We start from the raw sequence: 57,310 nt of genomic DNA, 5'->3' as shown, positions 1-57,310 counted from the left end.
CTCCGGGCGTGAGCCAGTACGGATCCATGCCCGGCTTGGTGCGCTTGATCAGGATCAGATCGTCACCGTCCAGCAGAACGGCGCGGGCGGTGCGCTTGACCACGGGTCGGACGGTCATGGAGGAAATGTGGCCCGGCTGGTTCCACGTGAAACATCGCATCCGGTCACCGCGCGAGCCCGCCGGGTGACCGCCGTAAAACCCCTGCTCAGGCCCAGTCCGCCGCCGCCCTGAGCAGCCACTCGTGAGCCCGTGCGATATGCGGCATCGCCAGAGTGCCGGTACGGACGGCCAGGAAGTACGTCCGCAGGGGTGGAACGGGCGGATCGTGCAGGGCGACGACCTCGCCGCGGTCGAGGGCGTCCCCACACAGATAGCGCGGCAGCACCGCAAGACCCGCACCCGCGACGGTACAAGCGAGGACGGCGCGCAGGTCCGGAACGATCACCGTGCCGGGTGCGGCCGGGCGGGAGTCGAAGACGGCGGCCCAGTATCGGGAGACGAACGGCAGGGACTCGTGCACCTCCACCACCGGAATGTCCTCCAGCGCGTGCGCCCCCTTCTGGCGGAGAAGGCCGGCGCCGATCCGCTCGATCCAGTCGGGAGCCGCGACCAGGACGTGCTCCTCGTCGCAGAGCGCAGTCGCCGTGAGCAGAGCACCCCGCGGACGGGTCGTCGTGATGGCCAGATCATGATGTCCGGCGGCCAGCCCTTCGAGGGTCTCCTCCGCGGTGCCGAAGGAGGCGCGCAGGGCGAAGCCCTGATTGTCCTCGCCGGTCAGACCGGTGAGCGCGGGCAGCGCGCGCTCGGCCGTGAACTCGGGAGGTCCGGCGAGATGCAGCGACCGTAAGGAGGACTCGTCGTCGAGACCGGTCTCGGTGATCTCCACCAGGGCGTCGAGATGAGGGGCGGCCTTGTGGGCGAGCTCGTCGCCGATGGTCGTCGGCGTCACGCCGCGTGCCTGCCGTAGGAACAGGGGACGCCCCAACTGCCGTTCCAGCGTCCGGATCTGCGAGGTCACGGCCGGCTGGGACAGGCCCAGCAGCGCCGCGGCCCGGGTGAAGGAACCGGCCCGGTGCACGGTCACAAAAGTGCGCAGCAAGGCCAGATCCATGCCACCCTCCTCCCCTTCCCCGCCCTTCTCCCCACCCCCAGGGCAGGGCCCAACTATAAATATGTCGATAGGTCGCTGTCGCTACTGTGATTGGACACTGACAGAGAGTCAACTAGCCTTGGTCGCGCGGTTCTTCGCGCGCGGAACCGGGGCGGTCCGAGCCACGAGGGGGGAGGCTCGGACCGCCCGCCCCTCCCCGACGGACCCCGGCACCGGTCACCGAGCCGATGCCTCCAGGGCCCGCAGCACATCCGCCACCAGGTCCTCGGTGTCCTCGGCTCCGACCGACATCCGGATGAAGCCCTCCGGCACGTCGTCCCCGCCCCAGCGGCCCCGCCGCTCGGCCGTGGAGCGCACACCGCCGAAGCTGGTGGCGTCGTCGACGAGCCGCAGCTCCTCCAGGAAGCGCTCGGCACGCGCGCGCGTGGGCAGCGTGAAGGACACGACGCAGCCGAAGCGTCGCATCTGCCCGGCGGCGACGGCGTGCGACGGGTCCTTGGGCAGTCCCGGGTACCGCACCGCGAGGTCTTCCGGCCAGTCCTGCAGGGCCTCCGCGACGGCCAGGGCGGTGGCGTTCTGCCGCTCCACCCGCAACTGGAGCGTGGCCAGGGAGCGATGCGCGAGCCACGCCTCCATCGGCCCCGGGATCGCGCCGACGATCTTGCGCCAGCGCCGTACGGCCGCCATGGCCTCCGGGTCGCGGCCGGTGACATAGCCCAGCAGCACGTCACCGTGGCCGGTCAGCTGCTTGGTGCCGCTGGCCACCGAGAAGTCGGCGCCCAGCTCCAGCGGCCGCTGCCCGAGCGGCGTGGCGAGGGTGTTGTCGACGGCGACGAGCGCCCCGCGCGCGTGCGCCTCCTCGACGAGGCGCCGGACGTCGCACACGTCGAGCCCGGGGTTGGACGGCGTCTCGATCCACAGCAGCCTGGCGCCGTCGAGGACGCGGAGCTGGGCGTCGCCGCCGGTCGGCGCCGTACGCACCTCGATGCCGTACGCCTCCAGCTGCCCGCGCACCAGGGGGAGCGCCTGGTAGCCGTCGCTGGGCAGGACGACCGCGTCGCCGGACCGCAGCTGGGAGAAGAGCACCGAGGAGATGGCGGCCATGCCGGACGCGAAGACGAGCGTCTCGACGTCGCTCTCCCCCGGCGCCTCCAGGCCGCCGATGGCCCGCTCCAGGTGCGTCCAGGTCGGGTTCTCGTCCCGGCCGTAGGTGTACGCACCCGTGGGCTCGCCCGGCAGGTGGTAGTGGGCGGCGAAGACCGGTCCCGGAAGGGTCGGCTCGTACTTGACCGGCTCCGGCAGCCCGGCCCGCACCACGCGCGTGCCGTCTCCCGCCCCGGGAACCGGTGCCTGTCCCTGCGTACCGCTCATGCCGTCCTGCCTTCCACCTCTTCGCGGACCGCTGTGAGCAGGCCCGTACTCGCCGACTCCACCATGGTGAGGCATTCCTCGAAGCCGTCCCGGTCACCGTAGTAGGGGTCGGGCACGTCGAGGTCCTCGCCGGCGGCGGGGTCGTAGGAACGCAGCAGCCGGACCTTCGCCGCGTCGTCGGCCGTCGGGGCGAGCCGGCGCAGCGCTTTCATATGACCCTCGTCGAGGGCGACCACGAGGTCGACGCGTTCGAACCAGGAGGTCCGGAACTGCCGGGCGGTGTGCTCGCTGTCGTAGCCGTGCTCCTCGAGGACGGAGACGGTGCGCGGGTCGGCCGGGTCACCCTCGTGCCAGCCTCCGGTGCCGGCGCTGTCGACCTCGACCAGAGCGTCCAGCCCGGCCTCCTCGACCCGCGCGCGGAAGACGGAGGCGGCCATCGGGGAGCGGCAGATGTTGCCGGTGCAGACGAAGCAGACGCGGTAGGCCATCGCGCGCTCAGTCACCGTCGGGCAGGACGACGTTCAGCGCCCAGGAGACGATCGAGATGATCAGGCCGCCCAGGACGGCCGTCCAGAAGCCCTCCACATGGAAGCTCAGGTCGACCTTGTCGGCGAGCCAAGAGGTCAGCAGCAGCATCAGGGCGTTGACGATAAGGGTGAACAGGCCCAGCGTCAGGATGAGCAGCGGCAGGCTGAGAAGCTTCACGACCGGCTTCACGACAACGTTGACCAGGCCGAAGATCAGGGCGACGAGCAACAGGGTGGCGACCTGCTTGCCGGTGCTGTCGCCGGTCAGGGTGATGTTGTCTATCAGCCAGACCGCGACGGCCAGGGCGCCCGCGTTGGCGATCGTCTTGACTACGAAATTCTTCATGTGTCTGATCGTGGCAGACGAGATCGGCCAAAAGCACTGTGACAAGGGCGGATGACTGCGATGAAGGCCTTCCGGCTGGACGAACTGGAAGCGGAGCGGGCTGCCAACGACGGTGCCTACCTGCAGTTTCTGCGCGAGCGGAACATGTCGGTGGGGCTGTACGCGCTCGACGCGGGCGAGCGCGATCCACAACAACCGCACAACCAGGACGAGGTCTACTTCGTCGTGAGCGGCCGCGCACAGATCACCGTCGGCCTGGAGACCACGCACGTGGCACGGGGGAGCGTCGTCTACGTCCCGGCCGGCGTCGCCCACAAGTTCCACCACATCAGCGAGGACCTCAGGGTGCTCGTGGTGTTCTCTCCCCCGGAGAGCTGAGCTCGGGTCTCAGGGTTCCCTAGGGGTTCGATCAGGGGAGGACAAGGGCTGCGAGGCGTCCGCCCGACCACCCGCCGGCCCTAGCATCGAGTGCAGGGAATCAGAGGATTCGACAGTCAGGACCCGCACTGGACGGGCGGAGAGGTAAGGACAAGGGCGATGCGTGAGATCTTCGCGGGACTGCCGTGGTGGGTGAAGTGGATCGCGGTGCCGGTCATCGCCCTGGTCGTGTTCGGCGGGCTGATAGCCAGCGTCGTCGGGTTCGTGATCGGACTGCTCTTCAAGCTGCTGGTCTTCGTGGCCCTCGTCGGCGGACTGATCTACGTCGTCAGGAAGTTCACGTCGAGCTCGTCGTCGCGCAGCGACTGGTGACGTTCACGGGGGACCGGTGGGCGGTAACAGGAACCGCCGGTTCCCTCGGGCGAGGGAAGTTTTCCCGGCCGTGCGGCCGTCAGCGGTGACGGGCCAATAGGCTCCGTGAATCGACGCGGGGTCGCCCCCGCGAGCGGCGTGCACCCCTCCCGTGTTCCCCCGCACGGGCTCCTCCTCGCCCCTCGGGAGTGACCTTGGCCACGGTTGACACCGCACCACCCACACCGACCCACCACCCCCTGGAACAACCGCGCTCCTCCGTACCCCAGGTCCCGCGGCAGACGACCCCGGCCTCCGAGGCGGCGCCGGCCTCGTCCGAGCAGCTGCCGTCCGCGACCCTCATCGGATCGGTGCAGCGCGCCATGCGGCTGCTGGAATGCGTCGCTGGCCACGCGTACGGCGCTCCCGCCAAGCAACTCGCCCGGGAGACGGGACTCGCGCTGCCCACGGCCTACCACCTGCTGCGGACCCTGGTGCACGAGGGCTATCTGCGCCGCGACAAGGGGCTGTTCTTCCTCGGTGAGGCCGCCGTGCGGCTGAGCAGCACGAGCGCCCAGCAGAAACGTCGCAGCACGATGGTCGACGCACTCGCTCAATGGCGTGACGCGATCGGTGTCCCGGTTTACTACGCCCAGTACCGCGACGGCGAGATCGAAGTCATGTGCGTCTCCGACACCCCGGGCAATCCGGCGGTGCACGAGTGGGCCGACTTCCGCGAGACCGGCCATGCCCACGCCATCGGACAGTGCCTGCTCTCCCAGCTGGACGAGGAGGCCCGCCGGGACCATCTGTCCCGGCACCCCGTGCGCGCCATCACGCCCTACACGGTCCCGGACAGGCACAGCCTGCTACGACGCCTGGACCAGGCCGGGCGCATGGCCCCCGTGACCGAACGTCAGGAGTACGCGCTCGGCGCGGTCTGCGCGGCCATCCCGATCACGGTGGGCACGACGGCCGCGACGATGGCGCTGTCCCTCCCCCTCCATCAGGCCGACCGGCTGCCCTCGGCGGTGTGCCAGCTCCAGGTCGAGATCGGCCGGCTCCTGGGGTCACTCGCGCTCTCTATCAGTATCTGAAAACTCACTCCTTGTGATCTCTCGTGTACGTTCAGCAAGATTCCACCAGTGTCGGGGGTCCGTCCCGGCCAGTCGAAGGCAACCGACGGGGTAGTCGATGCGCGAGTCCGTACAGGCAGAGGTCATGATGAGCTTTCTCGTATCCGAGGAGCTCTCCTTCCGCATCCCGGTGGAACTGCGCTACGAGACCTGTGATCCCTATGCCGTGCGGCTGACGTTCCATCTGCCCGGTGATGCCCCGGTCACCTGGGCGTTCGGGCGCGAGCTGCTGGTCGACGGCGTGGGCCGGCCCTGCGGTGAGGGCGACGTACGGGTCTCGCCGGCCGGCTCCGACACCCTGGGCGATGTGCTGATCCGGCTCCAGGTCGGGCCGGACCAGGCGCTGTTCCGCTCCTCCGTCGCACCGCTCGTGGCGTTCCTGGACCGCACCGACAAGCTGGTGCCGCTCGGGCAGGAGGGGGCGCTCGCCGACTTCGACGCGCATCTCGACGAGGCCCTGGACCGCATCCTCGCGGAGGAGCAGAGCGCGGGCTGACGCGTCGCGGCGCCCGGGGGCGGGGGTGGCGTAACGCTTCAGCGGATGTCAGCGGCGCCTCGGATGCCAGGAGGGCGCCGAAGGCCCTGCCTCACAGCTTGCGCCGCGGACGTCGGGGGCGCTCCGGAAGCCCTCCCTCACCGCTTGCGCCGCCTCCCGCGCCCACCCCGCCCGGCAGCCGGTACGGGGCCCGCCACGGCCGCTCGGGCGCCCACGGGCGCCGTGCCGGGCTCGGGACGGTCGGCCGACACCACCAGCGCCGCCAGGGCCGTCGTCACCGGCACGGAGGCGACGAGGCCGATGGAGCCGACCAGCGTCCGCACGATCTCCTCGGCCACCAGCTCGCTGTTGGCGACCGTGCCGACGCCGCTCTGGGCGATGGAGAAGAGCAGCAGCAGGGGCAGCGCGGCGCCGGCGTAGGCGAGGACGAGCGTGTTGACGACCGACGCGATGTGGTCGCGCCCGATGCGGATGCCCGCCCGGTACAGCCCGCGCCAGCCCATCGACGGGTTGGCCTCGTGCAGTTCCCAGACGGCGGACGTCTGGGTGACCGTCACGTCGTCGAGCACGCCGAGGGAACCGATGATGATCCCGGCCAGCAGCAGACCGCTCATGTCGATCGACGGGTACAGGCCGTGGATGAGGCCCGTGTTGTCGTCGGTGTTGCCGGTGAGCGCGGCCCAGCCGATGAACACCGAGCCGAGGACGCCGATCAGCAGGAGCGAGATCAGGGTCCCGAGGACCGCGACCGACGTACGCGCGGAAGGGCCGTGGCACAGATAGAGCGCGATCAGCATGATGGCGCTCGCCCCCACCACGGCGACGACCAGCGGGTTCGATCCCTGGAGGATCGCCGGCAGGATGAAGAAGTTGAGCAGCAGGAAGCTGATCGCCAGCGAGACCAGCGCCATGACGCCCCGCAGCCGTCCGACGAGTACGACGGCGACGGCGAAGATCCCGGCGAGCACCGAGAGCGGGACACGCCGGTTGACGTCGGCGACGGCGTACTGGAGGTCCTCGGGGGCCGAGGGCTCGTAGGCGACCACGACCTCCTGGCCCTCGCTCAACTGCCGTGACTGGTCGGGCTGGACGATCTCCGTGAACGTACGGCCCTTGTCGTTCCCGGTGTCGACGCGGATCGTCGCCTTCTTGCAGGTGCCGCTCTCCTCCCGCGTGGTGGAGGAGCCCTGCGGGGCCGAGGCGTCCCCGGCCGGGGGTGCTCCGCCGGCGCCCACGTCCTTGCAGCTCAGCTCGACCACCTTCGTGACCGTGGCCTGCTGGGTCTGCCGGTCGAAGCCGACCCCGGTGCGCTCGTGCGCCGGGGCGCCGCCCGGCCAGAGTACGGCGAGGCCGACCACTACCGCCGCCGCGAAGGGGATCAGGACGGCCGCGATGACCTTGCGCAGATGCCGGGAGACGGGAGCCGCCGGACCGTGGGAGTGGCTGTGGGAGTGCCCGTGGCCGGATCCATGTCCGTGCCGCCCGCCGTCGGAGTGGCCCCCGGACGCCCCCGAACCCCGGTGTACACCGGGGTCGTTGTGTCGCGCGGGGCCGTCCTCCGCGCTCGTGTCGCGGCGCGGTTCGTGCGGCGGGTACGGAGGTTCATGCGTCGTGGTCACCGACCGATCATCGCAAGAAGGGTGAGGGCCCTCTGTTCACCGCGCCCGAACGGGCGCTAGCGTGGAGGCACCTTTGTACACGCGGGAGCTCGGAGCACCGGGCTGAGAGGGCGCTGACCTCCGTCTCAGCGATGTTTCACATGAAACATCGGCAGACGGACACCGCTGCGTCGACCGCCGAACCTGTTACCGGGTAATGCCGGCGTAGGGAGTAGGTCTCATGACCATCAAGGACGCGCGCACGCCTGCCTCGAACCAGGACGAAACGCCCCTGCCGGGCGAATCCTCCGCCGAGGCCGGGAAGTCCATCGGCTGGCACAAGGCGTACGTCGAGGGCTCACGCCCCGATCTGCGGGTGCCGGTCCGCCAGGTGCACCTCACCAACGGGCAGTCGGTCACGCTGTACGACACGTCGGGCCCGTACACCGATCCGGCCGCCGAGACCGACGTCCGCCGGGGGCTGGCCCCGTTGCGGGAGAACTGGATCATCGCCCGCGGAGACACCGAGGAGTACGCGGGCCGGCCCGTCCGGCCCGAGGACGACGGCATCAAGCACACCTCGCCGCGCGGAGGTCTGCGCAACCTCGACGCGGTGTTCCCGGGACGGCCGCGCCAGCCCAGGCGCAGCCGTGACGGCCAGGCGGTCACGCAGCTCGCGTACGCCCGTCGCGGGGAGATCACGCCCGAGATGGAGTTCGTGGCGATCCGGGAGAACGTGGACCCCGAGGTCGTCCGTGCGGAGATCGCCGCGGGCCGGGCGGTCCTGCCCGCCAACGTCAACCACCCGGAGATCGAGCCGATGATCATCGGCAAGCGGTTCCTGGTGAAGGTCAACGCCAACATCGGCAACTCCGCGGTGACGTCCTCCATCGAGGAGGAGGTCGAGAAGATGACCTGGGCGACCCGCTGGGGCGCCGACACGGTCATGGACCTCTCCACCGGCCGCAACATCCACACCACGCGCGAGTGGGTGCTGCGCAACTCCCCCGTGCCCATCGGCACGGTGCCGCTCTACCAGGCGCTGGAGAAGGTCGACGGCAAGGCCGAGGAACTGACCTGGGAGATCTACAAGGACACGGTCATCGAGCAGGCCGAGCAGGGCGTGGACTACATGACGGTCCATGCGGGCGTGCGCCTGCCGTACGTGCCGCTCACCGCGAACCGCAAGACGGGCATCGTCTCGCGCGGCGGCTCGATCATGGCGGCGTGGTGCCTGGCGCACCACAAGGAGTCGTTCCTGTACGAGAACTTCGAGGAGCTCTGCGAGATCCTCGCGGCCTACGACGTCACCTACTCGCTGGGCGACGGTCTCCGGCCGGGGTCGATCGCGGACGCCAACGACGAGGCGCAGTTCGCGGAGTTGAGGACGCTCGGGGAGCTCAACACCATTGCCAAGCGTCACAACGTGCAGACCATGATCGAGGGGCCGGGACACGTCCCGATGCACAAGATCAAGGAGAACATCGACCTCCAGCAGGAGATCTGCGAGGAGGCGCCGTTCTACACGCTCGGCCCGCTGACGACGGACGTGGCTCCGGCCTACGACCACATCACCTCGGGCATCGGCGCGGCGATGATCGCCTGGTGGGGCACGGCGATGCTCTGCTACGTGACGCCCAAGGAGCACCTGGGCCTGCCCAACCGTGACGACGTCAAGACCGGCGTCATCACCTACAAGATCGCCGCGCACGCCGCGGACCTCGCCAAGGGCCACCCCGGTGCGCAGGAGTGGGACGACGCGCTGTCCGACGCCCGCTTCGAGTTCCGCTGGGAGGACCAGTTCAACCTGGCGCTCGACCCGGACACCGCACGCGAGTTCCACGACGAGACCCTGCCGGCCGAGCCCGCCAAGACGGCCCACTTCTGCTCCATGTGCGGGCCGAAGTTCTGCTCCATGAAGATCTCCCAGGACATCCGCCGCCGGCACGGCGGCTCCCAGGACGAGATCGAGGAGGGCATGGCCCAGAAGTCCAAGGAGTTCGCGGCGGCGGGCAACAGGGTGTACCTGCCGATCGCGGACTGAGTTCTGCCGGTACGGGACGGCCGGCGCCGCGTCCGGCGGCGCGGGCCCGTCCCGTACGGCGGGTGCAGACGTAACGACCAGGACACGTCGCCGCTCGGGTCGATCAAGATCCGTAGTGTGGTGGGCCTATGGCCGGGATCGATGTTGCCAACGGGGTAGTGGGCGCTGTCATCGGCATGCTCTTCGCCGTGCTGTTCCAACAGCCGTTACAGGACGCCTGGTTCCGGTTGCGGAAACGGTCGACCCGCGCCCTCCGCAGCCTCGGACGCCGAGAGGAGTCGGGCCCTGCCTGGCGCACCTTCTCGCTCGGGCCTCTGCAGACGTCCGCTCTGATCGTCGAGGGGGACGGGGAGTCTCCGATACCTCCCGAGACCGTCTAGGTGCATGTGCTCGACGACGAGATCGAGTTGCCCCCGGACATGCGGTCCTGGCGGGACGAGGTCGCTGCGGAGAGCGAGCAACTGCGGGCCGAGGGGCGCACTCCGCTGTGGAACGGGCCACGGTACGCCGTCGAGGCGTTCGACATCTCGCGCACCGCTCTGGACGAGCGACCAGAAGTCCATCTGCGGCTGCGACCGACCGACTACTACACCTTCCTCGCCGCTCAGCAGCTCGACCGCCGGCTTCCGGACGGCACTACGCCCCGGTCCCGGTATCTGGATCCCGACCAGCCCTTGAAGGCGCCGGCCTTCCTCCAGTGCAGCTTCGCCGTCAACATAGCGGTGGTCACCGCCGACGACATGCTCGTCGTCAGCCAGCGCAGTGACCGGGTCCGGATGGCCCCCGGCGTCTGGAACTCCTCGGTCAACGAGGGATTGTCCCGGCACATAGATTCGTCGGGCAGGAGTGCCCCGGACCTCCACTCCGTGGCCCGTCGCGGGATGCGCGAGGAACTCTCCCTGGAGCCGCACGAGTACTCACTCGACCTGCTGGCCTTCGTCCTGGACATCGGGAAGCGCCACTGGAGCGGCCACTTCTACGCCAAGCTGCGGGACCTGAAGAGCTCGGACCTGCAGGCGCGCATGAGCCGGGGCGTGGCGGACCGCTGGGAGCACCAGAGGATCGACTACGTCCCCTTCCGGCCCGCGGCGGTCGTCAGATACATGCTGCGGGACGACCGCGTCCACCGGTGGGCGCCCCTGGCGCCGGCACTGTTCCATCTCTCGCTGGTGCATGCCTACAGCCGCACGCTCGTCGAACGAGTCGAAGCACAGATCACCCGGCGCTTGTAGGGCCGGCGTCACTCCGGCTGGTGTTCCGGGCCTCCGAAGTCCGGGCTGGTGTAGTCCGGGCTCGAGAAGCTTGGGCGGGGGGCCGCTGCGGGGCCGTCGTCCGGGCTGCTGAAACCGGGGCGGCCGTAGCCGAGGTTCGGCATGCGGCCCGCCGGAGTCGACGGTGTGGTGGGGTGCAGGGCGGCGCTCGTGCCGGCGTCGGCGAGCGCGTCCCGCAGGAAGGGCAGGATGCCGCGTTCCAGCAGGGCCTCCCGCCAGGCATCCCTGGCCAGGACGACTTCCTCGCTCAGCGCGCCGTGGGGCGTGCCGTCGAGGGCGGGCCGGTTGCGCAGGGCGGTCAGCAGGAGCCCGACGCCGGCGACCAGGATGGCCGCCGCCGCGATGGCTCCGAAGACCCATCCGGTGGTGAGCATCGTCTGGGCGAAGGCCGGCTCGGGGTTGAACATCTTGAGGATGTATCCCACGAGCAGGAATATCGCCGCAGCGGTGCCGGCGAGGACGGGTGCCAGGACCGCGAGGACGGCGACGAGGCCGGGTCCCGCCGTCTCGGCGACCTCTCCCACGGTGGCGGCGAGTCCCATCGCGCCCCCGCCCGGCTCGCTGGAGCCGCTCTCACGGGACGACGACGGGCTGGACGGCGCCGGCTGGCGCAGTTCCTCACGGACCTTCACGTAGTGCTGGTACTCGGTCGCTGCGGCCGCCGTGATGAGCGCGGTGGCGTTCAGCGCCATGGTGCGCAGTTGTTCGGGGTTGAGCCGCTGTCCGACAGCGGCCGGTTCCGGGCGGTGTGGGGCGGAGCGCAGCGCCTCGTCGAGGATCCGCTCGTAGTCCTGGCGGTCCTCGCTGAGCAGGTGCTGCGGAACGCTGTTCATGTGCATCCCCCGATGCTCCGTAGGGCTTGGGGCTCGCATGCCAACGAGCCGTCGGGCAGAAACGGAGGGGAGCCTGCTACGGATAAGCCGATGGTAGAGCGGTGACGGCACACGGTGACAGGGGGTTTGCCAAAATTGGGCCCCCGGTCCGCGCCTCCTTGCGCCCCCCGTGACCGGGGGACGCGGCACCGTCGAACGGTCAGACCTCCAGGGGAAGTTGCTGGACCAGCAGCTTTCCGGCCATGGTCACGCCGCCATCCATCGCGATCGCGAGTCCGTCCGCGTAGAGGTGCGGGCCCTCGACCAGCGGCCCGGAGTCGTCCTCGCCGTCCTCGGAGCCGACCTCGCCGAGCAGATACGGAATCGGGCTGTGGCCGTGAACGATCCGGGTGCCGCCGTACGTATCGAGCAGGGAGCGCACGGCCTGTGCGCCGCCCTCGTCACGGAAGGAGAACCGCTTGGTGAACTTGCGGAACAGGTCCCAGACCTCGTCGGCGTCGTTGCGCGTGAGCGTCTCGCGGACGGTGTCGTTGACCTCCTCGATGGACCGGCCGTAGTCGAGATAGGCGGTGGTGTCGGAGTGCACCAGCAGATGCCCGTCCACCTCCTCGATGGCGTCGAGCCGGGACATCCACTGCAGGTGGTGGTCCTGGAGGCGGTCCATGTCGGTCTTCTGCCCGCCGTTGAGCAGCCAGGCCGCCTGGAAGGTGGCGGTGCCCGCGCCCGAGTTGACGGGGGTGTCGCCGAACCGCTTGGCGCCGAGCAGCAGCAGCTCGTGGTTGCCCATGAGGGCCTTGCAGTAGCCGCCGGATGCGGCGGCTTCGGCGGAAAGCCGCATCACCAGGTCGATGACGCCGATGCCGTCGGGGCCGCGGTCGGTGAAGTCGCCGAGGAACCACAGCCGCGCGGTGCCCGCGCACCAGCTGCCGGCCGAGTCGATGAGGCCCTTCTCCTGGAGGGCGGCCGTCAGCTCGTCCAGGTATCCGTGTACGTCACCGACGACGAACAGCGGTCCGGGACCGGCGGTGGACTGCTGGACCGGGACGGAGACGGGCTCCACCTGCACCTGGACCGTGTCGCCGCGCTGGATGACCGGCAGGTCGCGCTCGGTGGGCGTGTAGCCCTCGGGGTAGGGCTCCGGGAACGTCTCGGCGGGAGGCGGCGGCACCACGTCGCCGGGGTGCGTGCTCTGGGCGTACGGACCGGTCTCGTGCACGTAAGCGGGCACCCGGAAGTCGCGCAACGTCGCCGTCCGCTCCACCTCGGGTCCCTGACCGGCCCCCTGAGTCATCAGACCCCTCCACCATCGCGCCGCAGCTGCACCGCTTCGGACTGCCTGGTCGCAGCGGCCCGCGGTGTCGTGCGCCCATCATAGGAATGCCGATCGCGCCATGTGATGACCCAGGGGTGGTGAATCGGAGCAGGACTCCCGTCCGGTGCGGCTTTCGCCCCGGTTGGGTGGGAAAACGCCCGCTCGACGAGTGCCCCGATCACCCTTCGGCGACCGTCCCGGACGCGCCCACGGACCTGTGTGCGACGCGCCCCAGGCCGGCGTCTACCGGTTCTCGGGGGACCTCGGCGGGCTGACCGTCGTACGCGGCGGGCGTCGCTGGGACGAGGTGCGCACGATCAGCTCCGTCGGTATCACCTGCTCGACCGGCTGCTCCGAGTCGACCCCCTCGATGGCGTCGATGAGGAGCTGCACGACGGCCGTGCCGATGCGGCGCGGCTTGAGGGAGAGCGTGGTGATGGGCGGCTCGGTGTTCGCGTACACGGTGGATTCGCTGCAGCACACCAGAAGCAGGTCGTCCGGTACGCGCAGGCCGTAGCGACGGGCGGCGGCGAGCAGGTCCGTGCCGTTCGGGTCGAACAGGCCGTAGACCGCGTCGGGGCGGTCCGGCCGGGCGAGCAGCCGGTCGGCGGCGACGGCTCCCGCGCACGGGTCGTGCGCCGGGTAGGCCTCGTACACCGGGTCCTGGCCGACCCGCTCGCACCAGCGCAGGTACGCGGTGGTCGACAGATGGGTGTACGTGTCCGTGGTGGTGCCGGTGAGCAGGCCGATGCGGCGGGCGCCGGCGTCGGCCAGGTGGTCGAGGATGCCGAGGACGGCGGCCTCGTGGTCGTTGTCGACCCAGGCGGTGACCGGCAGCGAACCGGCCGGGCGGCCGTCGGAGACGACGGGGAGGCCCTGCCGGACCAGCTCGCTGACGACCGGGTCCTGGTCGGACGGGTCGATGACGACGGTGCCGTCCAGGGCGACGTTCGACCACACGTCGTGGCGCGAGGTCGCCGGGAGGATCACGAGGGCGTAGCCGCGGGCGAGCGCGGCCGAGGTGGCGGCCCGGGCCATCTCGGCGAAGTACGCGAACTCCGTGAAGGTGAAAGGTTCATCCCCGTACGTGGTCACGGTCAGGCCGATGAGGCCCGACTTGCCGGTACGGAGGGTGCGGGCGGCGGCCGACGGGCGGTAGCCCAGCCGGTCGGCGACCTCGCGGACATGGCGTCGGGTGGCGTCGGGGAGCCGGCCCTTGCCGTTGAGGGCGTCGGAGACGGTCGTGATGGAGACCCCGGCGGCGGCGGCCACGTCTCTGATACCCGCCCGGCTGGACCGGCCGCCCCGGCGAGAGGTTTCCGCGCGGCTCACCTGGTGCTTCCCTGCTGCTGTCATGGCGAGCCGATAGTAGGGCTCATCGGGTGGGGTAGTGCGGACGCATATGCACGCGTTGACAGACACGTTTCTGCATGGTCATCCGACGTCAATCCCCTTGGAAACCAAGAGAGTTGAACGATCCAATAGTAGGACGTGACGTGTCGGCGGGTGTGGGCCTGCCCCCTGCCCGATGTTTCGAAGAGGTCTCAACTCACCTGCACGAGGGATGCGCGCCACGGCGCGAGCTACCGGCGCATAGATATATGTGCGGCGCGCCCCTGGTTTCGTACGCCTTCGTACGGCGATGCCCTGGATGGAGGCGGATCCGGGGTGTGACCCGGTGGCGGGGCGGCCGGACCGTCTCCCCTGTACGCATCGGAGCCGAATCCTCATAAGGTGAGGAGTATTGGAGCCGGCGGCGGTGATGGGCCGCCGGTGGTCGCGAGGAGGACTGCGGTGAGCGAGACGAGCCCCAAGCTGCGCGCCGAGCTGGAGGGGATCCCCACCTACAAGCCGGGCAAGCCCGCCGCGGCCGGTGGCCCGGTGGCCTACAAGCTGTCCTCCAACGAGAACCCCTATCCGCCGCTGCCGGGTGTGATGGAGACGGTGGCGGCCTGCGCCGCATCGTTCAACCGCTACCCGGACATGATGTGCACCGGGCTCATGGACGAGCTGTCCGAGCGCTTCGCCGTCCCGGTGTCGCACCTGGCCACGGGCACCGGCTCGGTCGGTGTCGCCCAGCAGCTCCTCCAGGCCACCTCGGGACCGGGCGACGAGGTCGTCTACGCCTGGCGGTCCTTCGAGGCGTACCCGATCATCACGCGGATCAGCGGTGCCACACCGGTCCAGGTGCCGCTGACGCCGGGGGATGTGCACGACCTGGACGCGATGGCCGACGCGATCACCGAGCGCACCCGGCTGATCTTCGTCTGCAACCCGAACAACCCGACGGGCACGGTCGTGCGGCGGGCCGAGCTCGAGCGGTTCCTCGACCGGGTGCCCAAGGACGTCCTGGTGGTGCTGGACGAGGCGTACCGCGAGTTCATCCGCGACCCCGAGGTGCCGGACGGCGTGGAGATCTACCGCGAGCGCCCGAACGTCTGCGTCCTGCGGACCTTCTCCAAGGCGTACGGCCTCGCCGGACTGCGCGTCGGCTTCGCCATCGCCCATGAGCCGGTCGCGGCGGCCCTGCGCAAGACGGCGGTCCCGTTCGGCGTCAGCCAGATCGCGCAGGAGGCGGCCATCGCCTCGCTGCGGGCGGAGGACGAACTGATCGGCCGCGTGGGCTCGTTGGTGTGCGAGCGCAACCGCGTCGTCGAAGGGCTGCGCGGGCAGGGTTGGACGGTGCCCGAGACCCAGGCCAACTTCGTGTGGCTGCGGCTGGGGGAGCGCACGGTCGCGTTCGCGCAGGCGTGCGAGCAGGCGGGCGTGGTGGTCCGGCCGTTCCCGGGCGAGGGCGTGCGGGTGACGGTCGGAGAGGCCGAGGCGAACGACATCTTCCTGAAGGTGACGGAAGGCTTCCGCAAGGAGAAGTAGCGGCCGGGGGCCCGGCCGGGAACGCATCCCGGCCGGGCCCCACGGGGTTGACCGCGGGTAACAGGACCCCCCTACGGAAGGGAACACGCGTGCTGCATAATGGCTTGTGAATGTGAACGCTTTCACAAGCGTAGGTAAGGAGCGGCGACGTGAACCTGGCTCTGGCGCCGGAGACGCTGGCGCGATGGCAGTTCGGCATCACCACCGTCTACCACTTTCTCTTCGTCCCGCTGACGATCTCGCTGGCCGCTCTCACGGCCGGACTGCAGACCGCGTGGGTGCGCACGGAGAAGGAGAAGTACCTCAGGGCGACGAAGTTCTGGGGCAAGCTCTTCCTGATCAACATCGCGATGGGCGTCGTCACGGGCATCGTGCAGGAGTTCCAGTTCGGCATGAACTGGTCCGACTACTCACGCTTCGTCGGTGACGTCTTCGGCGCTCCCCTCGCGTTCGAGGCCCTGATCGCCTTCTTCTTCGAGTCCACCTTCATCGGGCTGTGGATCTTCGGCTGGGACAAGCTGCCGAAGAAGATCCACCTGGCCTGTATATGGATGGTCTCGATCGGCACGATCCTGTCGGCGTACTTCATCCTGGCCGCCAACTCCTGGATGCAGCACCCCGTCGGCTACAGGATCAACGAGGCGAAGGGGCGGGCCGAGCTCACCGACTTCTGGCACGTGCTGACCCAGAACACCGCGCTCGCCCAGGCCTTCCACACCCTGTCGGCGGCCTTCCTCACGGGTGGCGCGTTCATGGTCGGCATCGCCGCCTTCCACCTCCTGCGCAAGAAGCACATCCGCGAGATGAAGACCTCGCTGCGGCTCGGCCTGGTCACCGTCGCGATCGGCGGCCTGCTGACCGCCGTCAGCGGCGATGTGCTCGGCAAGATCATGTACGAGCAGCAGCCGATGAAGATGGCCGCCGCCGAGGCCCTGTGGGACGGTGAGCAGCCGGCGCCCTTCTCGGTCTTCGCCGTCGGTGACGTCGACAAGGGCCACAACAAGGTCGCCGTGGAGATCCCGGGCCTGCTGTCCTTCCTGGCCAAGGACGACTTCACCTCGTACGTCCCGGGCATCAACGACATCAACAAGGCCGAGCAGGAGAAGTACGGGCCCGGCGACTACCGGCCCAACATTCCGGTCGCCTACTGGGGCTTCCGCTGGATGATCGGCTTCGGCATGGCCTCGTTCACGATCGGCCTGGCCGGCCTCTGGCTGACCCGGAAGAAGTTCATGCTGCCGCAGCACCTGCGGGTCGGCGACGACGAGGTGCCGCATCTGGTGCTGCTGCCCCACAAGGCGCTCAGCCCGAAGCTGGCCACCTGGTACTGGCGCATCGCGATCTGGACGCTGGCCTTCCCGCTGATCGCCAACTCCTGGGGCTGGATCTTCACCGAGATGGGACGTCAGCCGTGGGTCGTCTACGGCGTCCTGCGCACCCGTGACGCGGTCTCCCCCGGTGTCTCCCAGGGCGAGGTCCTCACCTCGATGCTCGTGTTCACCGCGCTCTACGCCGTCCTCGCGGTCGTCGAGGTCAAGCTCCTCGTCAAGTACATCAAGGCCGGTCCGCCGGAGCTGACCGAGGCCGACCTGAACCCGCCCACGAAGATCGGCGGCGACTCCCGGGACGCCGACAAGCCGATGGCCTTCTCGTACTAGGCCGAGGGAGCTGCACAGTCATGGAACTGCACGACGTCTGGTTCGTCCTGATCGCCGTCCTGTGGATCGGCTACTTCTTCCTGGAGGGCTTCGACTTCGGGGTCGGCGTCCTCACCAGGCTGCTCGCCCGCAACCGGCCCGAACGGCGGGTGCTGATCAACACGATCGGCCCGGTCTGGGACGGCAACGAGGTCTGGCTGCTCTCGGCGGGCGGCGCCACCTTCGCCGCCTTCCCCGAGTGGTACGCCACGCTCTTCTCCGGCTTCTATCTGCCGCTGCTGCTGATCCTGGTCTGCCTGATCGTCCGGGGCGTCGCCTTCGAGTACCGGGCGAAGCGGCCCGAGGAGAACTGGCAGCGCAACTGGGAGCAGGCCATCTTCTGGTGCTCCCTGCTCCCGGCGTTCCTCTGGGGCGTGGCGTTCGGCAACATCGTGCGCGGCGTGAAGATCGACCAGGGGCACGAGTACGTCGGTGGCGTCCTGGACCTGCTCAACCCGTACGCCCTGCTCGGCGGTCTGGTGACGCTGACCCTGTTCACCTTCCACGGTGCCGTGTTCACGGCCCTCAAGACCGTGGGGGAGATCCGGGAACGGGCCCGGGCCCTGGCCCTGCGGGTCGGTCTCGTGACCGCCGCGCTGGCCCTTGTCTTCCTGCTCTGGACGCAGGCCGAGAACGGGGACGGGCAGAGCCTGGTCGCGCTGGTCGTGGCCGTCGCCTCCCTGGTCGCGGCGCTCGTGGCCAATCAGGCGGGACGCGAGGGATGGGCGTTCGCGCTCTCCGGCGTCACCATCGTGGCCGCCGTGGCGATGCTCTTCCTGACGCTCTTCCCGAACGTCATGCCGTCGTCGCTGAACGCCGAGTGGAGCCTCACGGTCACCAACGCCTCGTCGAGCCCCTACACCCTGAAGATCATGACCTGGTGCGCGGTGATCGCCACGCCGCTCGTCATGCTCTACCAGGGCTGGACCTACTGGGTCTTCCGCAAGCGGATCGGTACGCAGCACATCGCTGAACCCGTGCACTGAGGTGTGTTTCACGTGAAACCAATCGACCCCCGTCTCCTGCGGTACGCACGCGCCACCCGGCTGTTCCTGATCGCGGTCGTCGCGCTGGGTGCCGTGGGAGCGGGTCTGGTGATCGCCCAGGCGATGCTTGTCGCCGAGATCGTGGTGGGCGCGTTCCAGCACGGCCTCTCCGCCTCCGGACTGCGCACTCCCCTGGCGCTGCTGGTGGCGGTCGCCGTCGGCCGTGCGGTGGTCGCGTGGCTCACCGAGCTCGCCTCCCACCGGGCCAGCGCGGCGGTGAAGTCGGAGCTGCGGGGGCGACTGCTGGAACGGGCGACGGAGCTGGGGCCCGGCTGGCTGGGCGGGCAGCGGACCGGTTCGCTGGTCGCCCTCGCCACCCGCGGGGTCGACGCCCTCGACGACTACTTCTCCCGCTACCTCCCCCAGCTCGGGCTGGCGGTCGTCGTCCCGGTGGCCGTGCTGGCGCGGATCGTGACCGAGGACTGGGTGTCGGCGGCGATCATCGTCGGCACCCTGCCGCTCATCCCCGTCTTCATGATGCTGATCGGCTGGGCGACCCAGTCCCGGATGGACCGTCAGTGGCAGCTGCTCTCCCGGCTGTCCGGCCACTTCCTGGACGTCGTCGCCGGTCTGCCCACCCTGAAGGTGTTCGGCCGGGCCAAGGCGCAGGCCGAGTCGATCCGCCGGATCACCGGCGAGTACCGCCGCGCCACGATGCGGACGCTGCGGATCGCCTTCATCTCCTCCTTCGCCCTGGAGCTGCTGTCGACGCTCTCGGTGGCCCTGGTCGCCGTGTCGATCGGGATGCGGCTCGTCCACGGCGAGATGAGCCTGTACGACGGCCTGGTCGTCCTGGTGCTGGCCCCCGAGGCCTATCTGCCGCTGCGACAGGTGGGCACGCAGTACCACGCGGCGGCCGAGGGGTTGTCCGCCGCGGAGGAGATCTTCGAGGTCCTGGAGACCCCCGCACCCGCCACGGGCGGAGCCGAGGTCCCGCCGGGCGCGGTCACCTTCGACGGCGTCCGCGTCCGCTACCCCGGCCGGACCACGGACGCCGTGTCCGGCGCGTCCTTCACGATCGAACCCGGTGAGACGGTGGCCCTCGTCGGGCCGAGCGGCGCCGGCAAGTCGACGCTGCTGAACGTGCTGCTGGGCTTCGTACCGCCCACCGAGGGCCGCGTCCTGGTCGGGGGAGCCGACCTCACCGGACTCGACCTGGCGCGGTGGCACGCACAGATCGCCTGGGTGCCGCAGCGTCCGCACCTGTTCGCCGGGACCGTCGCCGAGAACGTCCGGCTGGCCCGTCCCGACGCCGACGACGACGCCGTACGGCGGGCGCTGCGGGACGCCGGGGCGCTGGAGTTCGTCGACGCCCTCCCCCAGGGCGCCGCGACCCTCCTCGGAGAGGACGGGGCGGGGCTGTCCGCGGGCCAGCGGCAGCGGCTCGCGCTGGCGCGGGCGTTCCTCGCGGACCGGCCGGTGCTGCTGCTCGACGAGCCCACGGCCGCCCTGGACGGGGCCACCGAGGCCGAGGTCGTGGAGGCCGTGCGCCGGCTCGCGGTGGGCCGGACGGTCCTGCTCGTGGTGCACCGCCCGGCGCTGCTCGGCGTGGCCGACCGGGTCGTTCGGCTGGCGGAGCCCGAGACGTCCGCCCGGACGGACGGCCCGCACCGGGAGCCCGCCGGCTCTCCGGCCGAACGTGCCCTCCCGTCGGACGCCTCCGAGGCCACGGTCGCCGAGGCGCCCCGGGACACGGGCGCCGGGCAGGGTGTCCTCGGCCGGGTGCGTGCGATGTCCGGAGCCCGGCGCGGCCGGCTGGCCCTCGCCCTGCTGCTGGGCAGCCTCGCGCTCGGCAGTGCCGTCGGGCTCATGGCCACCTCCGGCTGGCTCATCTCCCGCGCCTCGCAGCAACCGCCCGTGCTGTACCTGATGGTGGCGGTGACCGCGACGCGCGCCTTCGGCATCGGGCGGGCCGTGTTCCGCTACGCGGAGCGGCTGGTGTCGCACGACGCGGTGCTGCGGATGCTCGCCGACACCCGGGTCGCCGTGTACCGGCGGCTGGAGCGGCTGGCGCCCGCCGGGCTGCGCCGCACCCGGCGTGGCGATCTGCTGTCCCGGCTGGTGGCGGACGTGGACGCGCTGCAGGACTACTGGCTGCGCTGGCTGCTGCCCGCGGGCGCGGCCTTGATCGTCTCCACCGGAGCGGTCGGCTTCACGGCGTGGCTGCTGCCCGAGGCCGGTGCCGTGCTCGCGGCCGGGCTGCTCGCGGCCGGTGTGGGCGTCCCGCTCGTCACGGGCGCCGTGGCCCGACGCGCCGAGCACCGGCTGGCGCCGGCCCGGGGCGTGCTCGCCACCCGGGTGACGGACCTGCTCACCGGCACCGCCGAACTGACCGTCGCCGGGGCGCTGCCCGCCCGCACCGCCGAGGCCCGCCGGGCGGACGGCGTGCTCACCCGGATCGCCTCGCGGGCCGCCACCGCGACGGCCCTCGGCGACGGACTGACCGCGCTGGTCTCCGGGCTCACCGTCGCCGCCACCGCGCTGGTGGGCGCCCAGGCGGTCGCCGCCGGACGCCTGGGCGGAGTGGCGATGGCCGTCGTCGTCCTCACCCCGCTGGCCGCCTTCGAGGCGGTCCTCGGGCTGCCGCTCGCCGTGCGGTACCGGCAGCGGGTGGGCAGGAGCGCCGAGCGTGTCTTCGAGGTGCTGGACGCCCCGGAGCCGGTACGGGAACCGGAGGCGCCGCGGCAGGCGCCCGCCACCCCCTTCCCGGTCGTGCTCAGCGGCCTCACCGCACGTCACGCGGGCCAGGAACGGGACGCGCTCACCGGCTTCGGCCTGGTGCTCGGGGAAGGACGCCGGGTCGCCGTCGTCGGCCCGTCCGGCTCCGGCAAGACGACGCTGGCACAGGTGCTGCTGCGCTTCCTGGACGCGGACGCCGGCGAATACACGCTGGGCGGCGCCGACGCGGCCGCGCTGGACGGGGACGCCGTACGCCGGCTCGTCGGGCTGTGCGCCCAGGACGCGCACCTCTTCGACAGTTCCGTACGGGAGAACCTGCTGCTGGCCCGGAAGGACGCCACCGAGGCCGATCTGCGGGACGCCCTGGAGCGGGCCCGGCTGCTCGACTGGGCCGACGGCCTGCCCGACGGACTGGACACGCTCGTCGGGGAGCACGGCGCCCGGCTGTCGGGCGGACAGCGGCAGCGGCTCGCGCTGGCCCGCGCGCTCCTCGCCGACTTCCCCGTGCTCGTCCTGGACGAGCCCGCCGAACACCTCGATCTGCCGACCGCCGACGCCCTCACCGCCGACCTGTTCGCCGCCACCGAGGGCCGCACGACCGTGCTCATCACCCACCGGCTGGCCGGGCTCGAGGCCGTCGACGAGGTCGTCGTCCTCGACGCGGGACGCGTGGTGCAGCGGGGGCCGTACACGGAACTGGTGGCCGTGGACGGGCCGCTGCGGGCGATGGTGGAGCGGGAGGCCGCGGCCGACCTTCTCGTCGCAGCGGTGTAGCGCCGGGGTGGACGCCCGGATTGCCCCGTCCGCAGCAACGCTTCCCCCGACCGGCGGACGTGAACAGGACCCGGCTCCCGTGCCGGGTCCAGGATCGCTGACATGCGTTCACATCGCCGTCGCCCCCGGGTCGTTCCGGTGCTGCTGTGCGCGCTCGTCCTGCTGGTGTCCCGGCCCGCCGTCTCCGTCGCGGACGACACGGACTCCCCGGGCGGTGACGGCCCCGGCGCGCTCGGGCTGAGCGCCCAGGTGGTGCGGCTGTACGAGGACGCGGCGCTGGCGACGCGGCGGTACGAGCGGGGACGGCAGGAGGCCGAGGCACACCGCGCCCAGGCGCTGCGGATCGAGAAGCTGCTCGACCGTGAGCGGCGGGAGCTCGGTGTGCTGCGCGAGGACCTGGGGCGGATCGCTCGGGCCCAGTACCGCACCAGCGGCGGGATGCCGCTGACCGCGCAGATCGTCCTCGCGTCGAGCCCCGAGGAGCTGATGCGCGGTCAGCACGTGTTCTCCCAGACCAACCTGGCCGTCAACAACGCCATCGAGAAGAGCCGGCGCGCCGAGGACCGGCTGGTGAAGGACGAGGCGCGGGCCGTCACCGCGTGGGAGGGCCTGGAGAGGCGCAACACCGAACTCGCCGAGCTGAAGAAGACGGTGGAGCGCACCCTGGACGCGGCGCGGTGGGAGTTGCAGGGGCAGGCGGACGCCGCCGTGGCGGCCGGGTCCTGCCCCGGCGCCGTACGGCTCGACCAGAAGCGGAAGAAGCTCTCCACCGCATGGGTCACCCCGGTCGAGTCGTACGCGCTGTCGGCGTCCTTCGGCAGCGGCGGGCAGCGGTGGGCCCACCGGCACACCGGGCAGGACTTCGCCGTGCCGATCGGGACGCCGGTGCGCTCGGTCGCGGACGGCCGTGTGGTCAAGGTGTCGTGCGGCGGGGCCTTCGGCATGGAGGTCGTCGTCCTGCACACCGACGGCTACTACACGCAGTACGCGCACCTGGCGTCCGTCGCGGTCGACCAGGGCGAGCGGGTCGACGCCGGCCAGTGGATCGGGCAGTCGGGCACCACGGGCAACTCCACGGGCCCGCACCTGCACTTCGAGGTGCGGATCACCCCGGAGCTGGGGTCGGGGGTGGACCCGGTGCCCTGGCTGAAGGAGCGGGGCGTGCGGCTCGGCTGACGCCGCTCAGGCGTGCTCCGCCAGCAGCCGCTCGATGACGACGGCGACGCCGTCCTCGTTGTTGGCGACGGTCTGGCCGGAGGCGGCGGCGACCGCGTCCGGGTGCGCGTTGCCCATCGCGTAGGAGCGGCCCGCCCAGGTCAGCATCTCGACGTCGTTCGGCATATCGCCGAAGGCGACGACCTCCTCGTGCGAGATGCCGCGTTCGGCGCAGCACAGGGCGAGGGTGCTGGCCTTGGAGACGCCGGGGCCGCTGATCTCCAGCAGGGCGCTGGGGCTGGAGCGGGTGACGTCGGCACGGTCCCCGATCGCGATCCGGGCGAGGGTCAGGAATGCGTCGGGGTCCAGTGTGGGGTGGTAGGCGAGGATCTTCAGCACCGGCTCGGCGGCACCGGGGCCGTCCGCCGCCAGGATGTCCTCGGCCGGGGCCAGCTCGTCCGGGGTCTCCATGTGCAGCTTGGGATAATCCGGCTCCTGGTGGAAGCCGTAGGTCTGCTCGACCGCGTAGACCGTGCCCGGCGCCGCGTCCCGCAGCAGCCGTACGGCGTCCAGCGCGTTCTCCCGGGCCAGCTCGCGGACCTTCACGAAACGGTGGGCGCCGGGTCCGCCGTGCAGGTCGACCACGGCGGCGCCGTTGCCGCAGATCGCCAGGCCGTGACCGTGGACGTGGTCGCTGACGACGTCCATCCAGCGCGCGGGGCGGCCGGTCACGAAGAACACCTCCACGCCCGCCTTCTCGGCGGCGGCCAGCGCGGCGACCGTGCGGGGGGAGACCGACTTGTCGTCCCGCAGCAGCGTGCCGTCCAGATCGGTGGCGATGAGTCGCGGGCGGACGACGGGCCGATCGTCCTGCCCGAGCGAGGTCGAGAGCGCGGGGGACGCCGGGTTCTGGGGCTGTCGAGTCGCTGAGGTCACCTGGTCATTCTCCCGCATATGCCTGCACGCCCGTGCAGGAGTCCGCACATCTGATGCGGTACCTGAGGAGATACCGCCCCTGCGGGCACCGGCGGGACCGCCCGCACCCGTACCGTCGCCCGGGCTCGCGCCCCGATCGCCCGGCTCACCGGAGCTGGGCCTCCGCCTCCATGGCGATCTGTTCGAAGACCTTCATGTCGGCCGCGAAGTCCGAGTCGGGGATCGGCCAGTGCACCACGATCTCCGTGAATCCGAGCTCCCGGTGACGGCCCGCGAAGTCCACGAACGCGTCCAGCGACTCCAGCGGACGTGCCCGGTCCGGGGTGAACCCGGTCAGCAGCACCTTGTCGAGCGAAGCCGTGTCCCGGCCGGCCTCCATGCACGCGTCGCCCAGCTTCTCGATCTGCCCGCGAATGGCTTGAACCGACTGCTCGGGAGTGCCGCTCTCGTACAGCTTGGGGTCGCCCGTGGTGACCCACGCCTGCCCGAACCGCGCCGCCAGCCGCAGTCCGCGCGGCCCGGTCGCGGCCACCGCGAAGGGCAGCCGGGGGCGCTGCACACAGCCCGGGATGTCGCGCGCCTCGTGCGCCGAGTAGAACTCGCCCCGGTACGACACCGAGTCCTCGGTGAGCAGCCGGTCCAGCAGCCCCACGAACTCGGCGAACCGGTCGGCGCGCTCGCGCGGCGTCCAGGGGTCCTGGCCCAGCGCGGTGGCGTCAAAACCGGTGCCGCCGGCCCCCACCCCGAGGGTGACCCGGCCGTCCGAGACGTCGTCGAGGGAGATCAGTTCCTTGGCGAGGGTCACCGGGTGGCGGAAGTTCGGCGAGGTCACCAGCGTGCCCAGCCGCAGCCGGTCGGTGACGGCCGCGGCGGCGGTCAGCGTGGGCACGGCACCGAACCACGGCCCGTCCCGGAAGCTCCGCCAGGACAGATGGTCGTAGGTGTAGGCGGCGTGGAAGCCGAGCTCCTCCGCCCGCTGCCATGCCTCGCGGCCTCCTTCGGACCAGCGGCGGTACGGGAGGATCACGGTGCTCAGGCGCAGACTCATGCGTCGAGCGTATGCGGCCCTGCTGGTTTCACGTGAAACGGTCACCGCACGCGCGCGCTCAGCCACGGAGTGAGGCTGAGCATCGGCAGGAACTCCCGGTGCGTACGGTCACCGGGCAGCGGCACGATCAGGAAGTGGCCGGGCGGGAAGCGGCGGGCCCGGACATGGGCGAGGCCGTCGTAGAGGGACCGGACGAAGGCGGGGACGTCGTCACGGTCGACGTCCGGGCAGTCGACGCCCTCGACGGTGACGAGCGCGTCGTCGTCCGGATAGAGCCGCACGCTGACGCGGGGAGAACCGTCCAGTTCGACATACGCCTCGTGCGGCAGCGAGCCGTCCGGGTCCATGGTCACGCCGACCCCGGCGGCACTGCGCCGGGACGTCTGGTCGGCGCCGATGTCATGGGTCACCTCGATGGCACGGTCGTATGCGGTGGCGAGGGCGCGCAGCGCGGTGACGGCGGACTCGGTGGTGGGGAAGTGGTCCATACCACCGATCATGCAGGAGGAGCCGGCCACGCGGGGCGGATCGAGGTCAATGCGCCTCGGGGAACCGCAGGTACTCCGGCGGCACGGCCTTCGTCAGCCAGACCCCGTTGGCGCTGACGTGGAAGACATGCCCGTCGCGGTGCATGGCGCCGGCGTCCACGGAGAGCACGACGGGGCGGCCGCGCCGGGCGCCGACGCGGGTGGCGGTGTCGCGGTCGGGCGACAGATGCACGTCGTGCCGGTTCATGGGCCGCAGCCCCTCGGCGCGGATCGCGTCCAGATGAGCGGCCACGGTCCCGTGGTACAGGTACGGCGGCGGGGTCGCCGGGGGCAGCCCCAGGTCGACCTCGACGCTGTGGCCCTGGCTGGCGCGGATGCGGGTGCCGTCCACGGCGAACCGCTTCTTGTCGTTGGCCGCGACCACGTGGTCCAGCTCGTCGCGGGTGAAGGGGAAACCGTGCGCCCTCGCGGCGGCGATCAGCGTGTCGATCTCCACCCAGCCGCCCTCGTCCAGCGTGAGACCGATCCGCTGCGGCTGGTGGCGCAGATGCTTCGACAGATACTTGGACACCTTCACGGTGCGTCTTTCGTCCATGCCCACCAGCGTGCCGGGAGCGGCACGAATCACGCGAACGATTTCGCGCGGGAGGTTTGATCCACAGCCAAGTGCGGTTATCCACAGGGGATTTGGCGGTGCTGTGGAGAAACAGGCGCCCGGGCCAGGGGTGTTGGGAGACGGAACCGGCCACCCGCCTACAGCCGTGGCTCCACGCGCGCGATCCTGCGCAGCGCCCTCGGGGCGAACCGGGCCAGCAGATACGAACCGCGGGCCTCCGGCGTCACCGGGACCACCGCGTCGCCCCGTACCACCGCCCGCAGGATCGCGTCGGCGACCTTCTCCGCCGGGTAGTTGCGCAGGCCGTACCAACGCGCCGACCGCTTCCGCAGCCGCCGCTCCTCCTCGGCGTCCACCCCGGCGAAGCGCGCGGTCGAGGTGATCGGGGTGTTGACGAACCCCGGGCAGATCGCCGTCACGCCGATGTCCTGTCCCGCCAGCTCCGCGCGCAGGCACTCGCTCAGCATCAGCACGGCCGCCTTGGAGGTGCTGTAGGCGGGCAGCGCCCTCGACGGCTGGTACGCGGCGGCCGAGGCGACGTTGACGATGTGGCCGCCCTGCCCCCGCTCGGCCATCTGTTTCCCGAACAGCCGGCACCCGTGGATGACGCCCCACAGATTGACGTCCAGGACCTGCTTCCAGTCCTCCGGGGTCGTGTCGAAGAAGGAGCCCGCCAGACCGATCCCGGCGTTGTTCACCAGGACGTCCACCACGCCGTACTCGGCGGCGACCTTCGCGGCCAGCTTCTCCATGGCCGGCCCGTCGGAGACGTCGGCCGTCTCGGCCCAGGACGCGGGCGCGCCCATCAGCCGGGCCGTCTCGGCGGTCGTCGCGGCGGACTCGGCGTCCCGGTCCACGGCCACCACACGCGCCCCGGCCTCGGCGAACGCGTACGCCGTCGCCCGCCCGATGCCGCTGCCCGCGCCGGTGACCAGCACGAGCTGCCCGCCGAAGCGGTCAGCGTGCTTCCCGCTCGCCGGCGTCTCCTTGGGCCGCCCGTCCTCCACCGACGTCACGAACTCCGTGATCCAGCCGGCCAGCCGGTCGGGGCGGGTGCGCGGTATCCAGTGCCGGGCGTCCAGGGTGCGCCGGGTCAGCCGCGGCACCCACTGCTCCAGGCCGTCGTACAGCCGCTCCGACAGGAAGACGTCCCCGAGGGGCGTGATGAGCTGCACGGGCGCGTGCGCGTAGGCGTCCTCGCGCGGGCGGCGCAATCGCGCCCGGACGTTGTCCCGGTACAGCCACGCTCCGTGGGCCGCGTCCGACGGCAGGGACGGGGTCGGGTAGCCGTCGCCGGAGACCTTCTCCAGGCGCTCCAGCATCCGCGGCCAGCGCCTGCCGAGGGGGCCGCGCCACGCCAGCTCCGGCAGCACCGGCGTGTGCAGCGCGTACACGTACCAGGACTTGGCGCCCTGCCCGAGCAACTGCCCGATCCGGCGCGGGGTGGGACGGCGCAGACGCCCGCCGATCCAGTGGCCGAAGTGGTCCAGGGACGGCCCCGACATCGACGTGAAGGACGCGACACGGCCCTCGGTGCGCCCGACGGTGGTGAACTCCCAGCCCTGCACCGAGCCCCAGTCGTGCCCGACCAGATGCACCGGCCGGTCCGGGCTGACCGCGTCCACCACGGCCAGGAAGTCGTCCGTCAGCTTCTCCAGCGTGAACCCGCCGCGCAGCGGACGCGGCGCCGTGGAATGGCCGTGGCCCCGGACGTCGTACAGCACGACGTGGAACCGCCCGGCGAGCCGCACGGCGACCTCGGACCACACCTCCTTGCTGTCCGGGTAGCCGTGCACGAGAACCACCGTCGGCCGGGCGGGGTCGCCGAGCTCGGCGACGCACAGCTCGACCCCGCCGGTCGCCACCCGGCGCTCACGCGCACCCTGAAGGGTCACTTCTCCTCCGCCCCGCGCCGCACCCGCGGCAGATCGTCGTCCGGCCCGCGTGCCCCCGCGAGCCGCCGGGAACACACCCGTCGGCCCCGGTCGCGGTACGTGCCCGTAGCGTGACACCGGCGAATCTGACACCTGTTGGAGATCGCGTCAATAGCGCCCCCCGAGCCTGTGGAAAAGCCGCGCCTTGGGGAAAATCAGGGCTCGGCGCGTTCGACCTCAGGGTGATCCCCGGGGCGGCGTAGTCCTGGAGTCTGACCCCGAAACAGCTCTGCGGGGTGACGACCGGCGTGGTGCGGGTCACTACCTTCGTGGTGTGACTGTGATCGCGACCGAAAGCCTGAGCAAGCGGTTCCCCAGGGTGACCGCGCTTGACCGGCTGACCATGGACATCGGGCCCGGGGTGACCGGACTCGTCGGGGCCAATGGAGCCGGCAAGTCCACCATGATCAAGATCCTGCTGGGTCTGTCCCCCGCGACCGAGGGCCGTGCCGAAGTGCTCGGACTCGACGTCGCGACCAAGGGCGCCGCCATCCGCGAGCGTGTCGGCTACATGCCCGAGCACGACTGCCTGCCGCCCGACGTCTCGGCCACCGAGTTCGTCGTGCACATGGCCCGCATGTCCGGACTGCCGCCGACCGCCGCGCGCGAGCGCACCGCCGACACCCTGCGCCACGTCGGCCTGTACGAGGAGCGCTACCGCCCCATCGGCGGCTACTCGACGGGCATGAAGCAGCGCGTCAAGCTCGCGCAGGCGCTCGTCCACGACCCGCAGCTGGTCTTCCTCGACGAGCCGACCAACGGCCTCGACCCGGTCGGCCGCGACGAGATGCTCGGCCTGATCCGCCGCATCCACACCGACTTCGGCATCTCGGTCCTGGTCACGTCCCACCTGCTGGGCGAACTGGAACGCACCTGCGACCACGTCGTCGTCATCGACGGTGGCAAGCTCCTGCGCTCCAGCTCCACCACCGACTTCACCCAGACCACCACCACCCTCGCCATCGAGGTCACCGACAGCGACGAGCACCCGGACGGCACCCGCGCGGTGCGCGACGCGCTCCACGCGCGCGGGGTCGACGTCCTCGACGGCAGCGGCGGCCTCCCCGGCGCCGGGCACATCCTGCTGCTCACCGCTGAGGGCGACGAGACGTACGACCTGGTGCGCGACCTGGTCGCCGACCTCGGCCTCGGCCTGGTCCGCATGGAGCAGCGCCGGCACCACATCTCGGAGGTCTTCCAGGACGGCGACCAGGCCGCCGGCGCACAGCGAAAGGAGGCGGTCGGCCATGGCGGTTGAGCAGCCCGTGGGGACACCGGTCCCGCAGCAGGGTGACCAGACCCGGATCCACAACATCGGCTACCGCAGCTACGACGGCCCCCGCCTCGGCCGTTCGTACGCCACCCGCTCGCTGTACTCGCAGTCCCTGCGCGGCGCCTACGGCCTCGGCCGCTCGGTGAAGTCCAAGGTGCTGCCGATGCTGCTGTTCGTGGTGATGTGCGTGCCCGCGGCCATCATGGTGGCCGTCGCGGTCGCCACCAAGGCCAAGGACCTACCGGTCGACTACACGCGTTACGCGATCATCATGCAGGCCGTCATCAGCCTGTACGTCGCCTCGCAGGCACCCCAGTCGGTCTCCCGCGACCTGCGCTTCAAGACCGTGCCGCTGTACTTCTCGCGGCCCATCGAGACCGCCGACTACGTCCGGGCGAAGTTCGCGGCGCTGGCCTCCGCGCTGTTCATCCTGACCGCGGCCCCCCTGCTGGTGCTGTACGTGGGCGCGCTGCTGGCCAAGCTGGACTTCGCCGACCAGACCAAGGGATTCGCGCAAGGACTCGTGTCGGTGACACTGCTCTCCCTGCTGTTCGCCGGCATCGGCCTGGTCATCGCGTCGGTCACCCCGCGCCGCGGCTTCGGCATCGCCGCCGTGATCGCCGTCATGACCATTTCCTACGGCGCGGTCTCCACGCTCCAGGCCATCGCCGACGCGCAGAGCCTCGGCGAGGAGGGCGGCAGCGGGGCCATCGCCTGGATCGGGCTGTTCTCGCCCGTCACCCTCATCGACGGGCTGCAGTCCGCCTTCCTCGGCGCGACCTCGGCGTTCCCGGGCGGAGTCGGCCCCAGCAACGGCGAGGGCGTCGTCTACGTCGTCGCCGTCCTCGGTCTGATCGCAGCCAGCTACGGCCTCCTGCTGCGCCGCTACAAGAAGGTGGGACTGTGACCACGCTCCAGATCGACCACGTCTCCCGCTGGTTCGGCAACGTGGTCGCCGTCAACGACATCACCATGACGATCGGCCCCGGCGTCACCGGCCTGCTCGGCCCGAACGGCGCCGGGAAGTCCACCCTCATCAACATGATGGGCGGCTTCCTCGCCCCCTCCAACGGCACCGTCACCCTCGACGGGCAGCCCGTGTGGCGCAACGAGGCCATCTACAAGCAGATCGGCATCGTCCCGGAGCGCGAGGCGATGTACGACTTCCTCACCGGCCGCGAGTTCGTCGTCGCCAACGCCGAACTGCACGGTCTGGGCGCCAAGGCCGCCCAGAAGGCGCTCGCCACGGTCGAGATGGAGTACGCGCAGGACCGCAAGATCCAGACGTACTCCAAGGGCATGCGCCAGCGCGTGAAGATGGCGAGCGCCCTCGTCCACGACCCCTCGCTGCTGCTGCTCGACGAGCCGTTCAACGGCATGGACCCCCGCCAGCGGATGCAGCTGATGGACCTGCTGCGCCGCATGGGCGACGAGGGCCGCACCGTGCTGTTCTCCTCCCACATCCTCGAGGAGGTCGAGCAGCTCGCCTGGCACATCGAGGTCGTGGTGGCCGGACGGCACGCGGCCAGCGGGGACTTCCGCAAGATCCGCCGCCTGATGACCGACCGTCCGCACCGCTACCTGGTGCGCTCCAGCGACGACCGCGCCCTCGCGGCCGCGCTGATCGCCGACCCGTCGACGTCCGGCATCGAGGTCGACCTGGCCGAGGGCGCGCTGCACATCCAGGCCGTCGACTTCGGCCGGTTCACCGCCCTGCTGCCCAGGGTGGCGCGCGACCACGGCATCCGCCTGCTCACGGTCTCGCCGTCGGACGAGTCCCTCGAGTCCGTCTTCTCGTATCTGGTCGCGGCGTAGGAGGCCAAGATGTATGACCCCACAGTCGCCCGGCTCACCTATCGAGCCCTGCTCGGCAGGCGCCGGGCCCTCATCCTGGGCGCGCTGCCGCTGCTGCTCGTCGTGATCGCCGTGGCCGTCCGCGGTCTCGCGGGAGCCGACGACCAGACCGCGTCCGACCTGCTCGGCGGGCTCGCGCTCGCCACCATGGTGCCGATCATCGGCGTGATCGCCGGCACCGGCGCCATCGGCCCGGAGATCGACGACGGCTCGGTGGTGTACCTGCTGTCCAAGCCGGTGAAGCGGCCCACGATCATCTTCACCAAGCTGATCGTGGCGATCGCGGTGACGATGGTGTTCTCGGCCCTGCCGACGTTCATCGCGGGCTTCATCCTCAACGGCAACGGCCAGCAGATCGCCGTCGCGTACACGGTGGCCGCGCTCGTCGCCTCCATCGCCTACGCCGCGCTGTTCCTGCTCCTCGGCACGGTCTCCCGGCACGCCGTGGTCTTCGGCCTCGTCTACGCGCTCGTCTGGGAGGCGCTGTTCGGCTCCCTGGTGCCGGGCGCGCGCACCCTGAGCGTCCAGCAGTGGTCGCTGGCGGTGGCGGAGAGGGTCGCCGGCGGCGAGATGGTCACCTCGGACGTCGGCCTGACGACGGCCACGGTGCTGCTGGCGCTGGTGACCGTGCTGGCGACCTGGTACGCGGGCCAGAAGCTGCGCTCCCTGACCCTCGCCGGCGAGGAGTGAGCGTCTCCACGCTTATTCGGTGGCGCCCGAGTCGGCGTCCCGGCACCATGGTTGTGCCGAGGACGCCGGCCGGGTCCGGCGCCACCGTCTGGGAGAGGAGCTGAGCGATGTCCCTGCACGACAGTCCGTTCAGCTCCCGTCAGGGCGGCCCGCGGCGGGTTCCGGTGTAGTTACCCCACCGTCGAGCCCGCTTCCGCAAGGGAGCCGCCCGGGGCGGCCGCTTCGAGCACGCGATGTCGCTCTCGCGTGGGCCGCCCACCCGGAGGATTGGCCGAGTGGTAAGGCACCGGCTTGCTAAGCCGTGGTCGGGGGAGACCCCGCGCACGTTCGATCCGTGCATCCTCCGCGAGACGTTGTCACTGGGACTGAGCCGCGTAAGCCGTGGGGGCGCGGTCGAGGGGTGACTGCGGGTCTGTTGTGGCTGGTCGCGCAGTTCCCCGCGCCCCTTGGGGCGGAGTAGTTGCCCGAGGGGGCGCTGCGGGGCGGCCTTTGCGGTCGAGAGTTGGCTGCGGGTCTGTTATGGCTGGGCGCGCAGTTCCCCGCGCCCCTTCGGGCGGGTCGGTCAGCCGAGGAGGCGTTCCAGGACGAGCGCGATGCCGTCCTCGTCGTTCGACGCCGTGACCTCGTCCGCGACCGCCTTGAGTTCCGCGTGGGCGTTGGCCATGGCCACGCCGTGCGCGGCCCACGCGAACATCGGGATGTCGTTCGGCATGTCGCCGAAGGCGATGGTCTCCGCGGCCTTCACGCCCAGCCGGCGGGCGGCCAGGGACAGCCCGGTCGCCTTGGACAGCCCCAGGGGCAGCAGCTCCACGATGCCCTCACCGGCCATCGCCACCGTCACGAAGCCGCCCGCCGCCCGGCGGGCCGCCTCGGCCAGCTCGTCGTCCGACAGCTCGGGGTGCTGTATGTAGATCTTGTTGAGCGGGGCGCTCCACAGGTCGGACGCGTCCGTGAGCGGCGTCGAGGGCAGCGCGCCCGTGAGCGCGTACCCCGGGCCGACCAGCACGTCCCCGTCCAGGCCGTCCCGGCTCGCCGCCAGGTACAGCGGGCCGACCTCGGCCTCGATCTTGGCCAGCGCGACACCCCCGAGCTGCCGGTCCAGCGTCACGGACGTCAGCAGACGGTTCTCACCGGCGTGGTACACCTGCGCGCCCTGCCCGCACACCGCGAGGCCCTGGTAGCCCAGGTCCTGAAGGATGTGCCGGGTCCACGGGACCCCGCGGCCGGTGACGACGAGGTGCGCGGCGCCCGCCTCGGTGGCCGCGGCGAGCGCGTCACGGGTGCGCCGCGACACCGAGTCGTCGGAGCGCAGCAGCGTCCCGTCGAGATCGGTCGCGACCAGCTTGTACGGCAGACCGTCACGGCCGGCCGGGAGACCGGCCGCGACGCCCTCGGTGCCGTCGGCGCAGGCGGTGCCGCTCACTTGGCCACCGGCTCCAGGACCTCGCGGCCGCCCAGGAAGGGGCGCAGGACCTCGGGGACCCGGACGGAGCCGTCGGCCTGCTGGTGGTTCTCCAGCAGGGCCACGATCGTGCGCGGGACGGCGCACAGGGTGCCGTTGAGCGTGGCCAGCGGCTTGACCTGCTTGCCGTCACGGACGCGGATCGACAGGCGGCGGGACTGGAACTCGGTGCAGTCCGAGGTGGACGTCAGCTCGCGGTACTTGCCCTGCGTCGGGATCCACGCCTCGCAGTCGAACTTGCGGGACGCCGAGGAGCCCAGGTCGCCCGAGGCGACGTCGATGACGCGGAACGGAAGCTCCAGCGACGTCAGCCACTGCTTCTCCCACTCCAGCAGGCGCTGGTGCTCGGCCTGGCTGTCCGCCGGGTCGACGAAGGAGAACATCTCGACCTTGTCGAACTGGTGCACGCGGAAGATGCCCCGGGTGTCCTTGCCGTGCGAGCCGGCCTCACGGCGGAAGCACGGCGAGAAGCCCGCGTAGCGCAGGGGCAGCTTGTCGGCGTCGAGGATCTCGTCCATGTGGTACGCCGCCAGGGCGACCTCGGAGGTGCCGACCAGGTAGAGGTCGTCCTTGTCGAGGTGGTAGACGTCCTGGGCGGCCTGGCCGAGGAAGCCGGTGCCGGCCATGGACTGCGGGCGCACCAGCGCGGGCGTCAGCATCGGCGTGAAGCCGGCCGCCGTGGCCTGGGCCATCGCGGCGTTCACCAGGGCGAGTTCCAGGAGGGCGCCGACACCGGTGAGGAAGTAGAAGCGGGAGCCGGAGACCTTGGCGCCGCGCTCGACGTCGATCGCGCCGAGCAGGGAGCCGAGCTCCAGGTGGTCCTTCGGCTCGAAGCCCTCGGCGGTGAAGTCGCGGATCTCGCCGTGCGTCTCCAGCGTGACGAAGTCCTCCTCGCCGCCGACCGGGACGTCGGGGTGCACGAGGTTGCCGAGCCTGGCCAGCAGCTCCTGGGTCTCGGCGGCGGCGGCGTCGCGCTCGGCGTCGGCGGCCTTGACGTCGGCGGCCAGCTGGCTCGCCTTCTTCAGCAGCTCCGCCTTCTCGTCCCCGGACGCCTTGGGGATGAGTTTGCCGAGCTGCTTCTGCTCGGCGCGGAGTTCGTCGAAGCGGACGCCGGACGACCTGCGCCGCTCGTCGGCGGACAGGAGGGAGTCGACGAGGGCGACATCCTCTCCACGGGCGCGCTGCGAGGCGCGCACTCGGTCGGGGTCCTCACGGAGCAGGCGAAGGTCAATCACGTGCCCCAGGCTACCGGGGCACGGGAGGCGCTCACGACTCACTATTCCGGAACACGGCTTACGTTGCGTTACGGGCGAATTGCGAGCCGTGTCAATAAAGTGTGCCCGGCTCCCTGGAAGAAGCACTTGCGGGGCGGCCCGTTGACTGGATTCCCTTGCGGGGAGCGGGACTTGGAGCGTTCTTGTCCACAGGAATCCCCAGGCTGCGAAAAGTTATCCACAGGCTGTGTGGAAGAACTGTGGATGTCGGAATCGATCACTCCGTAAGACGGCGACCACGTCGAGGATTCCCGGGGTAAACCCTCCCCACCCGCACCTTTGGGGGGAAAGTGGTCGCCCCAAAGGGTGGCGCAAGGGAAAAGGGTGGACGAAGGGTGATGTGCACGAAGGTGGATGGAGAGGGCCGCTGAGGACCGATTTGTCGACAGACTCACCCTTGTCTGTCGACTTGTCCCCAGGTCGAGATGCAGACCTGTGGAAAACTCCTGTGGATAACGACTATCAGCAGGTAGGACCGGCCGCGATCGCAGGGGAGTGCTGCGGTCGGCCCGCCACCGCGTCGCTCAGAACCGCCCGTCCTGGCAGCGCGCCACCCAGTCCGCCGCCGCCACGAACTCCTCGTCCGACGTTCCGAGACGCGGCCGCTCCACGTCCGCCGGCGTCAGGTCCGCCCGCGGATACGAGCCGAGGAACCGCACCTGCAGACAGATCCGCTTCAGGCCCATCAGCGCCTCCGAGACCCGGCGGTCGGAGATGTGCCCCTCGGCGTCGACGCAGAAGCAGTAGTTGCCGATGCCCGCGCCTGTCGGACGGGACTGGAGCAGCATCAGGTTGATCCCGCGGGTGGCGAACTCGCCGAGCAGGTCCCGCAGCCCACCGGGGTGGTCGTCCCGCTGCCACAGCACCACCGACGTCTTGTCCGCCCCGGTCGGCGCGGCGGGCCGGGCGGGCCGGCCGACCAGCACGAACCGCGTCTGCGCGTTCTCCGCGTCGTGGATCTCCGTCTCCAGCGCCTCCAGGCCGTACCGGGCGGCGGCGAACTCACCGGCGAACGCGGCGTCGTACTGGCCCTCCTGGACCAGACGCGCGGCGTCCGCGTTCGACGCGGCGGACTCCCAGTGGGCGTCCGGGAGGTTGTTCTTCAGCCAGTTGCGCACCTGGGGCTGCGCCGCCGGATGAGCGGAGACCGTCTTGATGTCCGAGAGCTTCGTGCCGGGCCGGACCAGCAGCGCGAAGGTGATCGACAGGAGCACCTCGCGGTAGATCATCAGCGGCGCGCCCGCGACCAGTTCGTCGAGCGTGGTCGTGATGCCGCCTTCGACGGAGTTCTCGATCGGCACGAACGCGGCCTCCGCGTCGCCGGCGCGAACGGCGTCGAGCGCGGACTGCACGGACACGTACGGGATCAGCTCCCGGGTCGCGGCCTCGGGAAGCGTGCGCAGGGCGACCTCGGTGAAGGTGCCCTCGGGGCCCAGATAGGCGTAGCTCGCTGGCATGACCTCACCCTAATGGGCCTGGCGGAGCCGGGCGTGCGCCTTCCGGCACCGCCCACCCGCGAGGGCGACACCGCGTCCCGCCGGACCCCGGCGCACGGCTCCTCACCCTCAGCAGCCGCTGCCCCACGCACTCGGCTCACTCCCCCGAGCAGCCGCTGCCCCACGTACTCGGCTCCTCACCCCTCCAGCAGCCGCTGTCCCACGTACTCCCCCTCGGCCGCCCCGCCCGGCACCGCGAACAGGCCGCTGGCCTCGTGCCGGATGTACCGCGACAGCGCGTCGCCCCGGTCGAGCTTGCGCTGGAGGGGGACGAAGCCGCGCAGCGGGTCGGCCTGCCAGCAGATGAAGAGCAGACCGGCGTCCGGCACCCCGTCGGCGTCCATGCCGTCGTGGTACGAGAAGGGCCGGCGCAGGATCGCCGCCCCGCCGTTCTGGTCGGGCCGGGTGATGCGCGCGTGCGCGTCGAGCGGCACGACCAGGTTCCCCGCGCGGTCCGTCTTCTCCAGGTCCATCTCGGTCGTCTCGGTGCCGCCGGTCAGCGGCGCCCCGTCGGCCTTGCGGCGCCCGATGACGTCCTCCTGCTCCTTGACGGAGAGCTGTTCCCAGTCGTCGAGGAGCATCCGGATCCGGCGTACGACGGCGTAGGAGCCATTCGCCATCCACGCCGGGTTCCGCGAGCCGGACTCCGGGACGAAGATCCGCCGGTCGAAGTCGGCGTCCGAAGGCTTCGGATTGCGGGTGCCGTCCACCTGGCCCATCAGGTTGCGGGCCGTCATGGGGTGCGCGGTGGCGCCGGGGGACCGGTTGAAGCCGTTCATCTGCCAGCGGATCCGGGCGGCCCGGCCCGCGTCCTTCTGGATCGCCCGCAGCGCGTGGAAGGCGACCAGCGAGTCGTCGGCGCCGATCTGCACCCACAGGTCGCCGTTGCTGCGTGCCCTGTCCAGCCGGTCGGAGGAGAACTCCGGCAGCGGGTCCAGGGCGACCGGCCGCTGCTTCTCCAGACCGGTGCGGGCGAAGAAGCTGTGCCCAAGACCGAAGGTGATCGTCAGGGAGGACGGTCCCGCGTCCAGGGCGACGCCCGTGTCGTCCTGCCGGGCGCCCTCGCCCGCCATCAGCCGCCGGGCCGTCTCCGACCAGCGGCGCAGCAGAGCCGCCGCCTCTTTGCGCCCGGCGCCTGCCGCCAGGTCGAAGGCGACGAGATGACCGCGGGCCTGGAGCCGCTGGACGATGCCGGGCTGATGTTTCCCGTGAAACATCACCTCCCCCGACCCCAGCGAGCTGAGCGGGGTCGCCCCGGCCGGACGGGCGGCGTATCCGGCCGCCCCGCCCGCCGCGCCGAGCACCAGGCCGGTCGCCCCGGCGGTCCCGAGCAGCCGGCGCCGCGAGAGCCCGCCCGTGGCCGGGCTCCCGGCGGCGCCCTTGTCCGGGGTGTCCGGGGCGGCGACGGCCTCGGCCTGCGTACGGGCCTGGGGGATGGACTGGTCGGTCATGGTGCGGTTCAGCCGATCTGCGCGTTCTTGGAGACGGTCGCCTGGTCGATGTCGGAGGTGCGCACGGTCACGGCGACCTTCCACTCGCCGGCCATCGGGATCTGCACCCCGCTCGCCGACCAGTGTCCGGTGGAGATGTGGTCGGGGACGACGGGCAGCGGCCCGATGTCCTGGGACTCCAGGGTGAAGGCGATCTTCACCTCGGGGATGTCGAAGGCGCGTCCGTTGGGCCGCAGCACGTAGACGTGCATCTCGTTGGAGCCCGGGCGCGCGGGATCGAGGTCGATCCTTACGACGCCCTTGCCGTCCTCGCCCCCGGTGTCGAAGGACATGTCCAGGGTGAGCGCCCCGGCGGCGTTCGCGTCGGCGGTCGCGGACGAGGTGGCCGCGGCGGCCTGCTCCTCGGTACGGCCCGGCTCGGTCGACGTCAGCATGGTCGTGACGGCGAGCAGGACGACGGCGACGCCCGCCTCGGCGAGCACCGAGCGGCGCAGCCCGAAGCGGTTCGGGTCGGCGTCGCGCTCCCGCTTGCGCCGGGCGGTGTCGATGGCGGCCCGCTGCCGGGCGAGCTGCGCGGCCCGCTCGGAGTCGCCGTCCGCGCCGGCGGAACCGGCCCCGGAGGCATCCCCCGCCCCGGAAGCGGAACCGGCCCCGGACGCGCCCTTCGCCGTCGTGGAGGCACCGGCACCCGTGGCGACGTGCTCCTTCTCGGCCTCGTCAGCCGTCACCCTCCCGGCGTCCGCCTCAGCCACGTCGGCCTCAGCCACGTCGGCCTCAGCCACGTCGGCCTCAGCCACGTCGGCCTCAGCCACGCCGGACTCCGCCAGCCGTCCCGTCCACCGGCGCGAGATCCACGCGATGCCGACCAGCAGCACCACGAGCCCGATCTTGATGAGCAGCAGCTGCCCGTACCGGGTGCCGGTGAACGCCGACCACGATCCGAGCTGCCGCCATGACTGGTAGACGCCGGTCGCGACGAGCGTCAGCACGCTGCCGAACGCCAGCTGCGAGAACCGCCGTACGGCAGCCGCGTCCACGGGCGTCTCCGCGGGCGCCCGGTACAGGGCCACCAGCAGCGCGGTCAGCCCGCCCAGCCAGCCCGCGACGGCCAGCAGGTGCAGGACGTCGACCGGCATGGCCAGCCCCGGCTGGAGCCCGGTCGAGGCGTGCTCGGACATCGCCCAGCTCGCCGCGAGCCCGGACGCCACGACGGTCCCGCCGATCGCGAGCCCGAAGGTGAGGTCCCGCTTCTCCTCGTCGTCCCGCTTGTCGTACGCCCCGAACAGCACCGCGATGAACAGCGCCGCCGCGGCGAGCAGCAGCAGCCGTGAGACGAGGGCCGCGCCGGTCTTGGTCTGGAGGACCTGTCCGAGCAGGTCCAGGTCGAAGATGTCGCCGACCTTCCCGCTGCCGGTGTAGGAGCCCCGCATGAGCAGCAGCCCGAGCGTGGCCGCCGTCAGCGCGAGCCAGCCGGACACCACGAGCCGCTGCACCGACCGCACGGCCGTCCCCCGCCGCCAGCAGCCGAGCACGAACGCGGCGCCGCCGACGAGGACGATGAACCCGGCGTACGACACGTACCGGCCGAAGCCGTAGAGCACGCCGACGACCCCGCCGCCCGCGGTCTGCCCGTCGACGGAGACGGAGGTCTGGGAGGGCGCGCCGATGGAGAAGGTGTAGGCCCCGGCGACGGGATGGCTGTCCTCGGACACGACCTGGTAGGTGACGGTGTACGTGCCGTCGGGCAGACCGCCGTGCAGCTTCACGGCGTAGGTCGTCCCGCCGGTGCCGGCGGGGTCGCCGCGGTCCACGCGCTTGCCCTTGGGGTCGAGGACCCGCAGGGAGTCGTCGGACAGGGCGACCTTCTCGGAGAAGGTCAGCGAGACCTGCTGCGGTGCCTTGCCCACCACCGCCCCCTGCCGGGGGTCGCTGCCGGTCAGCGCGGCGTGCGCGGAGACCGGGCCGGCGCCGGCGAGGAGCAGGCCGGCGGCGGCCACGAGCAGCAGCACCAGTGTCCGGACCCGGGGGGCGATGGTTGACGTCAAGGCGGTCTCTCCCTCAGTGTCCGGTCTTCGGGTTGTACGTCGCGGACTTCACCGGAATCTCGACCGTGACGGTGCCCGACTCCGCGAAGTGGAGTTCCACGGTCACCTTCTCGCCCTGCTGCGGCTGCCGCTTCAGCTTTTCGAACATCAGATGGTTGCCGCCGCTGCGGAACACGAGGGTCCCGTGTGCGGGGACCGCGAGGTCCTTCGCCTCCCGCATCGCCGAGTCGACCGTCTCGTGGGCGGTCACCTCGCCGATGTCGCTGGTCACGGAGGTCAACTCGTCCTCCGTACCGCCCGTGTTGGTCACCGTCAGAAAGCCGGCCGCCATGGAGTCGGACACCGGCTGCGGTATGTAGGCGCCGCTGACGGACAGGTCGGCCGCCGAGTCGTCCCCGGAGCCGCAGCCCGCGAGGAGCAGGGCGCCGGCCAGGAGCGCGACGGGTGCCACGCGACGGCTCACGGCCGGGCCCCCTTGATCAGTGCGGGGAGGTCCTTGGTGTAGTCGTCGACGGTGGCGTCCTCGGTGTAGAGGACGTATCCGGCGTCGGTCTTCGGGGAGAACGCGACGACCTGGGTGCCGTGGGTGGAGACGACCTTGCCGTTCTTGTCCTTGTGCGGCGCCTCGATGGTGATGCCGAGGGTGCGGGCGCCGGCCTGGACGGTGTCGAAGTCACCGGTCAGGCCCACGACCTGGGGGTCGATGCCCTTGAGCCACTTGCCGAGCGCGGCGGCGGTGTCCCGCTCGGGGTCTGTGGTGACGAAGACGATCCGCAGCTCGTCCTGCTGGGCCTTGGGCAGCTGCTTCTTCGCCACGGCGATGTTGCTCATCGTGGTGGGACAGACGTCGGGGCAGTTGGTGTAGCCGAAGTAGATCAGCGTCGGCCTGCCCGCCGTCTCCTTGCGCAGGTCGTACTTCTCGCCGTGGGTGTCGGTGAGGACCAGGTCCGGCTTCTCGAACGGCTTGTCGAGGACGATGGCGGCCTTGTCGGAGCCGGTCTCCTCGGAGACCACGGTCACCGGCGAGGCGTCGTCCCCGTCGCCGCCGCCGCACGCGGTCAGGGTCAGGGTGGCGGCGGCGAGCAGGGCCGCCGCCGCGAAGGTCTTCTTACGCATGTGCAGTCTCCCGGGGGACGGCCCCGGCCCCCGTCCGGCGCGTGCCGGGGACGGGGGACCGGGGACGACCCGAGGTATGGGTTCGGGACGGATCAGGCGGTGGTGCGCCGACGGCCGGCGAGCACGCCGTAGGCCACGCCCAGCGCGCCGACGACGATGCCGACCACGCCCAGGACGCGGGCGGTGGTGTCGCTGCTGTCGGCGGGTTCGGCGGCGGACGTCTTCGCGGAGGCGGCCTCGGCGTCGCCGGAGCCCTTGCCGGCGGAGGCCGAGCCGTGGTGGCCGCCCTCCTCGGCGGCGGACAGCTGGAGCACGGGCGCCGGGTTCTCGGGCTCCTCCTGGCCCTCCTGCGGCACCTCGATCCAGCGGACGACCTCCTTGTTGGAGTACGTCTGCACCGCCTTGAAGACGAGCTGGTCGGTGTCCTCGGGGAGGGTGCCGACGGACAGGGGGAACTTCTGGAAGAAGCCGGGCTCGACGCCCTTGCCGTCCGCGGTCCAGGTGACCTTGCTGACCGCCTCGGTGATCTTCTTGCCGTGCAGCTCCAGCGGCTTGTCCAGGGTGGACTTGGTGACCTCGGCCTTCCAGCCGGGGACCGGCTGCGGCATCACGGACGCCAGCGGGTGGTCGGTCGGGAAGGTGACCTCGAGCTTGGTGGTCGAGGCGTTGTCGCGCTCGTTGGGCACCTTGAAGTCGACGACGGCGTAACCGCCCTTGGCGGCCTCGCCCTCCGGCTGCACGCTGACGTGGGCGAACGCGGGCGCGGACAGGGCGAGCACGGCGGTGCCGGCGAGGGTGGCGGCGGCGGCGAGACGAGAGGCCTTCATTCGGAGCACTCCACTGTGGGTGAGATACGGGATTTCCGGTGGTGAAGAGGAGTACGCGTGCGCGGAGGTGCCTGATCACGGGGGATCGGCGGGAACCGGTCACCGGGACCGGCGTGCCGGACCGCCCCTCGGTCGGGAGACGGGCGCACGCGCGCGTGCCGCACGACGGCGGCCTCTTCGCACCCGTGGGTGGAGTGGTGGTCGCGTCGTGTCAGGCGGCGAGGCAGAGCGCGGCGGCGGCCGGCGGGCCGCGCCTGATCACGGTGTGCTGGAGCGCGACGGTGCGCGGGGCGGGCAGGGTGTGTCCTTCGGTGCGCGGAGGACGCGGGCCCGCCTCGGGCGCGCCGGGCAGCCCGGCCCGCAGAGCGCGCACCAGCGCGAGCGCCCCGCGCAGGGAACGTACGAGTGCGCCCTCGGCGACCGTGTGCGCCGACAGCGCGGACATCTCGGCGATCCGCAGCACCGCCAGGTCCCCGCGCCGCAGCAGCCACCCGGCGACGAGCGCCGCGAGCAGGTGGCCGAGCAGCATCGGCAGGGACGGAAGCAGCGAGACGGACGTCGTGTCCACGGCCGTGGCCACGGCGTCCGCGTGGACGTGCGCGGCGTGCGCCCCCGTCCCCGGGCCGATCCGGGCGTCGGTGAGGATCCGCTCGGCCTGGACGGGACTGATCGCGGCGGCGGCGGTGCCGCAGACGAGCCGCGCCGCCTGCTGGACGAGCGCCGCGTCGGACACCGGACCGGAGGAGCCGGAGGCCGCGGAGGACGCCCCGGCCGTCACCGCCCCGTGCTGTCCGAGCCCGAACAGCGTGTGCAGGACGGTCTGTCCGACGGCGAGCAGCGCGGCCGTGCCCGGCAGCGTGCGCACCCGGCCGGTGAGCGGCACGGTGACGAGGAGGACCCCCAGGAACCCGGCGCCCAGCGTCCACAGCGGGACCGTCGCGCACGAGCCGAGCGTGTGCCCGATCCCGGCCAGCACGACGCAGACCGCGGCGAAGACCGCGGCCCGCGGTACCCGGAGGTCGCTTCCGGCGCGCGCTGTGCGCGGGTGGGGGGCAGACATGGCGGCCTCATCATCGCACTGGCCCCATGGCCGCCATACGGCAGGTCCGCAAGATGAGGTACGGGCGGAAGAGCACGTTCTGGTGTGGCCCGCCACCACATACACCGATTCACGCATAGGCGCATCGACCATATGGGCGGCGTCACGTCACGGATGTGCTTACGGCCGGTCACTCGCGGCAATACGTATCGGTATGTCGAGCCGCGGCCAGGAGGCTGGAGCATGAGCATCTGGTGGTCACTCCATCTGCGGCGCGATGCCGCGAGCGTGCCGCTCGCCCGGCGCCTGCTCATGGGCACCATGGAGACCGCCGGGGTGGACCCCGACGTCTCCTACGACCTCTCCGTCGCCCTCAGCGAGGCCTGCGCGAACGCCGTCGAGCACGGCGGCGCCGCGACCCCCGACGGCTCGCCCCAGGCGTACCGCGTCACGGCCTACCTCGACGGCGAGCGGTGCCACATCGAGGTCGCCGACTCCGGCCCCGGCTTCACCCCGCCGCGCCGCGCCGCCCGCGCGGCCGCCTCCGACGCCGAGCACGGCCGGGGACTGTGCCTCATCGAAGAGCTCGCCGACCACGTCCAGTTCGGCAGCCCGGCGGGCCGCAGCGGGGCCGTGATCAGCTTCGAGAAGATCCTCAAGTGGAAGAAGGACCCGGCGCTGGTCGCGGTCTGAGCCACCCCGTCACACGCCCTCGGCCGTCGCGAGGCCGGGCGGGCGGCGGAGCCGGCGGTCGTGCCGGTGGCGCCGCGTCGCCGGCCCCATCGCGTACGACGCGGCCAGCATCACCGCGCCCAGCGCCAGCCAGCCCGGCGTCCCCCCGTCCACGAGCAGCCATGTCAGCAGGAGCGGGCCCAGGGTCCGGGCGACGGTGACGCCGGTGCCGAACAGGCCCTGGTACTCCCCGGTGCGACCCTGCGGGGCCAGGTCGAACGACAGCTGCCAGGACCCCGCCGACTGCCCCATCTCGGCGACCACCTGGAGCACCGCCCCCAGCACCAGAACGCCGACGCCGATCCACAGCGGGGCCCCCGCGCTCAGGGCGAACGCCCCGCACGCGGCGAGCATCACCCAGGCGGCCCGGCGGATCGCCCGCGTCGCCGTCGCCGGCCCCGTGACCCCGCGCGCCACCCGCACCTGGAACGCCATCACGGCCCCGGTGTTGAGCACGAACAGCGCGGAGACCATCCAGGCCGGCGCGTCGGTCCGCCGCGTGATCCACAGTGGCAGCACGAGACTGAGCAGCGGAAGCCGCAGCAGCAGCACGGTGTTGAGCAGCGCCAGCACGGCGTACGGCCGGTCCCGCAGCACCCCGAGCCGTGCGGTGCGCCGCCCGGACCCGGCCCGAACGGCGGGCAGGCGCAGCAGCAGCCCGGCGCAGAGCAGGAAGCTCAGCCCGTCCAGCGTGAACACCGCCAGGTACGCCGTCCGCGTCCCGGCGTGCAGCGCGAGCCCGCCGAGCCCTGCCCCCACCGCCAGCCCGGCGTTGAGCGTCGACTGCAGATGCGCCAGCAGCCCCGTCCGCTCCCCGGCGGACACCAGCCCCGCGAGCAGCGCCTGGCGGGCCGCCGCGAGGCCGGACTGCGCCGCGGCGTACGCGCAGGCGACCAGGACGAACGGCGGGAACCCGCGCACCACCGTGAAGGACGCCACCGCCAGCCCCGTCGCCAGGGCCAGCAGCACCGCCGTCCCGCGCGGCCCGCGCCGGTCGGCGAGCCGCCCGAGCGGCACCCCGGCCAGCGAGCCGACCGCCCAGCCGACGGTCAGCCCGAGGCCGACGCGGGCGGGGCCGAGACCCACGATCTGGGTGAAGTACAGCGCGGACGTCGTGTAGTAGGCGCCGTCGCCGACCGAGTTGCTCAACTGGGCCAGGGCGAGAAGGCGCCGGGGACCGGCGGGCGGGAGAAGACGGGTGGTCATAGGACGACCGTAGGGAGCCGGTGGGCCGGTAACGAGGCCCAATTCATGGGCTTCTCAGGGGTCCAATCCGCTCAGAGAGCCGATCCGGTTTCGTCCAGAGCCCGCGCCAGCGCCTCCAGCGCTCCCCCGTAGGCCCCCTCCCGGGGCGTTCCGTACCCCACGACCAGCCCTTGCGGCCTGCCCGCGCCGGGCGTGTGCCAGTGGTCGCCCAGCCGGCCCACCGCGAGCCCGTGCGCCCGCGCCCGCGCCAACACGCGCTCCTCGTCGTCGACCTGCACCAGCGCGTGCAGCCCGGCCGCGATCCCCCGCACCCGTGCGCGTGCCCCCAGCCGGTCCAGGAGCCGGTCCCGGCGTCGCCGGTAGCGCAGCCGGCAGGCCCGCACATGCCGGTCGTAGGCGTGACTGTCGATCAGCTCCGCGAGGGCCAGTTGCCCGAGGGACTCGGTGTGATGGTCGCTGTGCAGCTTGGTGTCGGCCACGGCGTCCACCAGGTGGGGCGGCAGCACCATCCAGCCGAGCCGCAGCGCGGGCCCGAGTGTCTTCGAGGCGGTCCCCAGATACGCCACCTGACCCGGCGCCATGCCCTGGAGGGCGCCGACCGGCTGCCGGTCGTAGCGGAACTCCCCGTCGTAGTCGTCCTCCACGATCAGGGCGCCCCGCGCGCGGGCCCACTCGGTGAGCGCCCGCCGCCGCTCCGGGTGGAGCGTCACCCCGGTCGGGTACTGGTGCGCGGGTGTCACGACGACGGCCCGGCAGTCCCCGGGAGTGCCGGCCCCGCGCCCGTCGACCTCCAGCGGCACCACGGAACCCCCGTGCCGCCGTACGACCTCCCGGTGGAACGGCAGCCCGGGGTCCTCCATGGCGACCGGGCCGCCGCCGAGCACCCGGGTGAGCAGCGCCAGCCCCTGGACGTACCCGGAGGTGATCACGATGCGTTCCGGGGGAGCGACCACACCGCGGGCCCGGCCCAGATACCCCGACAGGGCGGTGCGCAGCTCGATCCGCCCCCGCGGGTCGCCGTAGTCGTAGGCGAGGGCCGGTGCGCTCGTGACCGCCGAGCGCAGCGCCCGCAGCCAGGCCGCCGCCGGGAACGCCCCGACGTCCGGGCTGCCGGGCCGCAGATCGAAGCGCGGCGCACGCGCGGGCTCCCGCTCCCGGGGCGCCCTCGTCTCGACGGGCGGCAGCGCGGCGACCCGCGTGCCCGAGCCCTGGCGGGCGGTCAGGAACCCCTCCGCGACGAGCTGGTCGTAGGCGGCCTTCACGGTGTTCCGTGAGACGCCGAGTTCCCCGGCGAGCTGCCGGGTGGCGGGCAGCCGCTCCCCGGGCGCGAGCCGCCCGTCCCGCACGGCGTCCCGCAGGGCGCGCTCCAGGCCGGCCCGGCGCCCGTCGCCGGCGGCGACCCCGAGATGCAGGTCCACGCCCAGGTCCACCCCCCACCCCCCACCGGCAGCGACGACGGCCGGGCACCCCCGTGGGGCACCCGGCCGTCCTTTCGTCCGTCCGCTGTCGGGCGTCAGCCCTTCAGCGCGGCCATCCAGCTCTCGACCTCGTCCGAGCGGCGCGGCAGCCCGGCGCTCAGGTTCCGGTTGCCGTCGGCGGTGACGAGGATGTCGTCCTCGATCCGCACGCCGATCCCGCGGTACTCCTCCGGCACGGTCAGGTCGTCGGCCTGGAAGTACAGACCCGGCTCGACGGTCAGCACCATGCCGGGCTCCAGCGTGCCGTCGACGTACGACTCCACGCGCGCGGCGGCGCAGTCGTGCACGTCCATGCCGAGCATGTGCCCGGTGCCGTGCAGCGTCCAGCGGCGCTGCAGCCCGAGCTCCAGCACCCGCTCGACCGGGCCCTCGACGAGCCCCCATTCGACCAGCCGCTCGGTGAGCACCCGCTGCGCGGCGTCGTGGAAGTCGCGGTACTTCGCGCCCGGCTTCACGGCGGCGATACCGGCCTCCTGGGCGTCGTACACGGCGTCGTAGATCTTCTTCTGGATCTCGGTGTACGTGCCGTCGATCGGCAGCGTCCGCGTGACGTCGGCGGTGTAGTACGTGTGCGTCTCGACCCCCGCGTCCAGCAGCAGCAGGTCGCCGGAGCGCACGGGGCCGTCGTTGCGCACCCAGTGCAGCGTGCAGGCGTGCGGGCCGGCGGCGCAGATGGAGCCGTAGCCGACGTCGTTGCCCTCGACGCGCGCGCGGAGGAAGAACGTGCCCTCGATGTAGCGCTCGGAGGTCGCCTCGGCCTTGTCGAGGACCTTCACGACGTCCTCGAAGCCGCGCACGGTCGAGTCGACGGCCTTCTGCAGCTCGCCGATCTCGAAGTCGTCCTTGACGAGGCGCGCCTCGGACAGGAAGACCCGCAGCTCCTCGTCCCGCTCGGCGGTGACCTTGTCGGTCAGAGCGGCCTCGATGCCGGCGTCGTACCCGCGCACGATCCGGACCGGGCCGGTGGCCTCGCGCAGCGCGTCCGCCAGCTCGCGCACGTCGGAGGCGGGGATGCCGTACAGCTTCTGCGCCTCGGTGAGGGAGTGCCGCCGGCCGACCCACAGCTCGCCCTGGCCGGAGAGCCAGAACTCGCCGTTCTCGCGGTCGGAGCGCGGCAGCAGGTAGATCGTGGCCTCGTGGCCGCCGGCGACGGGCTCCAGGACGAGCACGCCGTCCTCGGTCTGGTTGCCGGTGAGGTACGCGTACTCGACGGAGGCCCGGAAGGGGTACTCGGTGTCGTTGGACCGCGTCTTCAGGTTGCCCGCCGGGATCACCAGGCGCTCGCCCGGGAAGCGCGCGGACAGCGCCGCGCGGCGGGCGGCGGTCTCGGCGGCCTGCGGGATCGGCCGCAGGTCGTGCAGCTCGGTGTCGGCCCAGCCGGACTTCATGTTCTCGGCGAGCTCGTCGGACACGCCCGGGTACAGGCCGTTCTTGCGCTGCTTGATCGGCTCTTCCGTCTCTTCCGGGTCCGCTGCGGTGGCAGCGATGGACTCGGCCGGGGTGAGCTCGTCGGCCACGGTCATCCTCCTCGATACGGCATTCGACCCCGTCCATCGTACGGTCGTGCCCGCCCGTCCCGGGGGGTGCGGGACGAGCCGTCCGCCGCTGCTATGGCGCAGGCCACGCGCCTGTTATGGGACGGTCACCGAGGGCCCGCGGGGCGTCACGCGAAGCGAGCGGCCAGCAGGACGACGTCCTCGTCGCTGTCGGTGCCGTCCAGACCCTCGGGCAGCACGGCCCGCAGCACGTGGTCGGCGACCGCCTCCGGGTCCTGCCGCAGCGCCCGGGGCACCCCGGCGGCCGCCGAGTGCAGCCGCGCGAAGGCCCGGTCGGTGGGGTCGCCGGTGCGGTGCAGCAGCCCGTCGGTGTAGAGCAGCACCGTCTCCCCGGCCTCCACGGTCAGCTCCACGCTCGGCGCCTCCCAGCAGGCCAGCATCCCGAGCGGCGCGGACACCGACGTCTCCACGAACTCCGTGCGGCGCTCCCCGAGCAGCAGCGGCGGGCAGTGGCCCGCACCGGCCAGCGTGATCTTGCGCAGGGCGGGCTCGCAGTAGGCGAACAGCGCGGTCGCGGAACGGGCCGGTTCGGTGAGCCGCAGCAGCAGCTCCAGGTCGGACAGGACCGCCACCGGGTCCTCGCCCTCCATCACGGCGTACGCCCGCAGGCTGGCCCGGAGCCGGCCCATCGCGGCGACGGCGCTCGGCCCGGACCCGGTCACCGAGCCGACCGCGAGGCCCAGCGCGGCGTCCGGCAGCGGCAGCGCGTCGTACCAGTCGCCGCCGCCGCGCGGCCCGGTGCCGTGCCGGACCGCGAGCTCCACACTGGCGGTGCGGGGCAGCCGCGCGGGCAGCAGCTCCTCGGTCATCGTCCGCATGGCCGCGCGGGTGCGCTCGACCTCGACGAGCCGGGCCAGGTGCGCGGCCGCGGACCGGGTGTACAGGCCGACGAGGTGGCGCTGGCGCTCGCCCGGTTCGGCGGGCTCGTCGTACAGCCATACGGCGGCGCCGAGGCGCCCGGCGTCCTCGGTGGACAGCGGCAGCGCGTAGCTGGCGGCGTAGCCGAGGCGCGCGGCGACCTCGCGGTGGCGCGGGTCCGGTCCGTCCTCGGCGAGCAGGTCGGGCTCGGTGATCTCGCCGTCGCCGCCGGGCAGCCCGTCGAGGATCCGCCCGTACGACATCGCGCTGCGCGGCACGGTCTCGATGTGCCCGAGGTCGGCGCGGGCGAGGCCCAGGCCGATGGTCGTGTCGGGCCCCTGTCCGTCGCCCGGTTCCAGGACGACGAGACCGCGCCGGGCGCCCACGAGGGCGGACCCGGCGCGCAGCAGTTCCTGGAGGGCTTCGTCGAGCGAGTCGGTGCGGACCAGGCGCTCGGTGAGTTCGTGCAGGGTCGTCAGGTCCGACACCCAGCCGGCGAGACGGTCCTGGAGCAGGGCGCCCGGCGCGTGCGGTGAGGCGACCGCCGGGGCTGCGGGCGTGGGCGCGACAGTGTGTGCGGGTGAGGGAACCGTTGAATCGATTCCGGCCACTTTCGGAGGGTGAGGGGCGTTCATGGCGTCCGGCTTTCCGACCGGTGCGTACTGCTCAAAAGCATCGCAAACCCCCATGTCATTCTGCGCCGCCAGCAGTGTCTCCACATGTACACGCACTCGTGAGGGGATGTCCAGCATTGTCCTGCGGGGATTCCTGGTGTCCGTGGGGTGCCGGAGCATTCCGCGTACACCTCTTGCGTCAGAGCGAAGTTGGCTTGAAACTGCCTCAGGGAACGGGGTATTGCGGTCGACTGGTTTCGCTCCCCGGAGCGTCACAGCGGTCGTTATGGGTACGTACTCGGTGAAGACCAGGGGTGGTTGACGACCACCCGGAACCTGGTGACGGAGCCGAGCGTCCTAGCCACCGACGATCGTGCCCCATCCTCCCGTGGCGGAGGCGAAGAGAAACACGCGCGACGTAAAACGCCAGACTTCGCCACCCCACGCCATGCCCATGCTTCTGGTAGACGCAGTATGGACGAGGCCGCCACGGACGCAGTCCACGTTCGGCCCAGAGGGGTGCCCCTTGCCCGGAGCAGGGGTGTGATGCGCCAACAGGTACGCACAGTGAAGTGATCGACACATGGTGTGATGTGGTCCTCGGTGTTGCCAGCGGTGCAACGGAAAGGAACGAGCGCTCATGCGCGAGATCCTCGGAAGGCGACGCAGGCTCCTGCGTGGTGACGGGAAGTCTGAGCTGATCAGCGCGGCCCTGACCTTCGCGACGCAATGGCGGTGGCCCGTGCTGCCGGGTGTGACGGCGCCCCCGCAGGGGCGCGCCCGCTGCGGCTGTCCCGACCCGGAGTGCACGGTGCCCGGAGCCCACCCCTTCGACCCCGGCCTCCTCGCGGCCACCACCGACGAGCGCATGGTGCGCTGGTGGTGGGCCAACCGGCCGACGGCCCCGATCATCCTGGCCACGGGCGGCACGGCGCCGTGCGCGGTCAGCCTGCCCGCCCTGCCGGCCGCCCACGCCCTGGCCGCGCTCGACCGGATGGGCATGCGCCTCGGCCCGGTCGTCGCCTCGCCGGCCCGCTGGTCGATCCTGGTGAAGCCGTACTCGATGGAGCAGCTCGGCGAGCTGCTGTACGCCAAGGACTTCGTCCCCGGCTCGCTGCGCTTCCACGGCGAGGGCGGCTATCTCGCCCTGCCGCCCTCCGGGACGGGGCTGGGGCCGATCAGCTGGCAGCGCGCCCCGCTGCCCGGCTCCGCCTCGCCGTGGGTGCCGGACGTGGAGGCCGTGGTCGACGCCGTGGTCGAGGCCCTCACTCGTACGGGTGTGAGCGCGCCCGAGTTGTAGGGCTGTCCGGCGCGCACGGACCGCGCACGGGCCCCGGATCGTTAGATTCCGCCCTATGCCGCGTCATTCCAGGGGAAAAAGGGCACCGTCGTCGCATCGTCGCGGGCCCCACCAGCGAAGAGTCCGTCTGATCGCCCTCGCGTCCGTCGCGGCGGCCGCGATCGCCCTGCCACTGGCCTGGGCGGCCGCCGGCCAGGTCGTCGAGGCCGGCCGGTCCACGGCCGAGGAGCCCGCGAAGGACGCCCCGGCGCGCTCCCCGCGCGACGGTGCCGACCGTCCGTCCCCCCGCGTCGACGCGAAGGCGCCGTCGGCCGCGCCGTCCGGCCTGCTCGGGCTCGGCATCGCCACGGCCGTGCGCTGCGGGCCCGAACTCACCTCGCCCGAGGGCGTCGAGGCCCAGACCTGTGTCCTCACGCAGGGCGAGGAGACCTGGGCGCGCACCTACTACCGCAACGCCACCGGCGGCGCCCTGGACTCGGTGCTGAGCCTGATGGGGCCGGAGGGGCGCACGATCCGGATGCGCTGCGCGGTCGGCGCCGGGGACGACCCGGGGACCTGTGAGACGCCCCGGCAGCGCACCCGTGCGGGAGCCGACGGCTACACGGCGGTCACCGAGTTCGCCGAACGGGCCGGGCGCCAGGCGCTGTTGCTGCGTTCCGCCAGCAACTCCGCGCCCGCTTCGGCGGGGTCGACCACGGGCGGTTGACACGCGGCGGCGCTCCGTAAAGGGCCGCGCACATGGAAAGACCCGGTTGCTGGCGACGGGGGATGCACCAGCAACCGGGCTACTGGAACGGTAACAAGAAGTCGGCGGTTCGCAAATTCGATCCGGGCTTTCCAGTCACGGATTCCCTTGCTCCGCAGGGGAGTTGTGATCGGATTCACCCCGCGCGGGCGGGCGCGTCCCGCTGAACCGCCGTTCAGCCGGGGCGGGCCCGCCCCTCTCGTCAGCTGAGGGTGACCTGCCGGTTGGTCAGCCCGCCGCGCGCGCGGCGCTCGTCCGGCGTCAGCGGGGCGTCCGTGGCCAGGGCGCCGGCCAGCCGCTCGGCGAACTCGGCCGCCGGCTTCTCCACGTCCTCCGCGCCGACACCGCTCGGCAGGTCCCAGACCGGCACGGTCAGGCCGTGAGCACGGAAGGAGCCCACCAGGCGGGTGCCCTCGCCGAGGCTCGACGTGCCCGCCGCGTGCAGCCGGGCGAGCGCGTCCAGAAGCTGCTCCTCGGGGTGCGGCATGACCCAGCGCAGGTGGTTCTTCTCCGGCGTCTCGCACCAGTAGGCGGAGTCCACGCCGGTCAGCTTCACGGTCGGGATGGCTGCGGCGTTGGCGCGCTCCAGGGAGGCGGTCACCTCGGCGGTGGCGTTCTCCGCGTCGGGGACCCAGAACTCGAAGCCCGGGTGCACAACTGGCTCGAACGCGCCTTCGGGGTCGAGCAGGTCCTGCAGCCGCGGGCCGTCGGCGGGGGCGCGGCGGCCCTGCACCGGGGTGCCCGGCTGGGCCGCGAGGGCCCGCTGGAGGGTGTCGGCGAGGTCGCGGCTGATGTCGCCGGAGGCCGTGTCGTTCTGCAGGCCGAGGAGGACCGAGCCGTCGTCGCGGCGCAGCGCCGGCCAGGCCATCGGGAGCACGGTGGCCAGGGTGACGGACGGGACGCCCTCGGGGAGGCCGCCCTTCAGGGTCAGTTCGGCCGTGGCGGCGGGCACCAGCTCGCGCAGGGCGACCCAGTCGCACTCGCCCGGCAGCCCCTCGAACGGGCGCTGGACCAGCTCGGTCACCGCCTGCGCGGCGGCCCGGCCGTGACAGGCCTTGTAGCGGCGGCCGCTTCCGCAGGGGCAGGGCTCGCGCGCGCCGACGACCGGGACCTCTCCGTCGGCGATCTGCGGGCGCTTGGCCTTGGTCTGGGGTCGCTTCTTGGCCATCGTGGGTGTCTCCCGGTTACGGCTCGTCTGGTACGGGCGCGAGCCTAGCCGTTTCCGCCATGGTCGACGGGAGCCTGTGGACGGAGCACGCGGGCGTGCCGGGAGGAGCGGTGGTCGGAGGACGCGGTCGGGGACGCGGGCGTGCCGGCAGGAGCGGCGGTCGGGGACGCGGGCCGACGGCCCGTCAGTCCAGGTCGTCGAAGGCGTCCGTGAAGTCCAGGCCCGGGATGGCGCTGACCGCCGGGGCCGTGACGCGCGTAGCGAAGTCGTCGCGCCGGTGCCCGGTGTGCGCGGCTCGTACGTCGCCGTGGACGACCACCCAGACCGTGACCTCGCCGCGGACGTCGTCGCGCACGCCCCAGTCGTCGGACAGGGCGCTGATGATGTTCAGCCCGCGGCCGCCGTGCGCGGTGACCGAGGGCGTCGCCGGAGCGGGACGGGTGGGTCCGCCGCCGTCCGTCACCTCCACGGTGAGCCGGCCGCCGACGTCCACCCGCCAGGCCGCGCGGACGTCGCCGTCGCCCGCCAGGGCGTCGCCGAGCGGCCGGCCGTGTTTGCACGCGTTGCTCAAGAGCTCGGACAGAATCAGTACGGCGTCGTCGATGACCGATTCCGGGACCCCGCCGCTGCGCAACTGCGCCCGCATGCGGTGCCTCGCCTTCCCCACGCCCGCAGGACCATGGGGTACGGCCATGCTCGACGACGTGGGCACCTCCTGTGCCACCACCAACGCCACCCCCGAGACCTCCTTCGCCCCACGCCACGGAGTGGATGCCCTCTTGGCCTGAACCGGAAACCGGCCAAACAAGGTCCGGTGACGCATTGGCAACGACCGAACACGCAGCGAACGCGCCGGAGCACTCCCTGTCACCGTGATGGCTGAAATCCGATGGTGTGGCTGAGAGTGGAGGATGAGGCCGCCGGGACCACCGGGTCAAGAGGTCGTACGTGACTTGCCCGGAGCGGCCCCGCGGGGCTCAGCGTCCGAGCTGGTCCAGCACCGCGCGCGGGCGGTTGGTGATGATGCCGTCGACCCCCAGCTGGACGCAGAGGTCCACGTCCTGGGGCTCGTTCACGGTCCACACGTGCACCTGGTGGCCGGCCGCCTTCAGACGCCGTACGTACGCGGGGTGGCTGCGCGCGATCCTGATGGAGGGGCCGGCGATGTGCACGCCCGCGGGCAGCCGCCCGTCCCGCAGCCGGGGCGAGACGAACTGCATCAGATAGACGGTCGGCAGCGTCGGCGACGCCGCGCGTACGCGGTGCAGCGAACGCGCCGAGAAGCTCATGATCCGTACCGGCGACTCGGCCGGGGTGGCCGGAGCGTCCAGTCCGAACCGTTTCAGCAGGTGCAGCAGGCGCTCCTCGACCTGGCCCGCCCAGCGGGTGGGGTGCTTGGTCTCGATCGCCAGCTCCACCCGGCGTCCCGCGTCCGCGACGAGCTCCAGGAGGCGTTCCAGGGTGAGGACGGAGGTGTCCTCCGGATCCTCGGGGCGGACCTCCCAGTCCGGCTCCTCGGTGCGGTTCTTCCAGGAGTCGCGGTTCCTGCGGGAGCCGAAGTCCAGGGCGGCCAGCTCGGCGAGCTCCAGGGCGGAGACCGCGCCGCGACCGTTGGATGTGCGGTTGACGCGGCGGTCGTGGACGCAGACCAGATGGCCGTCGGCGGTGAGGCGGACATCGCACTCGAGGGCGTCGGCGCCGTCCTCGATCGCCTTCCGGTACGCGGCCAGGGTGTGTTCGGGGGCGTCCTCGGAGGCTCCGCGGTGGGCGACGACCTGGATCTGGTGCTGCCGTGCGTGGGTCACCGCGTCATGGTGCCACCGTGCGGGGGTACACGTGCCACCGCGGTGGGTGCCCGAACGCTCGGATTGCGACCGTTTAGTGAGAAATGACCTATATAAAGAGTGGCCGTGGACCCACAGGCACCGCTTATGGTGCTCTGACGGCCGTTGGGAAAAGCTGACCGCATACAAATAGGCATGCACAGCTGAGCGCACCGACCGCCGAGATCGAGCGTGAACGGGCATGCCCGTGTGCGACCGAAGACACCAGCCGTGGATCGAGGAGAGAAGCTGTGAGCACCGAGAACGAGGGCGCCGCGGTACCCCCGGCCCCGTCCGCACCGCCCGCGCCGGTGGATGCTCCCGCTGCTCCGGCCTCCCAGGAGCACCCCGCTCCCGAGAGCGCGACGGCGCCGCTCCCGCCGGTGCCGGCCGGCAACCCGTACGCCGCGGACGCCCGGGCGCACGGCGGTGGCGACGGATTCCACACCCCCACGACGCCCGCTTCCTCCGGTTCCGCCCCGGACGCCTCCTGGCCGCCCCCGCCGCCCTCCGGCACGTCCCCGTACGGCGACGGCGCCGGCGGTGGGACGGGCGCCGGCGGCGGCATGGGGGCCGGTGGCTGGGGCAGCACCTACCAGCAGCCCGCGCCCCGTTCGGGCCGGGGCGGGATGCTCGCCGCGGTCCTCATCGCCGCGCTGGTCGCGGGCGGCCTGGGCGGCGGCCTCGGCTACACCCTGGCCAAGAACGACGACAACACCTCCTCCACGACCGTCTCCGCCCCCGACAGCGGCGGCTCGGTCAAGCGCGACCCGGGCACGGTCGCGGGCGTGGCCACGAAGGCGCTGCCCAGCACCGTCACGATCCAGGCGGAGAGCAGCAGCGGCGAGGGCGGCACCGGCACCGGTTTCGTCTTCGACACCGAGGGCCACATCGTCACCAACAACCACGTCGTGGCCGACGCGGTGGACGGCGGCAAGCTCACGGCGACGTTCCCGAGCGGCAAGAAGTACAACGCCGAGGTCGTCGGGCACGCGCAGGGCTACGACGTCGCGGTGATCAAGCTCAAGAGCGCCCCGTCCGACCTCAAGCCGCTCACGCTGGGCGACTCCGACAAGGTGGCCGTCGGCGACTCGACGATCGCCATCGGCGCGCCCTTCGGCCTGTCGGACACGGTCACCACCGGCATCATCAGCGCCAAGAACCGCCCGGTGGCCTCAAGCGACGGCACCGGCAGCAACGCCTCCTACATGAGCGCGCTGCAGACCGACGCGTCGATCAACCCGGGCAACTCCGGTGGCCCGCTGCTGGACGCGCAGGGCAACGTCATCGGCATCAACTCGGCGATCCAGTCCACCGCCAACGGCATGGGCGGCACCGCCCAGTCCGGCTCCATCGGCCTCGGCTTCGCGATCCCGATCAACCAGGCCAAGTACGTCGCCCAGCAGCTGATCAAGACGGGCAAGCCCGTGTACGCCAAGATCGGCGCCTCCGTCTCCCTGGAGGACACCAGCGACGGCGCCAAGATCACCGACCAGGGCGCCGGCGGCTCTGACGCGGTCGAGACCGGCGGCCCCGCCGCCAAGGCCGGCCTCAAGCCCGGTGACGTCATCACGAAGCTCGACGACACGGTGATCGACTCCGGCCCCACCCTGATCGGGGCGATCTGGACCCACAAGCCCGGCGACAAGGTGACGATCACCTACGAACGGGACGGCCGCACCCGCACGGTCGACCTCACCCTCGGCGCCCGCACCGGCGACAGCTGACCCCCCGCCCGGGCCCCCACGGTACGCTGTACCCGCTCCGCTCTCCGGCGGGCCGGAGCACGGGTGGGTTGCCCGAGCGGCCTAAGGGAACGGTCTTGAAAACCGTCGTGGCGGCGACGTCACCGTGGGTTCAAATCCCACACCCACCGCACAGCTCAGAGAATCAGCAGGTCAGCGGGCCCGGCTCCAGGATGGAGCCGGGCCCGCTGTGTTCACCCTGTCTCACCCCGGACCGCCCGTATCCCACGTCTGATCAGGGCGTGTGGGCCATGCGTGGGCCAGGATCCTGGCTCACCGGCCGCCGCTCAGCCCCTTGTCGATCAGGTCGTTGGCGAGTGCCTGCTGGCCCCGGAGGATCTTGGCGTAGAAGCGGAACAGCACGGTGAGGCTGTGGCCGGCCCGCCGCGCGACCTCGACCGGATCCACGCCCGAATTGATCCACAGGGAGACCCCGGCGTGCCGCAGTGAGTACGGCACGTCCGCGAGCGGCGTTGCGGCCTCGGCCTTGCTGAGTGCCTTGACGCGGGCCCGGTCCCAGACCTCGCAGTACTCCGTGGACCGCACCCGGCCGCCACGCGCCGCGCGGAACAGCCGCCCGTCCTCGGCGGTGCCGTACGTCTTGAGGTGCTCGCGCAGCATCCCGACGAGCACGGGCGGGATGGGTACGGGCCTGGTCGCCCGGCGGGCCCGGCGCTTGAGACCACGCTGCTCGTACGACGCTCCGTCGTCGGTCCAGCCGGAGCCGACTGGCGAGAACGTCCAATTCTCCCGGGTCTTGCTCGCAGAGCAGGGCGTCGACGTCTCCTCCGTGCTGCTGGTGAGCAAGCCCTACGAGGAACGCCGCGCCTACGCCACCGCCCGCAAGTTCTGGCCCGAAGTGGAGATCATCAGCGCGTCGACGCCTATGAGCTTCGGGGAGTACGTGGAATCGATCGGGGACGCGAGGCTGGTCGTCGACATGTTGGTGGGAGCACAGCAACGGCTGTTGGTGTACCCGCAGGAGGGATTCATGATCAGCATGGATGTCCCCGCGGACGTGACCGCGGCGTACGAACGCCTCTGTGCGGCGGGCTTCACGAGCCGGCTCATTCGCGAGGCCGTCGACCGGTCGACCGGATAGCAGATTCCCTACCCCATCAAGGCGCTCCCGCCGCGCAGGGCACAGCGTCGCGCGGCTCAGGTCCAGCAGCCGGTCAGAGCTGAAGGCTATCGGCGCTTCCCTCGGGTTCGTTGTTGTTTCGGCTTGCCGGAGGCGCGGAGTTTAGCGGCCTCGAACGGTCTGCCTGTAGCAATCAGCGCGTGGGCGAGGTCGTGGGTGACAGCCTCGGTGAGGGGGTGATTGTCGCCGAGGGTGCGGCGGCTACGTACGCGAGCGTCTTTGAGTAGTCGCGCTGACTTCGCATGTTCCCCGAGGCACCCCAAGATGACGGCCAGATTTCGCGCGGAGTGAAGGGCGTCGGGGTGGTCTTCGCCCAGGACGCGGCGGCGGCGCTCCAAGACGTCCTCGCTCATTCGGCGGGCCTCGATGTGCTCTCCAAGGTCGCTCACAATGTT

General features: G+C 71.7%; 50 protein-coding genes, 2 tRNA genes, 2 pseudogenes and 1 riboswitch (1 of these 55 cut by a window edge). Of the genes and pseudogenes, 22 read left to right on the top strand and 32 right to left on the bottom strand.

Features of this window, described 5'->3' with window-relative positions; all coding sequences use genetic code 11:
* The 5 genes from ADL34_RS23615 to ADL34_RS23595 form a co-directional block, all read right to left on the bottom strand.
* On the bottom strand, positions 1-118 hold the 5' end (the start) of the coding sequence (locus tag ADL34_RS23615; protein WP_062665870.1) for an NUDIX domain-containing protein. 365 nt of this gene lie to the left of the window's left edge; the window shows 118 of its 483 coding nt (coding positions 1-118); the start codon lies at positions 116-118; the stop codon falls past the left edge of the window.
* 88 nt (positions 119-206) lie between these two features.
* Positions 207-1,112, bottom strand: coding sequence for a LysR family transcriptional regulator (locus ADL34_RS23610; protein ID WP_062665868.1), 906 nt, complete (start codon positions 1,110-1,112; stop codon positions 207-209).
* A 216-nt stretch (positions 1,113-1,328) separates the two neighbouring features.
* On the bottom strand, positions 1,329-2,483 hold the full coding sequence (locus ADL34_RS23605) for a cystathionine gamma-lyase (protein ID WP_062665866.1): 1,155 nt from the start codon (positions 2,481-2,483) through the stop codon (positions 1,329-1,331).
* The gene (locus ADL34_RS23600) at positions 2,480-2,971 is read right to left on the bottom strand and encodes a low molecular weight protein-tyrosine-phosphatase (RefSeq protein ID WP_062665864.1); all 492 of its coding nucleotides are present in this window, start codon (positions 2,969-2,971) and stop codon (positions 2,480-2,482) included. The genes ADL34_RS23605 and ADL34_RS23600 overlap by 4 nt, the downstream gene beginning before the upstream one ends.
* 7 nt (positions 2,972-2,978) lie before the next feature.
* Positions 2,979-3,356 carry a phage holin family protein gene (locus tag ADL34_RS23595; protein WP_062665862.1) on the bottom strand — a complete coding sequence of 126 codons (378 nt, stop codon included), beginning with the start codon at positions 3,354-3,356 and terminating at the stop codon, positions 2,979-2,981.
* A 60-nt stretch (positions 3,357-3,416) separates the two neighbouring features.
* Between ADL34_RS23595 and ADL34_RS23590 the strand changes: the two genes are divergently transcribed.
* From ADL34_RS23590 to ADL34_RS23575, 4 genes are all read left to right on the top strand, one after another.
* Positions 3,417-3,734 (top strand): cupin domain-containing protein, encoded by a 318-nt coding sequence (locus tag ADL34_RS23590; RefSeq protein WP_062665860.1) that lies wholly within the window; start codon positions 3,417-3,419, stop codon positions 3,732-3,734.
* 159 nt (positions 3,735-3,893) lie between these two features.
* A complete protein-coding gene (locus ADL34_RS23585; RefSeq protein WP_030857134.1) occupies positions 3,894-4,106 on the top strand; it encodes a DUF5326 family protein in 213 nt (70 codons plus the stop codon).
* Between the two features lie 350 nt (positions 4,107-4,456).
* On the top strand, positions 4,457-5,182 hold the full coding sequence (locus ADL34_RS23580; protein WP_062665886.1) for an IclR family transcriptional regulator: 726 nt from the start codon (positions 4,457-4,459) through the stop codon (positions 5,180-5,182).
* Between the two features lie 97 nt (positions 5,183-5,279).
* Complete coding sequence (locus tag ADL34_RS23575; protein ID WP_062665858.1) at positions 5,280-5,717, top strand: SsgA family sporulation/cell division regulator; 438 nt, start codon at positions 5,280-5,282, stop codon at positions 5,715-5,717.
* Between the two features lie 137 nt (positions 5,718-5,854).
* Here the strand turns inward: ADL34_RS23575 and ADL34_RS23570 are convergent, their stop codons facing one another.
* On the bottom strand, positions 5,855-7,336 hold the full coding sequence (locus ADL34_RS23570; protein WP_062665856.1) for a YibE/F family protein: 1,482 nt from the start codon (positions 7,334-7,336) through the stop codon (positions 5,855-5,857).
* Positions 7,337-7,407: 71 nt separating this feature from the next.
* Positions 7,408-7,564, top strand: a riboswitch (TPP riboswitch).
* Between ADL34_RS23570 and thiC the strand changes: the two genes are divergently transcribed.
* Together thiC and ADL34_RS23560 are read left to right on the top strand one after the other, a co-directional pair.
* Positions 7,557-9,359, top strand: a complete 1,803-nt coding sequence (thiC, locus tag ADL34_RS23565; RefSeq protein ID WP_062665854.1) for a phosphomethylpyrimidine synthase ThiC — start codon at positions 7,557-7,559, stop codon at positions 9,357-9,359. It overlaps the preceding riboswitch by 8 nt.
* A 380-nt stretch (positions 9,360-9,739) precedes the next feature.
* Positions 9,740-10,591, top strand: a complete 852-nt coding sequence (locus ADL34_RS23560; RefSeq protein WP_234375089.1) for a hypothetical protein — start codon at positions 9,740-9,742, stop codon at positions 10,589-10,591.
* 8 nt (positions 10,592-10,599) lie between these two features.
* Here ADL34_RS23560 and ADL34_RS23555 read toward each other — a convergent pair whose 3' ends face one another.
* The 3 genes from ADL34_RS23555 to ADL34_RS23545 form a co-directional block, all read right to left on the bottom strand.
* Positions 10,600-11,469 (bottom strand): hypothetical protein, encoded by an 870-nt coding sequence (locus ADL34_RS23555; RefSeq protein WP_062665852.1) that lies wholly within the window; start codon positions 11,467-11,469, stop codon positions 10,600-10,602.
* Between the two features lie 193 nt (positions 11,470-11,662).
* On the bottom strand, positions 11,663-12,754 hold the full coding sequence (locus tag ADL34_RS23550; protein ID WP_062665850.1) for a metallophosphoesterase: 1,092 nt from the start codon (positions 12,752-12,754) through the stop codon (positions 11,663-11,665).
* Between the two features lie 264 nt (positions 12,755-13,018).
* Complete coding sequence (locus ADL34_RS23545) at positions 13,019-14,131, bottom strand: LacI family DNA-binding transcriptional regulator (RefSeq protein ID WP_079034052.1); 1,113 nt, start codon at positions 14,129-14,131, stop codon at positions 13,019-13,021.
* Positions 14,132-14,569: 438 nt separating this feature from the next.
* On the opposite strand from ADL34_RS23545, the gene hisC reads away from it, so the two are divergent.
* The 5 genes from hisC (at position 14,570) to ADL34_RS23520 (ending at position 23,021) form a co-directional block, all read left to right on the top strand.
* The gene (gene hisC, locus ADL34_RS23540; RefSeq protein ID WP_062665846.1) at positions 14,570-15,649 is read left to right on the top strand and encodes a histidinol-phosphate transaminase; all 1,080 of its coding nucleotides are present in this window, start codon (positions 14,570-14,572) and stop codon (positions 15,647-15,649) included.
* Positions 15,650-15,798: 149 nt separating this feature from the next.
* Positions 15,799-17,307, top strand: coding sequence for a cytochrome ubiquinol oxidase subunit I (locus ADL34_RS23535; protein ID WP_062665844.1), 1,509 nt, complete (start codon positions 15,799-15,801; stop codon positions 17,305-17,307).
* Positions 17,308-17,327: 20 nt separating this feature from the next.
* The gene (cydB, locus tag ADL34_RS23530; RefSeq protein WP_062665842.1) at positions 17,328-18,332 is read left to right on the top strand and encodes a cytochrome d ubiquinol oxidase subunit II; all 1,005 of its coding nucleotides are present in this window, start codon (positions 17,328-17,330) and stop codon (positions 18,330-18,332) included.
* Between the two features lie 12 nt (positions 18,333-18,344).
* A complete protein-coding gene (gene cydD, locus ADL34_RS23525; protein WP_062665840.1) occupies positions 18,345-21,845 on the top strand; it encodes a thiol reductant ABC exporter subunit CydD in 3,501 nt (1,166 codons plus the stop codon).
* A 102-nt stretch (positions 21,846-21,947) separates the two neighbouring features.
* Positions 21,948-23,021, top strand: a complete 1,074-nt coding sequence (locus tag ADL34_RS23520) for a M23 family metallopeptidase (protein WP_062665839.1) — start codon at positions 21,948-21,950, stop codon at positions 23,019-23,021.
* A gap of 6 nt (positions 23,022-23,027) precedes the next feature.
* On the opposite strand, the gene ADL34_RS23515 is transcribed toward ADL34_RS23520, so the two are convergent.
* The 5 genes from ADL34_RS23515 to ADL34_RS23495 form a co-directional block, all read right to left on the bottom strand.
* Positions 23,028-23,954, bottom strand: a complete 927-nt coding sequence (locus ADL34_RS23515; protein WP_199835620.1) for an HAD family hydrolase — start codon at positions 23,952-23,954, stop codon at positions 23,028-23,030.
* Positions 23,955-24,081: 127 nt separating this feature from the next.
* Positions 24,082-24,984: an LLM class flavin-dependent oxidoreductase gene (locus tag ADL34_RS23510; RefSeq protein ID WP_062665838.1), complete on the bottom strand. Its 903-nt coding sequence runs from the start codon at positions 24,982-24,984 to the stop codon at positions 24,082-24,084.
* A 41-nt stretch (positions 24,985-25,025) separates the two neighbouring features.
* Positions 25,026-25,472: a hypothetical protein gene (locus ADL34_RS23505; RefSeq protein WP_062665837.1), complete on the bottom strand. Its 447-nt coding sequence runs from the start codon at positions 25,470-25,472 to the stop codon at positions 25,026-25,028.
* 46 nt (positions 25,473-25,518) lie between these two features.
* The gene (locus ADL34_RS23500; RefSeq protein ID WP_062665836.1) at positions 25,519-26,067 is read right to left on the bottom strand and encodes an RNA 2'-phosphotransferase; all 549 of its coding nucleotides are present in this window, start codon (positions 26,065-26,067) and stop codon (positions 25,519-25,521) included.
* A 158-nt stretch (positions 26,068-26,225) separates the two neighbouring features.
* Positions 26,226-27,983, bottom strand: coding sequence for an SDR family oxidoreductase (locus ADL34_RS23495; protein ID WP_062665835.1), 1,758 nt, complete (start codon positions 27,981-27,983; stop codon positions 26,226-26,228).
* 319 nt (positions 27,984-28,302) lie between these two features.
* Between ADL34_RS23495 and ADL34_RS23490 the strand changes: the two genes are divergently transcribed.
* From ADL34_RS23490 to ADL34_RS23470, 5 genes are all read left to right on the top strand, one after another.
* Positions 28,303-29,280 carry an ABC transporter ATP-binding protein gene (locus tag ADL34_RS23490; protein ID WP_062665834.1) on the top strand — a complete coding sequence of 326 codons (978 nt, stop codon included), beginning with the start codon at positions 28,303-28,305 and terminating at the stop codon, positions 29,278-29,280.
* Positions 29,270-30,202 carry a hypothetical protein gene (locus ADL34_RS23485; protein WP_062665833.1) on the top strand — a complete coding sequence of 311 codons (933 nt, stop codon included), beginning with the start codon at positions 29,270-29,272 and terminating at the stop codon, positions 30,200-30,202. Before ADL34_RS23490 ends, ADL34_RS23485 begins: the two co-directional genes overlap by 11 nt.
* On the top strand, positions 30,199-31,110 hold the full coding sequence (locus ADL34_RS23480; RefSeq protein ID WP_062665831.1) for an ABC transporter ATP-binding protein: 912 nt from the start codon (positions 30,199-30,201) through the stop codon (positions 31,108-31,110). Before ADL34_RS23485 ends, ADL34_RS23480 begins: the two co-directional genes overlap by 4 nt.
* A gap of 9 nt (positions 31,111-31,119) precedes the next feature.
* A complete protein-coding gene (locus ADL34_RS23475) occupies positions 31,120-31,839 on the top strand; it encodes an ABC transporter permease subunit (protein ID WP_062665829.1) in 720 nt (239 codons plus the stop codon).
* Positions 31,840-32,100: 261 nt separating this feature from the next.
* Positions 32,101-32,185, top strand: a tRNA-Ser gene (locus ADL34_RS23470).
* A gap of 216 nt (positions 32,186-32,401) precedes the next feature.
* Here ADL34_RS23470 and ADL34_RS23465 read toward each other — a convergent pair.
* From ADL34_RS23465 to ADL34_RS23425, 9 genes are all read right to left on the bottom strand, one after another.
* Positions 32,402-33,193, bottom strand: coding sequence for an HAD family hydrolase (locus ADL34_RS23465; RefSeq protein WP_062665882.1), 792 nt, complete (start codon positions 33,191-33,193; stop codon positions 32,402-32,404).
* 65 nt (positions 33,194-33,258) lie between these two features.
* Positions 33,259-34,536 (bottom strand): serine--tRNA ligase, encoded by a 1,278-nt coding sequence (serS, locus tag ADL34_RS23460; protein ID WP_062665828.1) that lies wholly within the window; start codon positions 34,534-34,536, stop codon positions 33,259-33,261.
* 563 nt (positions 34,537-35,099) lie between these two features.
* Complete coding sequence (gene pheA / locus ADL34_RS23455; protein WP_062665826.1) at positions 35,100-36,032, bottom strand: prephenate dehydratase; 933 nt, start codon at positions 36,030-36,032, stop codon at positions 35,100-35,102.
* Positions 36,033-36,208: 176 nt separating this feature from the next.
* Entirely contained in the window at positions 36,209-37,522 is a 1,314-nt protein-coding gene (gene efeB / locus ADL34_RS23450; protein ID WP_062665824.1) for an iron uptake transporter deferrochelatase/peroxidase subunit, read from the bottom strand.
* Positions 37,523-37,530: 8 nt separating this feature from the next.
* Positions 37,531-39,567 (bottom strand): copper resistance CopC/CopD family protein, encoded by a 2,037-nt coding sequence (locus ADL34_RS23445; RefSeq protein WP_062665822.1) that lies wholly within the window; start codon positions 39,565-39,567, stop codon positions 37,531-37,533.
* 13 nt (positions 39,568-39,580) lie between these two features.
* On the bottom strand, positions 39,581-40,030 hold the full coding sequence (locus ADL34_RS23440) for a copper chaperone PCu(A)C (RefSeq protein WP_062665820.1): 450 nt from the start codon (positions 40,028-40,030) through the stop codon (positions 39,581-39,583).
* Complete coding sequence (locus tag ADL34_RS23435; RefSeq protein ID WP_062665818.1) at positions 40,027-40,683, bottom strand: SCO family protein; 657 nt, start codon at positions 40,681-40,683, stop codon at positions 40,027-40,029. The genes ADL34_RS23440 and ADL34_RS23435 overlap by 4 nt, the downstream gene beginning before the upstream one ends.
* Positions 40,684-40,775: 92 nt before the next feature.
* Complete coding sequence (locus tag ADL34_RS23430) at positions 40,776-41,510, bottom strand: YcnI family protein (RefSeq protein ID WP_062665816.1); 735 nt, start codon at positions 41,508-41,510, stop codon at positions 40,776-40,778.
* Positions 41,511-41,721: 211 nt separating this feature from the next.
* A complete protein-coding gene (locus ADL34_RS23425; protein WP_062665814.1) occupies positions 41,722-42,570 on the bottom strand; it encodes a hypothetical protein in 849 nt (282 codons plus the stop codon).
* Between the two features lie 222 nt (positions 42,571-42,792).
* Between ADL34_RS23425 and ADL34_RS23420 the strand changes: the two genes are divergently transcribed.
* Positions 42,793-43,242: an ATP-binding protein gene (locus tag ADL34_RS23420; RefSeq protein ID WP_062665812.1), complete on the top strand. Its 450-nt coding sequence runs from the start codon at positions 42,793-42,795 to the stop codon at positions 43,240-43,242.
* A 9-nt stretch (positions 43,243-43,251) separates the two neighbouring features.
* Here ADL34_RS23420 and ADL34_RS23415 read toward each other — a convergent pair whose 3' ends face one another.
* From ADL34_RS23415 to ADL34_RS23400, 4 genes are all read right to left on the bottom strand, one after another.
* Positions 43,252-44,487, bottom strand: coding sequence for an MFS transporter (locus tag ADL34_RS23415; protein WP_062665811.1), 1,236 nt, complete (start codon positions 44,485-44,487; stop codon positions 43,252-43,254).
* Positions 44,488-44,558: 71 nt separating this feature from the next.
* Entirely contained in the window at positions 44,559-45,905 is a 1,347-nt protein-coding gene (locus ADL34_RS23410) for a PLP-dependent aminotransferase family protein (protein WP_107115583.1), read from the bottom strand.
* A gap of 95 nt (positions 45,906-46,000) precedes the next feature.
* Positions 46,001-47,482 carry an aminopeptidase P family protein gene (locus ADL34_RS23405; protein WP_062665880.1) on the bottom strand — a complete coding sequence of 494 codons (1,482 nt, stop codon included), beginning with the start codon at positions 47,480-47,482 and terminating at the stop codon, positions 46,001-46,003.
* 146 nt (positions 47,483-47,628) lie between these two features.
* On the bottom strand, positions 47,629-49,131 hold the full coding sequence (locus ADL34_RS23400; protein WP_199835619.1) for a PP2C family protein-serine/threonine phosphatase: 1,503 nt from the start codon (positions 49,129-49,131) through the stop codon (positions 47,629-47,631).
* 502 nt (positions 49,132-49,633) lie between these two features.
* Between ADL34_RS23400 and ADL34_RS23395 the strand changes: the two genes are divergently transcribed.
* Both ADL34_RS23395 and ADL34_RS23390 read left to right on the top strand, forming a co-directional pair.
* The gene (locus ADL34_RS23395; RefSeq protein ID WP_062665808.1) at positions 49,634-50,293 is read left to right on the top strand and encodes a bifunctional DNA primase/polymerase; all 660 of its coding nucleotides are present in this window, start codon (positions 49,634-49,636) and stop codon (positions 50,291-50,293) included.
* Between the two features lie 55 nt (positions 50,294-50,348).
* A complete protein-coding gene (locus ADL34_RS23390; protein WP_234375087.1) occupies positions 50,349-50,999 on the top strand; it encodes a hypothetical protein in 651 nt (216 codons plus the stop codon).
* A gap of 241 nt (positions 51,000-51,240) precedes the next feature.
* Here the strand turns inward: ADL34_RS23390 and ADL34_RS23385 are convergent, their stop codons facing one another.
* The 3 genes from ADL34_RS23385 to ADL34_RS23375 form a co-directional block, all read right to left on the bottom strand.
* Entirely contained in the window at positions 51,241-52,206 is a 966-nt protein-coding gene (locus ADL34_RS23385; protein WP_062665807.1) for a DUF5926 family protein, read from the bottom strand.
* Between the two features lie 184 nt (positions 52,207-52,390).
* Positions 52,391-53,029, bottom strand: a complete 639-nt coding sequence (locus ADL34_RS23380) for an ATP-binding protein (protein ID WP_062665806.1) — start codon at positions 53,027-53,029, stop codon at positions 52,391-52,393.
* A gap of 154 nt (positions 53,030-53,183) precedes the next feature.
* Entirely contained in the window at positions 53,184-54,011 is an 828-nt protein-coding gene (locus ADL34_RS23375; protein WP_062665805.1) for a glycerophosphodiester phosphodiesterase, read from the bottom strand.
* A gap of 269 nt (positions 54,012-54,280) precedes the next feature.
* Between ADL34_RS23375 and ADL34_RS23370 the strand changes: the two genes are divergently transcribed.
* Both ADL34_RS23370 and ADL34_RS23365 read left to right on the top strand, forming a co-directional pair.
* Positions 54,281-55,756 carry a S1C family serine protease gene (locus ADL34_RS23370; protein WP_062665803.1) on the top strand — a complete coding sequence of 492 codons (1,476 nt, stop codon included), beginning with the start codon at positions 54,281-54,283 and terminating at the stop codon, positions 55,754-55,756.
* A 62-nt stretch (positions 55,757-55,818) separates the two neighbouring features.
* Positions 55,819-55,905, top strand: a tRNA-Ser gene (locus ADL34_RS23365).
* 142 nt (positions 55,906-56,047) lie between these two features.
* On the opposite strand, the pseudogene ADL34_RS23360 reads toward ADL34_RS23365, so the two are convergent.
* A pseudogene (locus ADL34_RS23360) lies at positions 56,048-56,503 on the bottom strand (site-specific integrase); the annotation flags it as partial.
* Here ADL34_RS23360 and ADL34_RS23355 point away from each other — a divergent pair.
* A pseudogene (locus ADL34_RS23355) lies at positions 56,502-56,876 on the top strand (YdcF family protein); the annotation flags it as partial. The pseudogenes ADL34_RS23360 and ADL34_RS23355 sit on opposite strands and share 2 nt — an antisense overlap.
* 86 nt (positions 56,877-56,962) lie before the next feature.
* On the opposite strand, the gene ADL34_RS37250 reads toward ADL34_RS23355, so the two are convergent.
* On the bottom strand, positions 56,963-57,304 hold the full coding sequence (locus tag ADL34_RS37250) for a tetratricopeptide repeat protein (protein WP_402546794.1): 342 nt from the start codon (positions 57,302-57,304) through the stop codon (positions 56,963-56,965).
* Positions 57,305-57,310: the final 6 nt, after the last annotated feature.

Origin of the sequence: Streptomyces sp. NRRL WC-3605, assembly GCF_001509795.1 — a bacterium.
Lineage (GTDB): Bacteria > Actinomycetota > Actinomycetes > Streptomycetales > Streptomycetaceae > Streptomyces > Streptomyces viridochromogenes.
Note: the sequence above shows the minus strand (reverse complement) of the source record. Positions and strands in the feature narration are given on the sequence as shown.

Coding starts and splice junctions, on each gene's coding strand:
- ADL34_RS23600 (WP_062665864.1), bottom strand. CDS start 2,971: ATGGCCTACCGCGTCTGCTTCGTCTGCACCGGCAACATCTGCCGCTCC.
- ADL34_RS23385 (WP_062665807.1), bottom strand. CDS start 52,206: ATGGCCAAGAAGCGACCCCAGACCAAGGCCAAGCGCCCGCAGATCGCC.
- ADL34_RS23510 (WP_062665838.1), bottom strand. CDS start 24,984: ATGAGTCTGCGCCTGAGCACCGTGATCCTCCCGTACCGCCGCTGGTCC.
- ADL34_RS23420 (WP_062665812.1), top strand. CDS start 42,793: ATGAGCATCTGGTGGTCACTCCATCTGCGGCGCGATGCCGCGAGCGTG.
- pheA (WP_062665826.1), bottom strand. CDS start 36,032: ATGCCAGCGAGCTACGCCTATCTGGGCCCCGAGGGCACCTTCACCGAG.
- ADL34_RS23415 (WP_062665811.1), bottom strand. CDS start 44,487: ATGACCACCCGTCTTCTCCCGCCCGCCGGTCCCCGGCGCCTTCTCGCC.
- ADL34_RS23520 (WP_062665839.1), top strand. CDS start 21,948: ATGCGTTCACATCGCCGTCGCCCCCGGGTCGTTCCGGTGCTGCTGTGC.
- ADL34_RS23390 (WP_234375087.1), top strand. CDS start 50,349: ATGCCGCGTCATTCCAGGGGAAAAAGGGCACCGTCGTCGCATCGTCGC.
- ADL34_RS23400 (WP_199835619.1), bottom strand. CDS start 49,131: ATGCTGGACATCCCCTCACGAGTGCGTGTACATGTGGAGACACTGCTG.
- ADL34_RS23590 (WP_062665860.1), top strand. CDS start 3,417: ATGAAGGCCTTCCGGCTGGACGAACTGGAAGCGGAGCGGGCTGCCAAC.
- ADL34_RS23475 (WP_062665829.1), top strand. CDS start 31,120: ATGTATGACCCCACAGTCGCCCGGCTCACCTATCGAGCCCTGCTCGGC.
- ADL34_RS23550 (WP_062665850.1), bottom strand. CDS start 12,754: ATGACTCAGGGGGCCGGTCAGGGACCCGAGGTGGAGCGGACGGCGACG.
- ADL34_RS23555 (WP_062665852.1), bottom strand. CDS start 11,469: ATGCACATGAACAGCGTTCCGCAGCACCTGCTCAGCGAGGACCGCCAG.
- ADL34_RS23500 (WP_062665836.1), bottom strand. CDS start 26,067: ATGGACGAAAGACGCACCGTGAAGGTGTCCAAGTATCTGTCGAAGCAT.
- ADL34_RS23545 (WP_079034052.1), bottom strand. CDS start 14,131: ATGACAGCAGCAGGGAAGCACCAGGTGAGCCGCGCGGAAACCTCTCGC.
- ADL34_RS23505 (WP_062665837.1), bottom strand. CDS start 25,472: ATGGACCACTTCCCCACCACCGAGTCCGCCGTCACCGCGCTGCGCGCC.
- ADL34_RS23515 (WP_199835620.1), bottom strand. CDS start 23,954: ATGCGGGAGAATGACCAGGTGACCTCAGCGACTCGACAGCCCCAGAAC.
- ADL34_RS23435 (WP_062665818.1), bottom strand. CDS start 40,683: ATGCGTAAGAAGACCTTCGCGGCGGCGGCCCTGCTCGCCGCCGCCACC.
- ADL34_RS23610 (WP_062665868.1), bottom strand. CDS start 1,112: ATGGATCTGGCCTTGCTGCGCACTTTTGTGACCGTGCACCGGGCCGGT.
- thiC (WP_062665854.1), top strand. CDS start 7,557: ATGACCATCAAGGACGCGCGCACGCCTGCCTCGAACCAGGACGAAACG.
- ADL34_RS23430 (WP_062665816.1), bottom strand. CDS start 41,510: ATGAAGGCCTCTCGTCTCGCCGCCGCCGCCACCCTCGCCGGCACCGCC.
- ADL34_RS23605 (WP_062665866.1), bottom strand. CDS start 2,483: ATGAGCGGTACGCAGGGACAGGCACCGGTTCCCGGGGCGGGAGACGGC.
- cydB (WP_062665842.1), top strand. CDS start 17,328: ATGGAACTGCACGACGTCTGGTTCGTCCTGATCGCCGTCCTGTGGATC.
- ADL34_RS23595 (WP_062665862.1), bottom strand. CDS start 3,356: ATGAAGAATTTCGTAGTCAAGACGATCGCCAACGCGGGCGCCCTGGCC.
- ADL34_RS23585 (WP_030857134.1), top strand. CDS start 3,894: ATGCGTGAGATCTTCGCGGGACTGCCGTGGTGGGTGAAGTGGATCGCG.
- ADL34_RS23575 (WP_062665858.1), top strand. CDS start 5,280: ATGCGCGAGTCCGTACAGGCAGAGGTCATGATGAGCTTTCTCGTATCC.
- efeB (WP_062665824.1), bottom strand. CDS start 37,522: ATGACCGACCAGTCCATCCCCCAGGCCCGTACGCAGGCCGAGGCCGTC.
- ADL34_RS23485 (WP_062665833.1), top strand. CDS start 29,270: ATGGCGGTTGAGCAGCCCGTGGGGACACCGGTCCCGCAGCAGGGTGAC.
- ADL34_RS23395 (WP_062665808.1), top strand. CDS start 49,634: ATGCGCGAGATCCTCGGAAGGCGACGCAGGCTCCTGCGTGGTGACGGG.
- ADL34_RS23425 (WP_062665814.1), bottom strand. CDS start 42,570: ATGTCTGCCCCCCACCCGCGCACAGCGCGCGCCGGAAGCGACCTCCGG.
- ADL34_RS23380 (WP_062665806.1), bottom strand. CDS start 53,029: ATGCGTCACCGGACCTTGTTTGGCCGGTTTCCGGTTCAGGCCAAGAGG.